47 protein-coding genes (1 of these 47 running past the window's edge) are annotated in these 57,671 nt (G+C 56.7%); 32 read left to right on the plus strand and 15 right to left on the minus strand.

The window, feature by feature from the left end; all coding sequences use genetic code 11:
• The first annotated feature begins 532 nt into the window (after window positions 1-532).
• From ACYQ11_RS16345 to ACYQ11_RS16385, 9 genes are all read left to right on the plus strand, one after another.
• On the plus strand, window positions 533-745 hold the full coding sequence (locus ACYQ11_RS16345; RefSeq protein ID WP_459924883.1) for a hypothetical protein: 213 nt from the start codon (window positions 533-535) through the stop codon (window positions 743-745).
• Between the two features lie 66 nt (window positions 746-811).
• Window positions 812-1,303 (plus strand): GNAT family N-acetyltransferase, encoded by a 492-nt coding sequence (locus ACYQ11_RS16350; RefSeq protein ID WP_459924884.1) that lies wholly within the window; start codon window positions 812-814, stop codon window positions 1,301-1,303.
• 27 nt (window positions 1,304-1,330) lie between these two features.
• Complete coding sequence (locus ACYQ11_RS16355) at window positions 1,331-1,591, plus strand: zinc ribbon domain-containing protein (RefSeq protein ID WP_459924885.1); 261 nt, start codon at window positions 1,331-1,333, stop codon at window positions 1,589-1,591.
• 362 nt (window positions 1,592-1,953) lie between these two features.
• Window positions 1,954-2,124 carry an AraC family ligand binding domain-containing protein gene (locus ACYQ11_RS16360; RefSeq protein ID WP_459924886.1) on the plus strand — a complete coding sequence of 57 codons (171 nt, stop codon included), beginning with the start codon at window positions 1,954-1,956 and terminating at the stop codon, window positions 2,122-2,124.
• Between the two features lie 25 nt (window positions 2,125-2,149).
• Window positions 2,150-2,980, plus strand: a complete 831-nt coding sequence (locus ACYQ11_RS16365) for an AraC family transcriptional regulator (protein WP_459924887.1) — start codon at window positions 2,150-2,152, stop codon at window positions 2,978-2,980.
• Between the two features lie 147 nt (window positions 2,981-3,127).
• Window positions 3,128-3,550, plus strand: a complete 423-nt coding sequence (locus ACYQ11_RS16370) for a TraR/DksA family transcriptional regulator (protein ID WP_459924888.1) — start codon at window positions 3,128-3,130, stop codon at window positions 3,548-3,550.
• 305 nt (window positions 3,551-3,855) lie between these two features.
• On the plus strand, window positions 3,856-4,518 hold the full coding sequence (locus tag ACYQ11_RS16375) for a lamin tail domain-containing protein (protein ID WP_459924889.1): 663 nt from the start codon (window positions 3,856-3,858) through the stop codon (window positions 4,516-4,518).
• 86 nt (window positions 4,519-4,604) lie between these two features.
• Window positions 4,605-5,462, plus strand: coding sequence for an SdiA-regulated domain-containing protein (locus ACYQ11_RS16380; RefSeq protein ID WP_459924890.1), 858 nt, complete (start codon window positions 4,605-4,607; stop codon window positions 5,460-5,462).
• A gap of 152 nt (window positions 5,463-5,614) precedes the next feature.
• On the plus strand, window positions 5,615-9,997 hold the full coding sequence (locus ACYQ11_RS16385; RefSeq protein ID WP_459924891.1) for a DEAD/DEAH box helicase: 4,383 nt from the start codon (window positions 5,615-5,617) through the stop codon (window positions 9,995-9,997).
• Between the two features lie 292 nt (window positions 9,998-10,289).
• Here the strand turns inward: ACYQ11_RS16385 and ACYQ11_RS16390 are convergent, their stop codons facing one another.
• The 5 genes from ACYQ11_RS16390 to ACYQ11_RS16410 all read right to left on the minus strand — a co-directional run bounded on the left by ACYQ11_RS16390 (window position 10,290) and on the right by ACYQ11_RS16410 (window position 17,778).
• Window positions 10,290-10,868: a DUF4136 domain-containing protein gene (locus ACYQ11_RS16390; protein WP_459924892.1), complete on the minus strand. Its 579-nt coding sequence runs from the start codon at window positions 10,866-10,868 to the stop codon at window positions 10,290-10,292.
• A gap of 367 nt (window positions 10,869-11,235) precedes the next feature.
• Window positions 11,236-11,697, minus strand: coding sequence for a phosphohistidine phosphatase SixA (gene sixA / locus ACYQ11_RS16395; RefSeq protein WP_459924893.1), 462 nt, complete (start codon window positions 11,695-11,697; stop codon window positions 11,236-11,238).
• A 54-nt stretch (window positions 11,698-11,751) separates the two neighbouring features.
• Window positions 11,752-13,686: an ATP-binding protein gene (locus ACYQ11_RS16400; RefSeq protein WP_459924894.1), complete on the minus strand. Its 1,935-nt coding sequence runs from the start codon at window positions 13,684-13,686 to the stop codon at window positions 11,752-11,754.
• A 339-nt stretch (window positions 13,687-14,025) separates the two neighbouring features.
• Complete coding sequence (gene rsgA, locus ACYQ11_RS16405; protein WP_459924895.1) at window positions 14,026-15,126, minus strand: ribosome small subunit-dependent GTPase A; 1,101 nt, start codon at window positions 15,124-15,126, stop codon at window positions 14,026-14,028.
• Window positions 15,127-15,585: 459 nt separating this feature from the next.
• Window positions 15,586-17,778: a CehA/McbA family metallohydrolase gene (locus tag ACYQ11_RS16410; protein ID WP_459924896.1), complete on the minus strand. Its 2,193-nt coding sequence runs from the start codon at window positions 17,776-17,778 to the stop codon at window positions 15,586-15,588.
• 402 nt (window positions 17,779-18,180) lie between these two features.
• On the opposite strand from ACYQ11_RS16410, the gene ACYQ11_RS16415 reads away from it, so the two are divergent.
• A complete protein-coding gene (locus ACYQ11_RS16415; protein ID WP_459924897.1) occupies window positions 18,181-18,399 on the plus strand; it encodes a hypothetical protein in 219 nt (72 codons plus the stop codon).
• Window position 18,400: 1 nt separating this feature from the next.
• Here ACYQ11_RS16415 and ACYQ11_RS16420 read toward each other — a convergent pair whose 3' ends face one another.
• The 3 genes from ACYQ11_RS16420 to ACYQ11_RS16430 form a co-directional block, all read right to left on the minus strand.
• A complete protein-coding gene (locus ACYQ11_RS16420) occupies window positions 18,401-19,426 on the minus strand; it encodes an exosortase/archaeosortase family protein (protein ID WP_459924898.1) in 1,026 nt (341 codons plus the stop codon).
• Between the two features lie 367 nt (window positions 19,427-19,793).
• Window positions 19,794-23,366: a CBM96 family carbohydrate-binding protein gene (locus ACYQ11_RS16425; RefSeq protein ID WP_459924899.1), complete on the minus strand. Its 3,573-nt coding sequence runs from the start codon at window positions 23,364-23,366 to the stop codon at window positions 19,794-19,796.
• 27 nt (window positions 23,367-23,393) lie between these two features.
• Entirely contained in the window at window positions 23,394-24,245 is an 852-nt protein-coding gene (locus ACYQ11_RS16430; protein WP_459924900.1) for a PEP-CTERM sorting domain-containing protein, read from the minus strand.
• Between the two features lie 303 nt (window positions 24,246-24,548).
• Here ACYQ11_RS16430 and ACYQ11_RS16435 point away from each other — a divergent pair, with 303 nt between their 5' ends.
• The 11 genes from ACYQ11_RS16435 to ACYQ11_RS16485 all read left to right on the plus strand — a co-directional run bounded on the left by ACYQ11_RS16435 (window position 24,549) and on the right by ACYQ11_RS16485 (window position 36,116).
• Window positions 24,549-24,983: an arsenate reductase ArsC gene (locus tag ACYQ11_RS16435; protein ID WP_459924901.1), complete on the plus strand. Its 435-nt coding sequence runs from the start codon at window positions 24,549-24,551 to the stop codon at window positions 24,981-24,983.
• A complete protein-coding gene (locus ACYQ11_RS16440; RefSeq protein ID WP_459924902.1) occupies window positions 24,980-26,131 on the plus strand; it encodes a hypothetical protein in 1,152 nt (383 codons plus the stop codon). Before ACYQ11_RS16435 ends, ACYQ11_RS16440 begins: the two co-directional genes overlap by 4 nt.
• A gap of 35 nt (window positions 26,132-26,166) precedes the next feature.
• The gene (locus ACYQ11_RS16445) at window positions 26,167-26,430 is read left to right on the plus strand and encodes an amphi-Trp domain-containing protein (protein WP_459924903.1); all 264 of its coding nucleotides are present in this window, start codon (window positions 26,167-26,169) and stop codon (window positions 26,428-26,430) included.
• A 5-nt stretch (window positions 26,431-26,435) separates the two neighbouring features.
• Window positions 26,436-28,223 carry a PhoU domain-containing protein gene (locus ACYQ11_RS16450; protein ID WP_459924904.1) on the plus strand — a complete coding sequence of 596 codons (1,788 nt, stop codon included), beginning with the start codon at window positions 26,436-26,438 and terminating at the stop codon, window positions 28,221-28,223.
• A 19-nt stretch (window positions 28,224-28,242) separates the two neighbouring features.
• Window positions 28,243-29,112: a GAK system ATP-grasp enzyme gene (locus tag ACYQ11_RS16455; RefSeq protein WP_459924905.1), complete on the plus strand. Its 870-nt coding sequence runs from the start codon at window positions 28,243-28,245 to the stop codon at window positions 29,110-29,112.
• Window positions 29,112-30,200, plus strand: a complete 1,089-nt coding sequence (locus tag ACYQ11_RS16460) for an HprK-related kinase B (protein WP_459924906.1) — start codon at window positions 29,112-29,114, stop codon at window positions 30,198-30,200. Before ACYQ11_RS16455 ends, ACYQ11_RS16460 begins: the two co-directional genes overlap by 1 nt.
• A complete protein-coding gene (locus ACYQ11_RS16465) occupies window positions 30,197-31,384 on the plus strand; it encodes a GAK system CofD-like protein (protein WP_459924907.1) in 1,188 nt (395 codons plus the stop codon). Before ACYQ11_RS16460 ends, ACYQ11_RS16465 begins: the two co-directional genes overlap by 4 nt.
• A 38-nt stretch (window positions 31,385-31,422) precedes the next feature.
• Complete coding sequence (locus ACYQ11_RS16470) at window positions 31,423-31,689, plus strand: amphi-Trp domain-containing protein (RefSeq protein ID WP_459924908.1); 267 nt, start codon at window positions 31,423-31,425, stop codon at window positions 31,687-31,689.
• A gap of 98 nt (window positions 31,690-31,787) precedes the next feature.
• The gene (locus ACYQ11_RS16475; protein ID WP_459924909.1) at window positions 31,788-32,633 is read left to right on the plus strand and encodes a hypothetical protein; all 846 of its coding nucleotides are present in this window, start codon (window positions 31,788-31,790) and stop codon (window positions 32,631-32,633) included.
• A 92-nt stretch (window positions 32,634-32,725) separates the two neighbouring features.
• Entirely contained in the window at window positions 32,726-33,517 is a 792-nt protein-coding gene (locus tag ACYQ11_RS16480) for an alpha/beta fold hydrolase (protein WP_459924910.1), read from the plus strand.
• Window positions 33,518-34,745: 1,228 nt separating this feature from the next.
• Window positions 34,746-36,116, plus strand: a complete 1,371-nt coding sequence (locus tag ACYQ11_RS16485; protein ID WP_459924911.1) for a sigma-54-dependent transcriptional regulator — start codon at window positions 34,746-34,748, stop codon at window positions 36,114-36,116.
• Between the two features lie 296 nt (window positions 36,117-36,412).
• On the opposite strand, the gene ACYQ11_RS16490 is transcribed toward ACYQ11_RS16485, so the two are convergent.
• Together ACYQ11_RS16490 and ACYQ11_RS16495 are read right to left on the minus strand one after the other, a co-directional pair.
• Entirely contained in the window at window positions 36,413-37,624 is a 1,212-nt protein-coding gene (locus ACYQ11_RS16490; protein ID WP_459924912.1) for a hypothetical protein, read from the minus strand.
• Between the two features lie 264 nt (window positions 37,625-37,888).
• Window positions 37,889-38,335 (minus strand): hypothetical protein, encoded by a 447-nt coding sequence (locus ACYQ11_RS16495; RefSeq protein ID WP_459924913.1) that lies wholly within the window; start codon window positions 38,333-38,335, stop codon window positions 37,889-37,891.
• A gap of 84 nt (window positions 38,336-38,419) precedes the next feature.
• Between ACYQ11_RS16495 and ACYQ11_RS16500 the strand changes: the two genes are divergently transcribed.
• Together ACYQ11_RS16500 and ACYQ11_RS16505 are read left to right on the plus strand one after the other, a co-directional pair.
• Window positions 38,420-38,827 carry a hypothetical protein gene (locus ACYQ11_RS16500; RefSeq protein WP_459924914.1) on the plus strand — a complete coding sequence of 136 codons (408 nt, stop codon included), beginning with the start codon at window positions 38,420-38,422 and terminating at the stop codon, window positions 38,825-38,827.
• Between the two features lie 73 nt (window positions 38,828-38,900).
• Window positions 38,901-41,177: a CHASE2 domain-containing protein gene (locus tag ACYQ11_RS16505; protein ID WP_459924915.1), complete on the plus strand. Its 2,277-nt coding sequence runs from the start codon at window positions 38,901-38,903 to the stop codon at window positions 41,175-41,177.
• A gap of 80 nt (window positions 41,178-41,257) precedes the next feature.
• On the opposite strand, the gene ACYQ11_RS16510 is transcribed toward ACYQ11_RS16505, so the two are convergent.
• Together ACYQ11_RS16510 and ACYQ11_RS16515 are read right to left on the minus strand one after the other, a co-directional pair.
• Window positions 41,258-43,615 carry a FecR domain-containing protein gene (locus ACYQ11_RS16510; protein WP_459924916.1) on the minus strand — a complete coding sequence of 786 codons (2,358 nt, stop codon included), beginning with the start codon at window positions 43,613-43,615 and terminating at the stop codon, window positions 41,258-41,260.
• Window positions 43,616-43,625: 10 nt separating this feature from the next.
• Complete coding sequence (locus ACYQ11_RS16515) at window positions 43,626-44,807, minus strand: tetratricopeptide repeat protein (RefSeq protein WP_459924917.1); 1,182 nt, start codon at window positions 44,805-44,807, stop codon at window positions 43,626-43,628.
• A 1,338-nt stretch (window positions 44,808-46,145) separates the two neighbouring features.
• Between ACYQ11_RS16515 and ACYQ11_RS16520 the strand changes: the two genes are divergently transcribed.
• From ACYQ11_RS16520 to ACYQ11_RS16540, 5 genes are read left to right on the plus strand one after another with little or no spacing between them, the layout of a single operon-like run.
• Window positions 46,146-48,137, plus strand: coding sequence for a TonB-dependent receptor plug domain-containing protein (locus ACYQ11_RS16520; RefSeq protein ID WP_459924918.1), 1,992 nt, complete (start codon window positions 46,146-46,148; stop codon window positions 48,135-48,137).
• Between the two features lie 33 nt (window positions 48,138-48,170).
• On the plus strand, window positions 48,171-49,142 hold the full coding sequence (locus ACYQ11_RS16525; protein ID WP_459924919.1) for a FecCD family ABC transporter permease: 972 nt from the start codon (window positions 48,171-48,173) through the stop codon (window positions 49,140-49,142).
• Between the two features lie 3 nt (window positions 49,143-49,145).
• Entirely contained in the window at window positions 49,146-49,955 is an 810-nt protein-coding gene (locus tag ACYQ11_RS16530) for an ABC transporter ATP-binding protein (protein WP_459924920.1), read from the plus strand.
• Complete coding sequence (locus tag ACYQ11_RS16535; protein WP_459924921.1) at window positions 49,952-51,001, plus strand: ABC transporter substrate-binding protein; 1,050 nt, start codon at window positions 49,952-49,954, stop codon at window positions 50,999-51,001. Before ACYQ11_RS16530 ends, ACYQ11_RS16535 begins: the two co-directional genes overlap by 4 nt.
• A 27-nt stretch (window positions 51,002-51,028) precedes the next feature.
• Window positions 51,029-51,757 (plus strand): hypothetical protein, encoded by a 729-nt coding sequence (locus tag ACYQ11_RS16540; RefSeq protein WP_459924922.1) that lies wholly within the window; start codon window positions 51,029-51,031, stop codon window positions 51,755-51,757.
• Between the two features lie 42 nt (window positions 51,758-51,799).
• On the opposite strand, the gene ACYQ11_RS16545 is transcribed toward ACYQ11_RS16540, so the two are convergent.
• The 3 genes from ACYQ11_RS16545 to ACYQ11_RS16555 all read right to left on the minus strand — a co-directional run bounded on the left by ACYQ11_RS16545 (window position 51,800) and on the right by ACYQ11_RS16555 (window position 54,517).
• Window positions 51,800-52,624, minus strand: a complete 825-nt coding sequence (locus ACYQ11_RS16545; protein ID WP_459924923.1) for an energy-coupling factor ABC transporter ATP-binding protein — start codon at window positions 52,622-52,624, stop codon at window positions 51,800-51,802.
• Window positions 52,621-53,433, minus strand: coding sequence for a cobalt ECF transporter T component CbiQ (gene cbiQ / locus ACYQ11_RS16550; protein WP_459924924.1), 813 nt, complete (start codon window positions 53,431-53,433; stop codon window positions 52,621-52,623). Before cbiQ ends, ACYQ11_RS16545 begins: the two co-directional genes overlap by 4 nt.
• Before the next feature lie 67 nt (window positions 53,434-53,500).
• Complete coding sequence (locus ACYQ11_RS16555) at window positions 53,501-54,517, minus strand: energy-coupling factor ABC transporter permease (protein ID WP_459924925.1); 1,017 nt, start codon at window positions 54,515-54,517, stop codon at window positions 53,501-53,503.
• Between the two features lie 407 nt (window positions 54,518-54,924).
• Here ACYQ11_RS16555 and ACYQ11_RS16560 point away from each other — a divergent pair, with 407 nt between their 5' ends.
• The 4 genes from ACYQ11_RS16560 to ACYQ11_RS16575 all read left to right on the plus strand — a co-directional run.
• Window positions 54,925-55,161 carry a hypothetical protein gene (locus tag ACYQ11_RS16560; RefSeq protein WP_459924926.1) on the plus strand — a complete coding sequence of 79 codons (237 nt, stop codon included), beginning with the start codon at window positions 54,925-54,927 and terminating at the stop codon, window positions 55,159-55,161.
• Window positions 55,148-55,522, plus strand: coding sequence for a type II toxin-antitoxin system VapC family toxin (locus tag ACYQ11_RS16565; protein ID WP_459924927.1), 375 nt, complete (start codon window positions 55,148-55,150; stop codon window positions 55,520-55,522). Before ACYQ11_RS16560 ends, ACYQ11_RS16565 begins: the two co-directional genes overlap by 14 nt.
• 37 nt (window positions 55,523-55,559) lie before the next feature.
• Window positions 55,560-57,302: a sigma 54-interacting transcriptional regulator gene (locus ACYQ11_RS16570; protein WP_459924928.1), complete on the plus strand. Its 1,743-nt coding sequence runs from the start codon at window positions 55,560-55,562 to the stop codon at window positions 57,300-57,302.
• A 268-nt stretch (window positions 57,303-57,570) separates the two neighbouring features.
• Window positions 57,571-57,671 carry the start of an acetyl-CoA hydrolase/transferase family protein gene (locus ACYQ11_RS16575; protein WP_459924929.1) on the plus strand. The gene runs 1,270 nt beyond the window's last position, so 101 of the gene's 1,371 nt are visible here — the first part of the coding sequence; the start codon lies at window positions 57,571-57,573; the stop codon falls past the right edge of the window.

Here is a 57,671-nt window from a genome sequence, read left to right on the forward strand (position 1 = left end):
CATTTCTATACCCCGCAGGTGCCGCTCCAGGAGGCATTTCTCGAACAATACAAGGGGAACCGGGCGGCTGAGGACCTTGTTGAAAACCAGCGCCGTGAAGCCCGTTTGTATGACATGTACAAGGAGTATTACGGCTATGTGTTTTACATAGGAAAAAAAATCTGATCGACGGGGCAGGGCTCTGATCGCCCCCAAAACCAAACCCGAAAGCCCGGCGGATATCGTTCCGACGGGCTTTTTTTATTGCGCAGCGCAAATTCCGTGCATGTGTTGAGAGAAAAGCAATGCCAGTGACACATTCACGGGTGCCGTTGTTCCGGCGGAGCGTGTTTTAATCGCCCGGGTACACGGTCCTGTGTTCGTCGACAGTCGATTGCTTTTAGAGCGGTTGACAGGTCAGTACGAAACGACATATACCGGATTGCATGGGCATGAGAGGGCTGTTCAACGGGCATACTCCGGCCCCTTCTTTATGTGCGGACGGGTATGGGGTGGCTAAGGCCCGAAACGTTTTGATGAAAGGAGATGAGGTATGAAAAAAAGATGCCGGATTACATTGCTTGTCTGCTGTCTGCTGGTCGCCGGGGGTTGCTCATCCCGGGCCTGGTATGATGGTTTAAAGGAGCAGCGGCGTTCCGATTGTTACAAAGAAAATATGAGCCAAAAGGACATCGACGACTGTCTTGAGAGAAACAGCATGTCCTACGATGAATACGAACGGAATCGGAACGACTACAATTATTGATCCATTGTCGTGCGTCTCCCGGGGGGTGTATTGTGCGGGCAATGGCTTTGAATCCAGGAAAAATTTATGGACGTTTCAATTCGGCCGATGTGCGAAGACGATCGTCGGCCCGTCATGGACATTTTTAATCACTATATCGAGAACTCTTTTGCCGCGTATCCGGAGCATCCGCTGCCTTATCAGGCATTCGATGTGTTCGTGCAGGCGTCCAGGGGATATCCTTCGGCAACCCTCAGAAATACGGACGGCCACATCATCGGTTTCGGATTGCTGCGGGGCCACAGGCCTATTCCGACCTTTGCGCAAGCGGCGGAAATCACGTACTTCATTCATCCGGAGTACACGGGGAAGGGCCTTGGAAAGCGGCTGCTCGAGCATTTTGAACATGCCGCGAGGGAGCAGGGGATCACGACGATTCTTGCCCACATATCATCCCTCAATCCCGGCAGCATCGCCTTTCACGAAACAAACGGATTTCGGGAGTGCGGACGGTTTCGAAACGTGGGCAGGAAAAACGATCGCGTATTTGATACGGTATGGATGCAGAAGTTTCTTTGAATGCGACGATAAGGTCAAGGAGAGCCTATGAACACGATGTGTCAGAGTTGCGGTATGCCCATGAAAAAAGACCCGAAACTGGGGGGTACGAATGCCGACGGAAGCAGAAACCCGGAGTATTGCAGCTACTGCTATGAGAACGGTTCCTTCACGTCTCCGGAAATCGATACCCCTTTTAAAATGCAGGCGTTTTGCATTTTAAAGATGAAGGAGGCGGGCATGCCCGGATGGGTCGCATGGCTGTTTACCCGCGGGATTCCGAGGCTGAAGCGCTGGAAGAATTCGTGATGGACAGGGTGTTTTTTTTGGTCCGACCGTCTGGGTTATGAAAAACAGCAAGATCATACAATCCCTTGAGGCCGGATAGTGGTTATCCTCTTTGAAACGACGAACACAGGGTTCATATTTTAAAAGGAGGAATACCAGTGAACACAAAAAACGCGACAGCCGTTATTACCCAGGCAATCATTTATTATTCCGACCGGCCCGGAAAGAACGTGTCGGACGTAGAATGGGAGAAACACCCGTCATTTCGGGGCGTCTATCTGAAACACATGATTACGGGTTCGGAAACAGGGGGGCGTTTCAGCTCACATCTGGTCCGGATCGACCCGCACAGCTGCCTTGACCTTCATGCCCATGAACGTCACATGGAACTCCATGAAGTGATAGACGGCAACGGGACATGCCGGCTCAAGGACGAGGTTGTTGACTATCGTTCCGGAACGATGGCTGTTATACCCGTCGGTGAACATCACAGGGTTGAGGCCGGAGATGACGGATTGACCCTGCTGGCGAAATTTGTTCCGTCATTGGTTTAGGCCTGAGGAACGGGGGGGAGACCGGATGAACCGTAAAAACGAAAGCATCAAACAGGTCGACCTCCCTTTTTTCCCTGGCGTGGAGGCGATTTCCGGTCAGCATATCGGAATGGGATTCCGCCGTCATATCCATAAAACGTTCATCATCGGCAGGGTTGATCAGGGGACCCGGGTGATCATGACGGCCAGTCAAGAAACGGCTGTTGCGGAAAAGGAACTCTTTATCATCAATCCCGGCCAGGTTCACGCCTGCAGGTCTTTGGACCTGGCCGGCCATTCCTATCAGGTTATAAGTGTCGAACCTTTCGTCTTGCAGGAAATCGCGTCACACATATCAGGCACGGAGGGTAAAATTCCATGTTTCAGTCATGTCGGCTACAATGATTCCGTGATGTCGGAATCGTTTTTGCGTTTTTTCGTAGCCCTGAACAGCAAGGCACCGCCCATGGATCTGGAAAGTGCCCTTTATGAAATTCTGGCCGGTCTTTTGATCGGTTGGTCGAAGGAGCCGCCGACGTTCACAGTGCCGGCTTGTCCGGTTGAATCCATCACGCGTGCCTGCGATTATATCGGCCGGCATTATGCCGAGAGGCTCACTCTCCATCGCCTGGCTGAGGCGGCGTGTCTGAGCCCCTTTCACTTTCAGCGGGAATTCCGAAAACACCTTGGAATTACACCCCAAGAATATGTAAGTGATTACAGAATCAGTCAATCAAAACGAATGCTGCTGGAATCCGGGAACCTTGCGGATGTCGCCCTTCGATCCGGCTTTTTTGATCAAAGCCATTTTTCGAGAGTGTTCAGAAAAACGGTTGGAATCACTCCGGGTAACTACATGAAAATCAATCGGATCTGATAGATCGCAAACCAGGTTTTTTCAGCTTTTTTGTTTTTTCAGCAAGGTGTTTCTTTATGATATTTTAACCTTCCGCTTACCTTCATCTAATGTGCCCCCCCTATAACGGCATTCAACTATCAACCCACCCATACCGAGGAGGTCCAGATGCTGATGCCGAACACCCGGTCCTTTGAACCGAAAAACCATGAGCCCTACATGAGTCCCCGGCAGTTGAACTATTTCAAAGGCAAGCTCCTTGCCTGGAGAACCGAGCTCGAGGATGCCAACCGCCGGAGCTTTGTCATGATGAATCATTCGGACATGCGTCCCATCGAAGAAATGGAGCGCAGTATCGAGGCCATGAACCTGGAGCTGTCCATCATGGCACAGACCCGGAATTTTCGATTGATCCACATGATCGACATGGCCCTTGAGCGCATCGATGCCGGAACATACGGCTACTGTGAAGCGACCGATGATCCCATCGGCCTTGCCCGCCTGGACGCCAATCCCGTGGCCCTCTATTGTCTTGCCGTCCAGGAAGAACTTGAAAAAAATCCCCATGCCCTCATCGCCGAGGCCTCCTGACCCTCCTTCCTTTCCCCCGGTTTCCGGCCCCATGTTTTGGGGCCGGGGATCATCCTTTCCCCTTGTATCGGGGATTAAATCCGTACAGAAAATTAATTCCACACTAACGCTTCGATAACAAAAGAATCATATGTCTTCCAGGTGGCGGCGTTCGTGTTGTGCTGACGCCGGACAGACACGATGACAGGGTACTTTGCTGACTCATCTTCCTGAAGCACCAGAAAGCCCGACTAACTCAATGTATCGCGCCCGGGATCTTATTTCGAAACGACCGGGTGCAACGCGACTTGAAGAAAGGATTAACCATGTTAAAACGATTTTTAGTTCGGACCCTTGCAGGTGTGTTGACGATGACGGCGTCTTTGTTCGTTGCCGGTCAGACCTATGCCGATGTCTACATCACCGAGTGGATGTACAGTGGCAACGGAGGAGAGTTTATCGAGTTTACCAATCTTGGCGACTCAGCCGTCGATTTTACCGGATGGAGCTACGACGACGATTCCAGGGTTGCCGGGATGTTCTGTCTGTCCGGTTTTGGAATGGTGGCGCCGGGTGAGTCGGTTGTTCTTACCGAAGATACCAGTGAGAAATTCCGCAGTGACTGGGGTCTGGACACTTCGGTAAAGGTGATCGGCGGATATACCAACAATATCGGCCGAGCCGATGAAATCAATCTGTATGACAGCCTGAATGAGCTTGTGGACCGCTTCGCTTACGGGGACAGCGCCTTTCCCGGCTCCATTCGTACCCAGGGTGCAAGCGGGAATCCGATCGATGGATCCATGCTTGGCGCCAATGATCCCTATGGCTGGGTATTGTCCGTCGTGGGCGATGAATACGGTTCATATCTTTCAGCCAATGGGGATATCGGCAATCCCGGTACCAATCCCGTTGTTCCGATACCTGGAACGATCTGGTTGCTCGGGTCTGCCGTTGTTGGTCTGGTCGGTTTGAAACGACGAAAATAGCCTGGGAGATTGTAGTGATGAATAACATTTTCAAAACAGCCCATTGCGTTGTTTGGGGCCTCTCCCTTTTTTTATTGGCGGTCGTCATGCCCCGATCCGCTGCCGCGGTCGTCTACTCCTTTGACCTGGCCGATTATCAGCACAGCGGCACGTTCAGCCTGCCGGTTATCCCCGCCCAGGAAGCATCGGCCGTGACCTATAACTGGTCGACCGATACGCTGTTTGTTTTGGGCGACGAAGGTGACGCTCTGGTAGAGGTGTCCAAAACCGGAACCCAGTTGAGCGTGATGGCCCTGACCGGTTTTGATGATACCGAAGGGTTGACCTATGTCGGAAACAACCGGTTTGTTCTTGTGGAGGAACGTCTTCGGGACGCGTATCTGCTGAATTATTCGGCGAACGGCAGTGTGGCGAGATCAGGGCTGCAGAGTGTCGATCTTGGGACATCCGTTGGGAATATCGGTCTTGAAGGAATCTCCTATGATCCGGAAAGCGGACAGTTCATTACGGTCAAGGAGAAAACACCGCAGGACGTGAACGTGAACACCATTGATTTTGACAATGGAACCGCTCAGGTGTCAAGTCTGTTTACCCCCAATTGGGGCGTGTCCGACCTCGGGGATGTCCAGGTGCTCGGCACCGTGGCTTCCCTTCTGGGGACGGCTGATGGGGAGGGCCTGCTTCTTTTGAGCCAGGAATCTTCCATGCTGCTCGAGGTCGATCGCATGGGGAACATCCAGAGCCAATTCGATCTCAGCGGCCTGACCGGTTCTGCGGAGGGCGTCACCATTGACGCCGATGGCATCATTTATATCGTTGCTGAGAATGGCTCGACACCAACACTTTACACATTGTCACCCACCCCGGTGCCCCTTCCCGGGTCCTTGGCCCTTTTCGGCAGCGCCTTGGCCGGAATGGCCGTTGTCCGCAGACGTAAAGTCTGAGAAACAAGAAAATGAACGGAGCGGCCTGCTTCGGCGGAAAATCCGCTCCGTTCGTCCATCCCCCCCCTGTTCGTTGTTTGATTTTTCCCTTCCGCGTGTTAGTCTCTGCCATACCGCTTACCGGTCGGTCCATGAACGATTCGAGGTTCTCCATGAAAAGAAGCGATCCCTTTGCCGGATTCCACCCCCTGATTGCACGCTGGTTTCTCTCCGAAGTCGGAACGCCCACAGAGGTCCAGCGTCAGACCTGGCCGGCCGTGGCCAAAGGAGATCATGTGCTGGTGACGGCGCCCACCGGCAGCGGGAAGACCCTCACGGCCTTCTTATGGGCACTGAACTGTTTGATGACCGGCGCATGGACCGCAGGAACCACCCGCGTGCTGTATGTGTCTCCCCTCAAAGCCCTCAACAACGACATCCGGGAAAACCTGATCGTTCCCCTTGCGGCCCTGAAACGGCGGTTCGATGACTCGGGGATTGCCGTGCCGCGGATCAGGGTCCAGACCCGGAGCGGGGACACGCCCCAGGCGGAACGGCGGCGCATGCTCAGAACCCCGCCGGAGATCCTGATCACCACACCCGAGAGCCTGAATCTCCTGTTGAGTTCCAGGGGCGGGCAATCCATGCTCGGCGGCATCCGGGTCGTCATCCTCGATGAAATCCACGGCGTCATCGACTCCAAACGCGGGGTGCATCTGATCACGGCGGTGGAACGGCTGGTCCGCCTCTCCGGTGAATTCCAGCGCATCGCCCTGTCTGCCACCCTGCGGCCTGCGGACGTCGTGGCCCGTTTCGTGGGCGGATACCGTATGTCCGGCCCCGATGCCGATCCGATCCATACCCCCCGGCCGGTCCGGATCATTCGGTCCGACGATCCCAAACGATACGATCTTACGGTGCGGTTTCCCGAATCCGTGGTCGACCGGCCCGCAGGGCAATCCATCTGGGAGCCCCTTGCCGGGGAATTCATCGCCCTTGCCGCCGGGGGCAAATCCACGCTGTTTTTCACCAACAGCCGCAAACTGTGTGAGAAAATCACCTTTCTGATGAACCGGGAGTCTGACACGCCCCTGGCCTTTGCCCATCACGGGTCACTCGCCCGGGAGATCCGGCAGGCCGTGGAACACAAGCTGAAGCGGGGAGACCTCCGGGCCCTGGTGGCCACCAGTTCGCTGGAAATGGGCATCGACATCGGGGATCTGGACCGGGTTGTGCTGGTTCAGTCGCCCCAGTCCGTGGCCCAGGCGGTTCAACGCATCGGACGGGCCGGGCACAGGGTGGGCGGGACAAGCCGGGGGATTTTGTTTCCGACCCATTCCCAGGATCTGATCGAGGCGGCGGTGCTGAGTGAGGCCGTCATCCGCGGCGATATCGAGGAAATCAAACCGGTGGAGGCGCCGCTGGATGTGCTGGCCCAGATCATCGTGTCCATGACCGGCACCGAAACCTGGGACATCGACGCCTTGTACGCCCACCTGAGATGCAGTGAACCCTACCGCCGTCTGTCCCGCAGCCGGTTCGACGGGGTTTTGACCATGCTCGCCGGTCGTTACGAGGAGACCGGGATCAGGGATCTGAAACCCCGGGTGGCGGTGGATGCGGCGCTGAACACGGTCAGGGCCCGGCGCGGGGCGCTTTGGGTGCTGTATCTGTCCGGAGGCACCATTCCCGACCGGGGGTATTACCAGATCCGCCGCCTTGAATCGGGGCAGCGCATCGGCGAGTTGGATGAAGAGTTCGTGTGGGAGGCCAGACCCGGTCAGTCCTTCACCCTGGGCACCCAAAACTGGACCATCGAGAAAATCACCCACAACGATGTGCTGGTGGTTCCGGCCAAAAAGGGCGCCGTGGCCCCGCCGTTCTGGCTGGCCGAAGAGCAGAACAGGAACGCTCATTTTTCAAGAAGGATCGGCGCCTTTCTCCAGAGGGCCGACGCCCGGCTCGATGATCCAAAATTCCGCCTGGAACTGATGGAACGCCATCAGCTCGAACCCTCCGCCGCCGAGGTGTTGCTGGACTATCTGAAACGTCAGAAGGAGGCCACGGGATGCAGCCTTCCCCACCTGGAGCATGTGGTGGTCGAGACGGTCAAGGGCCCGCCGGGCCGGACTGCGGGGGAGCAGATCATTCTGCACACGTTCTGGGGCGGGCAGGTAAACCGGCCCTATGCCCTGGCCCTGAAAGCGGCCTTTGAGGAAACCTGGGGCACCTCACCGGAACTGTTCGTGGCAAACGATTCCATCACGCTGATTCTGCCGACCCCCATGGCTCCGGGCGATGTGACGGATCTGGTCACCCGGTCCTCCGTGGACCGGCTGATCCGGGGCGAACTGGAACGGTCCGGACTGTTCGGCGCACGGTTCAGGGAAAGCGCCGGCCGGGCCCTTTTGTTGTCCAAACCGTCCATGAACGAGCGTATGCCCCTGTGGGTCAGTCGTCTGAGGTCCCAGCAGCTCTTGGACAGCGTTCTTTCCTTTGCTGATTTTCCCATTATCCTCGAGACCTGGCGCACCTGTCTGAACGAGGCCTTCGATCTCCCGGCCCTGTATCGGGTGTTGGAGGCCATGGACCAGGGAACCCTCACCCGGACCCTGGTCCGGACCTCCCACCCCAGCCCCATGGCGATGAGCACGGTCTTTCGCCAGATCAACCTCTATATGTACATGTCGGACACGCCCCGGTCCGGCAAACGCTCCGCCGTCAGGGACGATCTCCTTCGCGACGTGATGATGTCCGATTCCCTGAGGCCCCGGATCCCCCGGCACCTGTCCGAGGCGTTCGTGGAAACACGCGGACGTCTGGCCCGGGGCTATGCGCCGGATTCGCCGGACGAGCTTCTGGAATGGCTCAAGGAACGTCTGGTCATGACGGCCGGGGAATGGGAGGCCCTTCTTGCCGCCGTGACGCGTGATCACGGGCTGACATCCGCTCAGGCTCTGCTGGGCATCGAAGAGAAACTGACCCTTGTTCCGGTGGCGGACGGCGCCCCGCTGATAACGGCCTCCGATCGGTCGGATTATGTGAGGTCGCGCCTTTTGGACGGTCTTCCCGAGTCCCTGGCCGACCTGCTTAAATCCTGGCTCAGCTACCAGGGACCGGTTTCCGTCGAAACGGTCAGCCGAACCTTTGGCGTGCCGTTTCAAACGGCCCGGGCGGCCATGGACCTTCTGGCCGATGACGGGTCTCTGATTGCCGGGGCTCTGGTTGAAAAAGACGAGGGCACCGTCTATTGCGATCAGCGCAACATGGAGATCCTGCTGCGCTGGTTCCGGCGGGCCATGATCCCCGATAAGGATCCCCGGCCCCTGGCGCTGCTTCCCGTGTTTATCGCCCGGCACCAGGGTCTTCTCGATCCCGTTTCAGGGCGTGACGACGCCTGGCATCCCCTGGATACCCTGTCCTGCTGCCCGATTCAGGCCGAGCTCTGGGAAAGCGAGGTGTTTCCGGCCAGGATCGCCTGCTATGAACGGTCGCGGCTCGATCGGCTGATGCAGGACGGGGACATGCACTGGGTGGGCCTTCCGGATCGCAGGCTGATGTTTGTGGACAGCGGGGATCCGGACCTTGCCGGCCTTGAACGGGGCGTCGGCCGGGAGGACATCGCCGGGCTGTTCCGCGATCCCATCGGCCGGTATGATTTTTCGGCCCTTCAAAACGCCTCGGGACGGTCCGTGGCCGACTGCGTCGACCTTTTGTGGGACGCCGTGTGGAAGGGACTGATCAGTAACGACACCTTTGCTGCGGTGAGAAAAGGAATCGACAGTAAGTTCAAGGCCCCGGAGGTGTCGGTCGATGCCGGACGACCTTCGGGGCGTCGCCGCATGCCAGGCGGCCGGAGCGGGTTTTCCCGGTGGAAAGGTGCGCTGCCTTCGGCCGGCAACTGGTTTTTGCTTCCCTTTGGAGACGAGCAGAATGAGGACGCGGCGGATCGTGAAGAACGGCGAAAGGAAAGGGTCCGGACTGTGCTGGACCGATACGGCATTCTGTTCCGTGAACTTCTGGCCCGTGAGCTCCCGGCCTTCCGCTGGAGCGAACTGTTCCGAACCCTTCGCCTGATGGAACTGTCCGGTGAAATCTTAACCGGCCAATTTTTCACGGACATTCCCGGCCCGCAGTTCATGGCTCCGTCGGCCTTCCGGATGCTGAACCAGCCCGTGCCCGACGATCGCGTCTGGTGGATCAACGCCGCCGATCCGGCCTCGCTCTGCGGCATCGACCTCAAGCCCTTGAAAAGGACCCTTCCCGCGAGACGGCCCACGACCCATCTGGTGTATCGCGGCTCCCGCCTTCTCATGGTTTCGGAGAAACACGGCAGGGCATTGACCGTCACCATCGATCCCGATGATTCGGACCTTTACCGATGCCTGGTTCTGTTCGACCATCTCCTGACCCGCGACGTCCGGCCCCTCAAACAAATCACCGTTGAAACCGTCAACGGGTCATCCGCCGTGGCCGGCCCCTATCTCGATCGGTTCAAAACCCGGTTCCACACCGTCTCCGACCCCAAAACGGTCACGTTGTACAAAAAGCTGTGACCCCATTTTCATTCCAATCGCATGAATGATCTAAAAAACACATGGGCCTCTCCTGCCTGACGGATTCATGCCGTTCACGTTTACGGTCACGAGCACGCGCACGTTTACGATGGAGGTCGAACAGGTCTCGGCTTACCGTGCACGTGCTCGTGCACGTGAACATGCACGTGAACGAATGCGACATGCAGTTGCCTTGGTCCCAATACCCCGGTAGCTTGGCAACAAAGCGATTTAACACTCTTCCTTCCGAATATGTGGCCGTTCGAGGCCTGCGAAGCTTTTTACGAAGCCGTCATTTTTTGTTGTCCGGCGGAAACTGTGCAAGGTTTTTTTCGACCATTTTTTGGAACAGAGCCGTGGTTTTTTCAGGAGAAGCCTGGGTGTCCACCGTCGCTGTGCTTGTGCCCCGCCAGAGGAGTTCTTCCGTGGTTCCGTCGGCAATGTCGATAACAAGAATACCCTGATCGGACTGGGTTGCTTCGCTGCCCACGCCGGTGGCAACGCCTATGGCGCTTCTTCGGCCGCCCATGCCGAAGCCGAAGCCGATCACGGGGCCGCCGGATGAGCCCGTGGTTTTCACCTGGATACTGTAATTGTAGGAGACGAAGATATCCGGTGAACCGGATGCGCGTCTGTACCCTTTGGCAGCCAAGGCGTTGTCCACGGCGGACCGGATACGCTGGTCATTGAAAGGGTTGTCGATTCGAATGTCGCCGGTCTGTTGTTGCGTTGCATTTTTCCACGCGTAGGTGTTGATGCCGGTCAAGGTGAGGTTTTTTTTGTAATCCTGGCTGACTCGGACCGTTGTACAGCCCGATAATGCAATGAATAAGAGTGTGACACCCGTGATTATGGTAAGCGCTCGTTTCATGACGGCTCCTTTTGGCGGCCGGTTTGAACGTGATCGGCCAATCGGCCCAACGGCATGTCCGTTTCATCGCAGGAGGCCTTGTTGGCCGGATCGTTGTATGGAGAATCGGTCTGTTGCACTTGTTTCACAACATAAGATCGGGCGTCCGGTCTGACAAGCCCATTTATTTCATTGTTTCGGGAGCCCGCGACGCTTCTGCTTTTATTGAGCGGTATGGGGCTTTCAAGGCTTTCGATGAGGAGAAAACGTTTGGCCTGAGCATCGGACCGTGATCGTTGACGACCGTCAAAATGTTCTTAAGAACCCCCCTTGAAAACCATTTTTCAAGAGGGGTTTCAGTCTGAACAGCTCCGGATTCCGGACGTGGTCAGCCGATATGGGGCATCAGCGTCCATCGGATGACCCAGGCGCCGGTGTCCGGGGCTTTGTCCAGGCAGACGATGCCGCTGTTCTGGAAGGCGAAAACCGGAGGGGCCTCCCGGCCTGCGACCAGATAGGACACAAGGCGTTCCATAAACGGCAGATGGCCCACGTACATCACGTTTTGCGTGGGATCGATGGTTTTCGCGAAGCCGGTAACGTCATCCATGGGATTGAGGCCCGCCTGGCTGCTGATTCCATCGGGCGGGGTGAGGATGTCGTTGAATATGACGGCGGTTTCACGTGCCCGTTTTTTTCCGCTGTGGCGAATTGCCGACACCGTGATTTGGTAATGCTTCGCCACATCGCCGATGCGTTTCGTTTCGGTCTTTCCGGTGTCGGAAAGCCCCCGTTCGGGGTCCTGCTCTTCGCTCAGGCTGAGGCCGTGCTGAACAAGATAGACAGCCATGGTTCTCCTTTGGGTGAATGGGGAGCGGGGGCGGCCCCGCCGTGACCCGTTTCCTCACGATTCGGCAATGGGCCGGCCCGTGGTGCCGTCGAGGATGATCGCTCGGGTCTTCCCTGTTTTCTTGTCCGCGATGGTGCATGCCCAGGTGGGGTAGAGCAGAAGATCAACGTCCCGGACCTCCACCCGGTATTTCCGTTCCATCAGATGCCTGATTTCCGTTGGGTCCAGTTTTTTTCCGATTTTTCTGAAGTCGAAATCGATCTCGGACTTTTTGATGATGTCGATGGCGCAGTGGTCGTCGAGGTCCGGGATTTCATGGGGATCGGCGTCCACCACCGGGCTGAACCGGGACTGTTTGCCGTCGACATGGAAGATGGTATGGGTCTTGTAATCCAGGTAGAGATTTTCGGGGATTTCGGAGGTCGTTTTCCGGAACAACCCTTTTTCCTTGAAAAACAAAAGATTCACCCGGATCAGGGGGCGGTACTGGAAGGTGTATCCCTCAAGCTTTTCTGATTTGAACAGGGCGCCGGAAAGGAGGGGCTTGACCAGCTTTTCAAGATCCGATTCGAACACCTGATTCTTAACGTAATACACCTCGTCGGCGCCGGGCTGGTCCGCGGGTGGGGTAAGGCTGCCTTCCGGTTGGTCCGATCCGGTGGCGGGAAACGTGTCAAGGGATTCGGCTTCGGCGGCCGGAGGTTTCCTGGCGTATGTTTCCCTGAGGTCGTCGGGCACCAGATCGGCCAGCTGATCCTCGCCCAGCACCGTGTGCCGGGTCACGAGCCAGCGGACCATGAGATTGCGCGCCGTATCGAATTCGTCGGGCGACAGGATCAGGAAGTGTCCTTTTTTCAGTGAGGGCAGGGTGGTGACGATGTCATCGGACTGGGCCGGGGCGATGGAATCGAGCCGGGTTTTGACCTTCTTGATGTCCTGCTTGGTGCTCAGGCAACCTAGGTTGTAGGTTGAAAACTGGGCGATGGCCTTGTAGTCGATGTCGCCGGGATTCTGGGTGGCGATGACGCAGGCCACCCCGTATTTCCGGGCCTGTTTGAACAGAAGGCTCAGGCTGTCCTTGCACGACGGTTTGCGGACCGGTGGGATGTACGGTGCGATTTCGTCGATGTAAAGGGCGCACTGAACGCCGTCCTGGCCGCCTGAAAGCGGATGTTTGAGCATCCACCTGTAAAGCATCTGGGTGATGCCGGCCACGAAGAACTCTTTTTCCTCCTGGGTGTGCAGGGTGTTCAGGTAGATGACGGAAATGCGGGTTTTTCCCGTGGGCCGGTCAAGGCCCAGAAGGGTGTCGATGTTTGCGGGCGTCCCCGTTTCGAAGATCAGCTTCCGGGAGCCCATGGTCAGGATGCTGAGTTTTTTTGAGATGTCCTTCATCAGCTTGTCCGAGCTGACCGCTGCAATCTGCTGGGACACCGATTCAGGAAGGTCGGCCAAGAGGGCGATGAGGCTGTTGAAATCCCGAAGGCCGATGTTGGTTCGGATGCAGTACTCGAATACCACCGAAAGGACCGATTCAGCCGCCTTGCCGTCGTCGCTGTCAAGGTCGAAGCCGATGAGCCCCGTCAGGTTTTTCGCCGTGGCGGAGAGAAAGCGGACCTGATCTTCGGCATCAAGCTCGTCCATGCCGTCGAACTGAAGCGGGTTGATGCAAAGGGGCAGGCCTTTGGAACTCCCGGGTGTCCAGATCACCACCTCGGTGTTTTGGGCGTAGCTGTCCCTGATTTCCGGAGGAACCTGGTGCCTTGCCGGCTCCTCCGGATCCTCGAGCTCAACGAGACTGGCGATATCCCCCTGGGGGTCGAAGGCAATGACGGGAACGCCGCCCCGGGCCAGCTCTTCGATAAGAACCTTGCAGGCCACGGTTTTTCCGCTTCCGGACGATCCAAAACAGGCGAAATGCCTTTGCAGTGTGTTCAAAGACAGACAGATGTCCTTTTCCCCGTCTTTTCCGAGAAACAGCTTTTTCATGTCGAATGTCCTCACAGTGTGTGAAATCAGCGATGCGCCCCAGGGCATGGAATAGTTCCGTCAATACTAAAGACGCTTGCCGGGTCTGTCAATATGCAACCGTCACGGTTTCGGAGAAATCGCATGCCTATCCCGAACGACCCGTGGGGCATGTCCTGTGGGGAACGGTTCCTGAAACGTCACCCACGGGAATGTGCCGGGGATCTTTTCTGCCATGACCCGGGGCGGCATCGGGTCATCCAGGGTGCCACAGGGCCGGCCCGCCCTGGCTTCAGCCGGATTGAACAGTCCGGAGGCCCCGCCGGAACCTGCCGGCCCGGGCCCCCGGTGTCATTCCGGTCATCGGTTTTTGTATATGGTTTTGATCTTGACCGCGATGTCCTTCCAGCGCTCCTTTTCAACACGGCCGGCGCTTTTCTGCCGGCGGTCGGCCAGATAGTCCAGTTCACGTTTCATTTTCCGGTAATTCTCCAGCCTCGAAAGGGGCAGTTCGCCCCGCTCCACCGCCTCGAGAACCCGGCAGCCGGGCTCATGAGTATGGCTGCAATCGGCAAAGCGGCAACCCATTCCTAACTTTTCGATGTCGGGGAACGCCGAATCCACCCCCGTCTCATCGTCCCAGAAGGCGATTTCCCGGATGCCGGGATTGTCGATCACCATGCCGCCCTGGGGCAGGACGAAAAGGTCCCGGGATGTGGTGGTGTGCTTGCCCTTGCCGAGAGATTCACTGACGGCCCCGGCCCGTTGAACGGTTTTTCCGAAAAGCCGGTTGATCAGCGTGGATTTCCCCGCACCGGATGATCCGATAAGGGTCGTGGTCAGGCCCTGGGACAGGTATGGCGCAAGAGCGGCCAGGCCGCTTTCGTCCTCAGCCGACATCAGGTGGACAGGAACGCCGAAGGCAATGGTTTCCACCTCAAAGGCACAGGACGCCGGGTGCGGATGAAGGTCCGCCTTGGTCAGGATGATCACCGGATTGAGCCCGCCGTTGTAGACCAGCGTCAGATACCGTTCGATGCGGCGCAGGTTGAAGTCCCGGTCAAGGCCGCAAACGATAAAGACCGTATCGAGGTTCGCCGCAAGGATCTGCTGCTTCTGCGGATGGCTGTCCTGTCTGCCCCGGGTGCCGGAGGCGCCCCGGGACAGGACGTTTTTTCGCACAAGGACCGTTGATATCAGGGAATCTTTCATGAGTACCCAGTCGCCGGTCACCGGATACAGGCCCGCCGGATCATGAAGGAGCTTTCCGGCCGCCGTGGCCAGGCATTCGGTTTTACCGTCGCTTGTGCGGAAGTGATTTTTGTGGACTCCGATCACCCGGGCCGGGATCAGGTTCTCCCCGGCAAACCGTTTGATCTGTGTTTCGAAATGGTCGTTCCATCCCATGGATGAAAGAAGGCTTAGGCGGTCGTTAGTGTGTTCGGATTGTTTTGTATTCATGGTGTGAGTCCTGCTTGTCGTGACTTTAAATATCCCCGGATTCAAGGCGCAAAAATCTGACGCGGAAGTCAGCCTCCCGCCGGGGTGTTTATTCCACAGGTGAATTGGGGTAAGGCGCCGACAGAAGAAGGCTGGTATCGGAAAGACATGCAATCGAAATTTCGGCCGGGGAAACCCGCCTGATATTCGATCTGTCTTCAACGTACAGGGTACCGGAACAGCGGCCCGTCGATTACCTGCCTGCGGCGCGCATCACACGCTCCATGGATGTCATCAACATAAAAACTCATTCCCATTTGTCTTGAAAAATTAAGTGAAACTATACGCCAACGGGCGCGTCCGTCAAGAAAAAACTCAGGTCGCGGAGATGAAAAAAAGGACCCGGTCGCCGGGAAGCCATCGGCACGGAAATCCGTGCCGATGGATGGAGACGTGTGGTGATCCTGCCACAGGGCGGTATCAGTTGAGGCTGATGGGGGCGGTCACCGTGATCTGGACGGGTTCGGCCAGGGCATTGTCGTACCAGTTTTCCGAGGTGATTTTCACGTAGTAAGCATCGCTCACCGCAGGAATCTGCGGACACCAGCGGATGCTGTCGGTGGGAAGATCGGGAACCTTTTCGGCCACGGTTTCTCCCGCGCTGTTGAGAAGTTCGATCTTTTCAATGGTTTCGTCATCGGTGATGTCGATGGTGAAGGTGACGGTTTCGGCGGCGGTTTCCACGCGGGAGCCCATCCAGGCGTCATCCAGTTTGAAGACCACCTTGATGGTGGGGTCGTCGGTGGAGTAGATCCGACGGTCTTTCATGGCGGCCAGCAGTGCGGCCCGGCTGAGTTCTGGGGCGATGATGACGGTCCGGTGGCTGTTGGTGGACAGGCTGTGATTGTCCTGGTTGTTGGTGGGGGCCACATGCCATCCGGCGGAAAGGGCTGTGGTGAAATAGTTCAGGTATTCGCCGTCGGCGTTTCCGGTGTCTTTGTTGCCGGTTTCCATGGCGAAAAAGTTGTCTGCCACATGGGGTTTGAACGCGAAATTCCGGAACACCAGAAGCTCACGACCCGGGTGGTTGAAATGGGCCAGGCCGTTTTTCCGGTCGAGCCAGTTGTAGAAGATATCGAGGGAGGGGCTCAGGATCGCATTGGTGAAGGAGGAGGTGTTGTACACGTTGATGTGGCCGGCCAGGGGATGGCTCCATTCAAATCCCCGCATGGCCACGAAACGGCCTTTCTCGTTGAAGGCGTCGGCTTGTCTGCCGGTTTCGCGCCATTCGGACAGAAGGATCTGCTCGGCGTGGTCGGTGATGGCGTAGAAATCATACCCGGCCTCGTCACGGGCCCAGGCAAAGGCCTCGGCAGGTGTGCCCTGCCCGTCGGACACGGCGGTGTGGCTGTGAAGGTTTCCGAAATACATGTTCATGCCGCTGTTTTCGTCATCCGAATGAAATCCGGAGTAAATCGGGCCGGTGAGGGCCAGGAGTCGGCCGTAGAGAATCATGGTGAACGGATTGTCGAGTTCGGGTCTGCCGTAAAGCACCACGCGGTAGTAATCCAGATCACCGGGTTTGTCCGTGAAGGTGACGGCCGGGGCGTCGCCGGTCGTGATCCAGGCCTTGAAAAGGGTGCCGTTTTTCACGGCCGCGAGAACACGGATATCCCACAGGCGGGCATCGACATTCAGCCGTTTGAGGGATCCGTTCAGCCAGAAGGCGCCGGTCATCAGGTCGTTGAGCCCCTGGTCGTCCAGTTCCCAGGTCCGGCCGGTGTCACCGTCGATGGCCTGTTCGATGACGTCAATCCGGAATGTCGTGTTCTGGAAGCCTCCGGTGATGTTGTCGCCGGTGAGGGTTTCATAAACGCCGTCGTTGTCACGGTCGGCGGTGAAGGTCACCCGGGGGCCGTCGGGTGCGTAGGACAGGGTGGTACGTCCCGCCTTGATTCCTTCAAGGATGGCCTGGGCGCTCCGGTCCTTGGCATAGACCCAGGTGGTGGGGTTGCCCAGGCCGAACAGGCCGGACTGGATGCCTTTCAGTTCATGGGTATCGCTGCCGCCCACGCAGGACAGCTTCCGGCCGCTCATCAGAACATGGTCCCAGACCGTATTCACCGCAAGGCCGTTCATGTTCGGAATCCGGTACATGGAATTCCAGACCTCCATGGCATCGACGGACTCATCCACCGGATATTCCCAGGGGCAGCACAGGTAGGCCGTGGGGTGGTTGATGGAAAAAAGGGCACCAGCATTGTGGGCGGCGCTGACGGCGGCCGCCGCGTTTTCGTCGATGTTGGCATTCCACAGCGGGGTATAGTCAAAGGGGGCTGCGGCCCAGACATTGGCGTGGCCTTTGCCCGTGGTCCATTCGACGCCGTAAAGGAGGGTCATGGTTTCTGACCGGTAGTCGGGGTCCGCCCAGTGGGTGGGGACGCCATTCATGTTGCCGTCATGGTCGGTCAGGGCGAAAAAGTCAAATCCAAGCGATTCCGCCATGGAAACCACATCGGCCACCGGGCTGTCGCCGTCGCTGTGCAGGGAATGGGCGTGAAGATCGCCTTTGTACCAGTGTCCGTCCGATGCCAGTGCCGTCTTGCCTCCACCGCAGCAAAGCAGCACCCCGAGGGCCATTGCGCCCAGTTTTTTCCCGTGTCTGAGTTTCATTCCGTGTCTCCTTTGTTTTTGAAATAAGTCTCCGTTTCGAGTGTCCGTCACATGAAAGCGACCAAACGTTAAAAAAAAGTTGAACACATATAAAACAGGTTTTTTAGAAACGGATGAGGATTGTGTTAAGAGTCAAAAAAGTGGGAGTCAGAAACAGAGAATCAGATTGACGGTTTCTCTGAACGGTAATTTAACCGTTTGATTATCCTTTCCTAACATCCCATTCGATAAGATCCCTCTGTCTTCATAAAAATAATTGACCGACACATTCGGTGTCTTGTTGCACCATTTCAAAATGGTTAAGCATGATGCATGGAGTGTGAAGGGTTTAACGGGGGGGGTATCATGAGGTTAAAACGCCGACTTTTTGCGGTGGTGGCCATATTGGCATTGGAGGCGGGTTTGGCCGGACTCGCTTTCGCAGTCATCGATCCGGTCCTGTCAACGAACACCATCGAGGCGGCCATCCATGTTTCGATGGCTCCCTATGAGTGGAATTATTCCGAACCGGTTGATCGTCATCCCATTCCGATTCCTGAGCCCGCCACCATGGTTCTTCTGGATAGCGGATGCCTTTTCTTCGCGGGGTTCATGAAATGGTCCAAGAAAAAAACCGTGTGAATTATCCTGCCGTGGTCCATCGACCGGATTGAAACCCTTCGGACAACCTGAAACGTTTCATGTCGTGGTGCATGCTCAGCCATATGCCGAAGGGCAGTAGCCATTCGTTGACGACCAGAAGGGCGTTGACCACGTGGATGAGTACCGGTTCTCTGAACGTGTAAAACAGAGAGGCCACCAGAAACAGGAGTCCGTTTGAGCCAAGTACCAGTGCATAACTGAAAAACGCGGTGGCCGCAAGTCCATGGGGACCGCGTCCGGAACGGATGCCGGAAAGGATGTGGTGGGTAAGCAGCATGGTGACCACCACCAGATTGACCGTGATGAAGGTGTCCGGATAGATCCGGATGGTGCCGGGCACCGTCGCCTCGATGCCGAACAGGGAAAGAAGGGTCTTGATCATCGCGTAATTGACAGACACATAGGCTTTGTTCAGCCAGAGCCACAGGAAAAAGGGCGGCAGCGAAAAGATCAGAAGGCGGGCGATCAATCTTAAAGCGCCGTCTCTTTCGGCCTGCCGGTCGAGACGGCCGAGCCAGAAAAGGCAAAGCCCGAAGGAGAGGGCGATCATCAGAACCTGTCCCAGAAACAGGTGGAGCGTGTCGAACCAGGAGGGCGCGTATACCCCGGTGAGGAAAATGGCGGCGATTCTGAGGGCATTGACCAGGGCGATCACGGGGAACATGAACGCAGCGCCGGTGAGCTTCGACCGGATACTCGAAGGATAGGACACCAGAAAGGCCGCAACCAGAAGAAACAGGAAGACGGCCGAGCATTCGCCCACCACCTGGACACTGAACCCCTGCAAGGAAAGGATGGTGCCGCTGACCTTTGGATAAAACCCCAGGCCATGGAGCACCAGTGTCACAAGACGGGTGGTGGCGAGGTTGATGGGCTCGAACACAAACGCCAGCGGGTGCTCGAGCAGCAGAAAAAAAACCAGGCTGACCGTCAGGAACCGAAGGGCAAACACCACGGGTCGGCCCGCTTCACCTTCACCGCAACGGTCGGATGGGGTTTGATGCACGTTTCCAATCATCATACGTTGAGGTCCATGGGCATTCATTCCTTATATATAACCGGCGCGGAGGGTTGAAAAGGGGATCATATCGGAAAGCCGGTTACATTTTATGTCCTGCCATTGTTCGGGGATTATGTTCAAACGGTTAAAAGCAGGTTAGATGATTGTCCGGCGCTTTTTTACGCCGCTCTGTACCGCTCGATCCCAGGGTTGAACGTGATCGATTATGTTACCACAAAGCCTCCAAAGACTCTCTACCCGGTGGATGGACTTCCTGCCGGGACGGGATTCCTACCCGATTGATTACACGACCCCATCTTATCACCGATACCTGGTTAGCGCTCCGGCGGATTGTTGACGGGTCCGGAACAGGTCATTCCCGAGAAGAATTGCAATCCTTAAAGTACAATGACCCCCTCCCATGACCTTGTCTCCGACCGAAAAGGGCAAGGAGTAGGAACAGGAGAAGAAGGCCGAGGGGACCAGCGGCGGGGACCGACTCAGGGGGTTCCGGCGGATCGGGTTCCTCGTAGCCGGGCGTCGAAAAGGACCAGGGTGTGGTCACGGTCTGGCTGACGCCGTCGTCCGTGATCACGTACCATTCGTACCGGGTGGCGTTTTCAAGGCCTGTCCAGAAGACGGTCGCGGTCTGGCCGGAGGCCACGTCGGGCACGGAGCCGATCAGCACGTCGCCGGATGCGGTGACGGCGTAAAAGGAGACGTTCATGCTGTCTCCGTCCGGGTCGGAGACGGTGACGGACAGGGCCGGAGAGAGATCCACATCGGTCTGGCCGTTGGGGATGCCGGAATCTAAGGCCCCGGACGGCGCGTCGTTTTGACCGTCCCGGTATCGGGCACTGGCGTCGGCGGTCACCGGGGCGGATTCCAGATTTCCGAGATTGTCGGTGGCAGCGGAATGGAACTCATAGTATCCGTAACCCTCGGGAAAGGCGAACGGCAGGGATCCGGCTGTGACCTGCCCGTCGGATGTCCAGTCGGTCCAGGTCACCTGATCGGGTGAATAACGGTGGTAGACCGTGACCGAACCCACCGTGCCGTCCGCATCCGACGCCGATACGAAAAGCGTGACGGACGTGGTGTTTTGATACGGCGTGACCGCTTCAACCCTCGATGAGGGCGGATAGCCGGTGATCCCTTTGGATGATGCCGTGGCCGCCTGGCCGCATCGGAAGCGGCGCTGGCTGAACCGATAGGTGTTGACGCCGGAAAGCTCGAGGATATCGCCCACACTGCCGGGAAGGGGCAGGGTATAGTAGCCGCCGGGTTGATAGACGGTGATTTGCGTGCCGTCCGAATCTCTTACCGTGTTTGTTCCTGTTTTCTCGGCATAGAAAACCACGTGGTGGTTTTCGTTCCGGTCATTCCAGAAGCTGCTGATGGACGGGTGATAGACGGGTCGTGAAAGGCTTTCATCGTGGCCGAGAATGGTGAACTCAGTATCCGGCCCCTTAATCCCGTCCTGGTCGACAAACTGGGGATTTCCTCCGTAAAAACCGCCTTCGCCCCAGACTTCGATGATGTCACCGGGTTTCAGATAGCCGTCCTTGAATCCCAGGGGACTTCGATAGAGCATGGTTTCCGAGAACTGATGGTCGGCATGGATGGATCCGTCCGAGCGGACAAGGGTGCTGAGGCCGTATCCGTTGCGCCGGGCCAGGGTCTCATCGGTGGCGGACAAAAGTCTTATGAACGCGGCCTCGTAGTAAGGCTCATTTTCCGTATCCGCCATCATGGTGACCACGGCCCGGAATCCGCCGGCCAGTTCGGTGTCAAGGATGTAGCGGGGGCCGGGCACGGTCATGGGGGATGCCTCTGTGAATTGTGCCGTGTATTCGACCAGGGCGTTTCGGATCGAGACATTCAGAGCGTCGGGTGTGGTATCCGACCAGGTCCCGTGCGCGTACATGTACTCACTGATCACCACGCTGTAGGTGCCTGTGGGGCTGATGTCTGAGCCCTGGTAAGTAATCCGGGAGATGATGCCGTCGTCGGCGGTGACCTGCCAGTCCCGGGACAGGCTGGTGCCGCAGGAATCGTTTTCGATGAACGTGAGAATTTGCTGGCCGGTCATGTCGATCCGCACCATGGCATCTTCTTCCCAGGGATAGGTTTCGTAGATCTGGATGAAGGTGACGGGCCCTTTGGGAACATCCCGGCGGATGCCTCCGCCGGATTGAAGCGCCAGGGCGCAGGGTGATCCGAGCTGTTCCGCTTTCCACACCATAGCATCGCACACCCAGGCTCCGGCTGTGTTGTCGCCGTTCCAGGGGAATTCGCTCAGGGTCCACCATTTGTCCTTGTCCATGGTCAGGTCCGTGGCGGAATAACCGACGATATCGAACAGGCCGTAGCCGTCGGGATGGGTCGTTTCGTACTCGGTGACCCGCTGTTGAACCAGTACCTCCATGTCCGGGTCGGGTGTGATGTCTTCACAACGGATCACATGTTTTCGGGCTTCGAGGTATTTGCCCGTCCCGCTCAGCCGGACCTCGCCGATGTACTGCATGTAGGACGCCGCTTCGGCGATCAGGGTTTTTCCGTTCAGCTGGGCGGGCTGCCACACGGTTTCGGTCCAGGTGTGCCAGTGGCCGGCCACCACCAGTTCCGGGGGCGTCACGTCTCCGGTATCCCGGATCAGGGCGTCATCCCCGGTGCAGACCCTTGTGTGGCCCATGTGGGACAGAAGGATCACGATATCGCAACCCTGGTTGGTGCGAAGGTCGTCTACCTTGTCTTTGAGATCGATGGTTGAGGCATCGGCGTCCGACCAGACGCAGGGTACGATTTCGAAATCATCTTCCATACCCTCTCCCAGATAGGAGGATTCGTCGTTGGTATACCCCAGAATGCCGATGGTTTTACCTTCGATGGTCACCACGACCGAGGGGGAAAAATAGGGAAGCCCCGTGGTTTTGTCGATGATGTTCACCGAAATGCAGGGGAATAAGGTGTTGTTTTTCATGGTGTTGAGCATCACGGGAGACCGGACATCGTGATTGCCCACCACCACGGCGTCGATTCCCCGGCCGCCCAGGGCTTTGAGCTTGCTGTCCATCAGGTTGTAGGCATCGACGATGCCGCCATTGCCCCTCAGGTCGCCCAGGGGGTTGCCTTCCGAAATGTCTCCGGCATCAAGAATCAGGGAGGACGGGTATTGCGCCTTCAGTTCCATCATCCGGGCGCACAGATAGGCTGCGCCGCCCACGGACTCGAATATCTTGCGGTCATCTTTGGCCGGAATGTCCAGGGCATGGGGCGTCAGCCGTGAGTGGACGTCGTTGATATGGAACACCGTAAAGGCATCCGTTTCGGGCCAGGTGCCGGAATATTCGACCCGGAGCACCGGAGCGTATTCGCCGCCGCTGTACTCTTTGGTGTCGAAGGCAAAGGTGGCGTAGGGGTCCTGATTTTCGACGGACGGTTTGACCACGAAGGAGGCATCCCCGTCTCCGGGGAGTTCCGCAGAGACGAAGGACGTGACATCCCAGTCATACCAGGTGTAGCGTTTTCCGGCCTCGAGGACGGTGCTGTCGAGTGCCCCGCCGAAGGTCGGCTGAGTGTTCCAGGTCAGGGTGGTTTCGTCCCAATGGTCATCGGTGACGGGGTGGACGTCCGCCACAAGGGATTCGGTCGCATCCGCGCTGAAACAGTAGAGCCGGAGGGTCGCATTGACCACGGTCGCACCCGGGGGGACCTGGCCGGTCAGGTCGAAACGGAGCCAGGAACGTTCGTTCCGGTATCCCCCGGTTGCGCTGTTGACGTACATGGAGGTCCGGGTCCCGTAATTGGTGGTCGGGTAGCCTTCAACGGCCTGGGTGTCATGGGTTGGACGAATGTCCACATTGCCCGCCTGGGCCGTGGCGGCCCCAAGACCGATCAAAAGGACGAGGGCGAAGCGGATTCGCCGGAATGTCAGCAGGTTCATTCTGGTCTCCTTCATGGGCCGGATCGATCAGGACCGGACGCGTGTTTTCATTCGACGGACACCGGCAAGACCGGCGAGGCCTGAGCCGAAAAGAATAAGGGTTGCCGGAACGGGGACCTCGCTGCCTTCGATCAGAATGTTGTCCACGAAGATGTTTTCAGATGCGGCGTTGGTGTCCACACTCACGATGAGGGAAAGGGTTTCGGGAGACAGAAAGGTGCAGGCGGAACTGGATGCCATGGCGGCATTGAGGTAGTCATCCAGATCAAAGGACGCCCGCTTCCAGTTGGCGGTGCCGTCATCGGCCGAGGCCGACGATTCGAGGTCCATGTCGTTCAGGCTGAGCAGGGTCACCTGGCTGTTGCCGTCGCTGAGGCCGATGGAAAACATGTCGCCGGTTTCGTAGCCCGTGTTGGTGATCCAGTAGTCCAGAGACAGGGTCACCCCGGAATAGGCGCTGACGTTCACGGCATCGAACACCAGATCCAGACGGCCGTCTCCGTCGCTGAATTCAAAATTGTGCTCACTTCCCGCCGAAACCGGGCTGCCGGCGGCGGAAACATTGGGCGCGTTGCTGCCTGTGAAGGCGTTGACACCCACAAAGTCGGACGTGTCATTTGTCGGGGTGACGGGTCCGGTGGTCTCGCCCCGGGTGTCGAACCAGTAGGTGGTGAAACCCAGGCCCGTGGCCCCGGTCGTCATGGCGCTTGATCCGGCATGGGTCAGCTGGCTGCCTGATGAAACGCTGTCCGTGGTGGTGTTGAACCCGGACGGCAGGCTGTTGAAATCCTGAAACGCGATGGTCGAGGCATGGGCGGCGGTCCCGCTGCATAATAAAAAGACAACCCCGGCAATCTTGAGCAAACCCTTGGCATACATAAATTTTCCTCCTGAACGGTGACATATGATTTTTGATGGGCGACCCATGGCTGCCGGCCCAAAAACAAAAAGCCCGGACCGCAGTCATGCTGCATTCCGGGCTTACCGATACCGTTTGACTCCGGTCGGTCAAGTACCCCAACTCCGCTTTTTTAGACCCCTTATCCCCCGATATCGTTAGCCCCTGATGTTGGAAGCGTTAAAAGACGGTTAGCCGGCCATCGGGCACTTCTAGCATAATTCTCATCGGAATCTAACAATAGGACGGTAGTTAGTTAAGCCTATGATTAATAAGGAGATCCCATGGAAAAGAGGGTGTTGTTTATATGCAGGCACAACAGCGGGCGAAGCCAGATGGCCGAAGCCATCCTGAACAGAGAAGGGATGGGCCGCTATGCAGCCGAGAGTGCGGGGCTCAGTCCCAGGAAGGTGGACCCGCAGGTGATCGCGGCCATGGCGGACATCGGCTATGATCTGTCGGGCTGCCGGTCCAAAGATGTGTTTACGTTTTACAAGGAGGGCCGTCTGTTTGATCTGGTTATCGCGGTCTGCGACCCGGAAACCGAACGCGGGTGCCCTGTTTTTCCCGGTATTGTTCAGCGCCTCCACTGGCCTTTCGATGACCCGGCGGAGGTTGAAGGGACCGATGAAGAAAAGCGAGATCAAATCCGTGGGATAAGGGACGCGATCCACGCGAAAATCATGGCGTTCATTGAACACGATGGACGTGTGTCATGACCGGAGCGACTGAAAAGAAACATCGCCGCGTTCCGTCTCCCGATGACGCCGTCATTACCGAGGAGGATCACAGCCGGTTTCTTGCCGTGGTGTCCGATGAGTTGACCGACGATCAGCGCAATCGGGCAGAAACCCCTGAGGCCACCTATCCGAACCAGCCTGTCGTCATGGCCCTCCACTGGCATCCGGAACATGTTGCCATGGAGCTGATCGAGTCCCGAATCCGGAATCTCTATCCGGCAATGCGTGAATCGTTGATTATCCCGACCCAGCACAATGTCATCGAACAGGTGGGGGAGTACGCCGGTGTGGAGGTGGACTGTTATTCGAAGGGCTTCAACCAGAAGGTCCAGATTCTCCTTCATTTCGAACGGAAGAATCTCGACCGGGCCGATGTCCTCAGGAGCATGCTGGCCCATACGTTCAAGTACCGGTCATCCCAGCTGTTCGATTTTATCCGTGCCGTGGTAAAGCCCGACGACGCCATCATCCAACGTGCCCTCAAAGTCACTCCGGTGGACAAAAAAGTCATCCAGTTCACACGGGTTCATGTGCAGAAAATTGATGACCTTCTGCGGATTCACGGCGACCGCATTCCTCCCGCGATGATCAAGAACAAGGTGATAGCTAATTATTTCGAAGCGTTGAAGCCTGTTTACGGAAGCCAATTGACCGACAACGCCCTGGCCTTTCTCAAAGCCGTGAAGGCCCAGGTGAAGGCGTCTTTCCCCTTGCATTATTTTTACAGAACCTCGGAGATCATCGAGGAAGCACGCCGCCTCAACGCAGGCATCGTGATCCCTCATCCCGAGCAGTTCTGGCCCATCCTCCTGGCCGACTACGATGTGGACGGCTATGAGGTGTGGAATCCGCAATCCAGCAGGTACACCGAATTCCTGATCTCCGTTCTCGACAAGAAAAACAGGCAGGCCGGTCCATCCAAACGCCGCCTTCTCGTTTTCATGGGGGACGACACGCACATGGGGGAAAAAATCAAGTCCCCGGCCATGCGTGACGCCGTCAAGGCCCAGCGGGAAATCGGGTACCAGCCGCCCTGGGATGATGATTCAATACGGAAACGTTTGATTGTCGCCGGTTTTTCAAGGGACCGGGTCATCGAGGAATACCGCAGCCGGCTCGCAGGCTGAACGCCACAAAAAAACAGAAAAAAGGGAGAACGGACATGGCAGGCAAGGACAACTTCGACCACGAATCCTATCAGGACACCGAAACGATCAAACAGTATTTTCTTTCCCTGGTGGAAGGCTTCGGCAAGGGGCACATCACCCTCAATACCAAGAACGATCAGATCGTGTTGCCCTTGTCCGATCTGATGAAATTCAAGGTCCGGGCCAAGAAAAACGATGAAAAAAGCAAAATCGAAATTTCCATTTCCTGGCGTGAATCGCGGACGAGTAAAAAAAGTGATCCCATCAGCATTGGATGACATGTATGCCGAACATCGAGTCCATTCTTGAGAATTTTCAGTTTCAGGTCGCGGAGATTGAAAGCCAGGTCAGACTGACCCTCAGCCTTTTGAAAACCGGTGATGTCAAACTCCTGGACAAGATCAACTCCAAGGATGATTACATCGACAACCTGAAAACCAACATTGAGAACCTTTGTTTTTCCTATATTAACCGGGTCCATGAAAAATCAGCCATCGATCGTGTCCGGGCCATCCACGGCATCTGTGTGAACCTGGAGAGGATCGGTGATTTCTGCGTCAATATCGCGCGGCAGACCAAATACCTCTCGCGATTCGAATTCATCGGCCGGTTCGATCATGATGTCATGTTCGATCTGATTATCAAAAGCCTGGGACTCGTGATCCCCTCGTTTCAAAGCCGGGATCTGGCCAAGGCTCTTGAGATCTGTCACAGTGAGCTTCATCTGGATACCATGTACAAATCCGGTTTCGACCGGCTCATGGACAGCATGCACCAGTACGACAGGGCCGTGATGATGACGTTTCTTGAAGAGATCGCATCGGATCTGAGGAGTTGTGACACCCCGGAAACCTTCTCCCTGTTCAAAAAGGATTTCGAGCGTGGCAACATGTATCAGGCCATGATTGACCGCGTCCTGGCCCGCGTGCACGGGGACCACTCCCTGGGGGATCATATCACGGCGATTTTCATTTTCCGTTATCTGGAACGCATCGGAGATTCCCTGCTCAATATCGGCGAAGCTCTGATTTTCTCTATCATCGGCGACAAAATCAAAATCAGGCAGTTCGAGGCCCTCGAAAAAACCCTGGGTGAATCCGGGTTTGAAGGAACCCTTCGGGATATCGATTTCAGGGCCATTCTGGGCTCCCGGTCCGGGTGCCAGATCGGAAGGGTCCAGGCGGACCAGGCCGCCTACAAGGCCCAGGGCATCTTCAAGACGGGCAGCCGGTCGAAGATCAGGAAGGAAAAGGAGAATATCGAAACCTGGTCCCGGCTTTATCCGGGGCTCACCCCGAAGGTGTATGGCTATTACGAACGCGATGGAAACGCGTCGATGCTCGTTGAATTTCTTTCCGGCCATTCCCTGGACGAGGTGGTTCTGGGCGGAGACCGGGAGCGGATCGGTCAGGCCGTATCCATATTGGGCCACATGCTCGGCCGCATCTGGCTGGAAACGAAAAAGGAAGGCTCTTTGCCCTCTGAGTTCATGGCTCAGCTTTCGTCACGGCTGGATTCCGTGCTGGCCATCCATCCGTTTTTTTCAAGGAATGCCCAGAAAATCAATTCCCTGTCCATCGCATCGACCTTGGAACTGATCGAGTACTGTCATCAGGTGGAACAAACGGTATCAACGCCCTTCACCGTTCTGCTCCACGGGGACTTCAACATGAACAACCTGATTTACGATCATGTCAACCAGCACATTCATTTTATCGATCTGTACCGGTCCAAAGAGGGAGACTACGTTCAGGACGCCTCGGTGTTTCTGATCTCCCATTTCAGACTTCCCTTTTTCACGAAAGAGCCGCGTCGGATACTCAATGAGATGACCGGCTATTTTTATCAGGTATTCAAGACCTTTGCCGCCGAAAACGGCGATGCCACGTTTGATATGCGCATGGCCCTTGGCCTTGCCCGTTCTTTTTTCACCTCCACCCGGTTCGAAACCAACCGGTCCTTTGCACGGCACATGCAGATGAGGTCCCATTACCTGATGGAAAAGATAAGAGCCCATGGCGACAGGACTCCGGAGGACTTCATCCTTCCGGAACACGTTTTATTTTATTAAATGCAAGGAGTCTAAAGACATGCCCAGAATAGGCGTCATCGGAACTCCCGGGGGGTGGTCGTCGGAATTACTGGCCGATACCGTAGGCCGCCTGACGGGTTTCCGCCTCCTGATCGACATGGAGAATATCGTCCTTGACCTTGAGACGGGTCGTGTGATGCTCGGGGATCTGGATCTGTTCAGCCTCGATGGCATGATCGTCAAGAAAATCGGTGCCTGGTATTCTCCCGATCTGCTCGATCGGCTCGAAATCCTCCGGTTCATGGCGGAAAAGGGGCTTCGGATCTGCTCATCCCCGGAAAAAATTCTTCGGGTCATCGACCGGTTGAGCTGTACCGTGACGTTGTCGGCGGCCGGAATTCCCATGCCGCCCACCATCGTGACAGAGAGTGTGGACGAGGCCATGGGGGCTGTCAAGCGCTTCGGCAGAGCCGTTTTCAAGCCCCTTTACAGCACAAAAGCCAAGGGTATGTGCATCATCGAAAACACCCCGGACGCCCGGGATCGGATCATGGCGTTCAAAGCCGAGAATTCGATCATGTATATCCAGGCCATGATCGAGCACAACGGCATGGATCTGGGGATCACTTTCCTCGGAGGTCGTTACCTGACCACCTATGCCCGTTGCGGCAACGGGAATTCCTGGAACACCACCACCCGGTCCGGGGGAAGGTATAATCCTTTTTCTCCCGACAAAGACCTTGTCGATCTGGCATGGAAGGCCCAGAATCTTTTCGGCCTTGATTTTACCTGCGTGGATGTGGCGCTGACCCCAACGGGGCCCGTCGTGTTCGAGGTTTCCGCCTTCGGAGGGTTCAAGGGCGTCATGACCACAAGCGATATCGACCCCGCCGAACGATACGTGAACTATGTTCTGGAGGCCCTCTGATGAGTGACAATACGATTCTGGTCAGCGATTTGATTGAGCGGGTGCGTTCCCGCCATCCGGCCCTATGGGCGATCGACCTTCGGTTCGGTGATTGTACGGTCCACGTTCAGGCGAACCGGAGGGACATTGTCGACGACCTTTCCGGCTACTGCCGTCCCTTTGTCGTTGAATCATCCCGTCCGAACATTGTCATCTCGGTCCATGAAACCGATGAGACGGATACGGGTCTTCGCTATGCTCCGAGAGAGCCGGACCCGGGCAAGGCCAAGGTCAAGGAAGAATATGCCGACACCCCTGACGGGCGGGTGGTTCGCAAATGCCTGACCGGGATGGTCTTCGTATTCGGCGGCGGTGAACACCTGGCCATGGGGCCTTGTCTTGCCAACATGAATCAGGTGGTGAACTTCATCAACAACCGGTACATCGAATGGATGCTGTGCCGGGGCTGCCTTCTGGGCCATGCCGCCGGTGTGGAATACCGGGGCAGGGGAATGGCCCTTGCCGGTTTTTCCGGGATGGGTAAATCCACCCTTTCCCTGCATATCATGAGCCGGGGTACACGGTTCGTCAGCAACGACCGGTTGATCATCGAGGAAAACGGCAAGGGGCTCATCATGAACGGGGTTGCCAAGTTGCCCCGGGTCAACCCCGGAACGGTGTTGAACAACCCCGATCTCGCGTCGGTGATTCCGGACGACGAACAAAACAGGTTACGGCAGATTTCCCCCGCCGATCTCTGGACCCTCGAACAGAAATACGATGTGCCCATCGACCGTTGCTTCGGGGAGGACCGCTTCATCCTGAGGGCGCCCATGGAACATCTGGTCCTCCTCAACTGGACACGCAGTGATCAGCCGATGACGGTTCGTCCCATCGATCCGGCCCAACGCAAGGAGCTTTTGCCCGCATTCATGAAAACGCCGGGACTGTTCATTCATTCGGTTGAGGGATGCAACCTCCTTGAGGGTGACGCGGATACCTATGCCCACTGGCTGTCCCGATGCCGGGTCTGGGAATTTTCAGGGGGCGTCGACTTCGACAAAGCCACCCATATCTGCCTTGACATTCTCCGGGGAGAGCGGGAGTGAAAATCAGGATCACCCGAATGGTGACGCTGCCCGATCCGATCCGCATTGCCCGGTGCCGGAAAAGCCCCGAGCTTGGTCCCAAAATACTGTTTTTCAGCGGCGGCTCCGCCCTGAAGGATGTGAGCCGGGTTCTGATCGAATACACCCATCATTCCATCCATATCATCACCCCCTTCGATTCCGGAGGATCGTCGGCCCTGTTGCGGGAGGCCTTCGGCATGCCCGCCATCGGGGACGTGAGGAACCGGCTGATGAGCCTGGCGGACCGAAGCCTTATGGGCAACCCCCAGATTTTCGCACTGTTTGCCCATCGTTTTCCGAAAAAGGCGAACGGCGCCGATCTCCGGGTTGAACTTGAGTCCATGGTTTCGGGCCGGCATCCTTTGGTGGCCGGAATTCCCGATCCCATGAGGAAAATCATCCGCAACCATCTGCATCTGTTCACGGCCGCCATGCCCGGGGACTTCAATCTTCAAACCGCCAGCATCGGGAACCTGATCCTTGCCGCAGGATACCTGAACAACCAGCGCCACATCGACCCCGTGATCTTTATTTTCTCCAAACTCGTTCATGTCTGCGGAACGGTGCGCCCCGTGGTGGCCAAATCCCGTCACCTGGGCGTTGCGCTTGAAAACGGCGATGTCATTCTTGGGCAACACCGGTTTACGGGCAAGGAAACACAGCCGCTCCAATCGAAGATCAAGCGCCTTTTCCTGAATTCAGGCCTGGACGAGGTCAATCCCCAGCCGGTGTTCATCCGGAAAAAAGTGGCCGCGCTGATTGCGGAAGCCGAACTGATCTGCTATCCCATGGGCAGTTTTTATTCCAGCCTGATCGCCAATTTTCTTCCGGGTGGCGTAGGCAGGAGCATCAGCAAAAATCCCTGCCCCAAGGTTTTCATCCCCAATCCGGTGGAAGACCCCGAGCTTTTTGAAACAAGCCTGATGGACCAGATTATCACCCTGATCGACGTGCTGAGACGGGATGATCCCGCCCGGATCGGCATTTCCGATATCCTGAACTATGTGATCGTGGATACAAGCAGGGGGCGCTACCCCGGCGAGCTCGATCACGACCGTCTCTCGGCATGGGGCATCGGTGTCATCGACGTTCCCCTGATTACCCGGGACGACGGTCTCATTGACGCCCACCGTCTGGTGCCGATCCTTTTGTCACTGGTATGACGGTTACAAAAAAACACATCAACACAAGGAGATGATCCATGAGCAAACAATCCGTAAGCATCGAAAAGAAACTGGGCCTTGGCGAAGCCATCACCTATCTGGAAGACCTGGTGACCAGCCTGAAAGTGGGGAAAATCGAGGTGGTTGAGAACGAAGAAAAAGTGATCCTCTGTCCCCCCGCTGTCCTGAACCTTGAAGTGGAAGCCAAGATCAAGAAGGACAAACACAAGTTCGCCATGGAACTTTCCTGGAAAGACCGGACGCCCGACGCCGCCCCCGAAGACGAAGAAGCCGCTGCCGAATAAACCCTTGAGACGGGGTCTGGTGTTGTTCAAGAAAGGCACCCGTGAATAACGTTGAGACACCGTCATCCGGCGATTTGAATGCAGATACGGAACAAGCCTTGGATTCTGATGATGATTTGCGCTTTGGCGCCGACAGCAAGGTCGGCATGGGGATTGCCGCGGTGCTTGCCGGGATGGTGTTTGGCGGTGTGGCGGTTGTCCTGGCCTTCTTCACGTCGCCGGGGCAGGTGGTTGCCGATCCCGTCACTTTGGGTTTTTCCGGTATCGCGCTGTTGTCGGTGACCTCCGGCCTGGTTCTGATCCGCTATGGCCGTGAGCAGTGTGTCATTCTGGGCCGGGAGACCGTTACCGTCAGGACCGTTGTCTCCAGACGCCGTATGGGTATTGCCGATATCGTTCGATTGTCCCGATCCAATGACAGAACCGTGCTGACCGGAGGGCCGAAAAGCCGGCCCCGTACCGTGGTGATCGACGATTCTTTTTTCTCAACCTTCGATGAGCGGAAACGGTTTCTGGAGCTTCTGGAGCAACGAACCGGATGTCGGGTGGATGACGGAAGAATTCTCGGCCTCTGGTCTCTGGATACGGACCGGACCCTGGAAGTGTGGGCAAAATCGGGATTGTCTCACGGTAAGGGAAAAAACGTTGGCGGTATCGGGGCCAATGTGGAAAGAATGATTGACGGTCTGACACTTGATGTCACCGAGTCCTCTTTCGTGATCACTTTGAACTCCGAGCCGCGAATCTGGCCGTTTCAGGTCGTCTCATCGACGCGCAGGATGGTGACGTTAAACGTCCAGGCAGGACAATCTGCAACCCGTGTCAAGGCAAGGATCGTGGATGGGGCCTTTCTTGCCATGGAATCAGAACCACCCCTTATCGAGCCCTTCCCCCTTTTGGTATGGAGACGTCCGTCTTATCTGTTGCAGGAGAAATTGGAATGAACACCCGGAAAAGTTGTGCACAAGTATTGATTGGCGTATACGTATTGTTATTAGTCGGATGCGCAAGCATCCCATTTAAGGAGAGTGTTGAAATGAACAGTCATTCCACGTTTAGCCATACAACAGGTCGCCTCGTTGTGAGTGCCGACGCCGAGATTTACGTCGAGGAAATCGGGATCTCCGATGGTCCCGTCCTGATCATGCTGCATGGTGGCTTCGGAACCATTGAGGACTTCAATACGATTGCGCCTATCCTGTCTCGTCATTTCAGACTGATCGGGATCGACAGCCGTGGACACGGACGGTCAAACCTTGGAAGCGCCGCCCTTTCCTACAAAACGCTGACGGATGATCTTATGGCGGTGATCAATGATCTTGATCTTCAGACATTTAACCTGTTTGGTTTCAGCGATGGCGGTGTGGTGGCCTATCGTTATGCGGCCGGGAAGGATAATCGGCTCCAGAAAGCAGTAACCGTGGGGGCAAGCTGGGAAATGAACGAGAACGAACCCTGCTGGGAGATGATCTCCGGCATGACCGGCGAGGCATGGAAGGGGATGTTCCCGGAAAGCTACGATACCTATATGCGCCTGAACCCTGAACCGGATTTCGATACGTTTTCCAGGAACGTTGTAACCATGTGGACAGACCTGTCTGCGGATGGGCATCCCGATAAGAGCGTGCGCGATATTGCCTCAGATATGTTAGTGATTCGCGGGGACAATGATTTTCTTACCAATCTTGAGAGTATGGCCCGATTGAAATCCATGAACGAAAAAGTGAACTTCTTGAACGTTCCTTTCGCTGAACATGTGGCATTTGACGACTCGCCGGAGATCGTTCTTCGTGCCATGGGAAAATTCTTGGGTGTTGAGTTGAAATAGAACTGCCGGTTATCCCTTGCACCCGTGAAGCAACGTTCGGGAAAACATGTTCATAGCTCAGATCCGCTTGTCTGCATTCACTATTTAGACGCCCTGACGGGTCCTTTGGATACGACCGTCTGGGCGGTCAGAGCCGGGTCATCGATGCTGCGGGCATCAGGACCTTTGCCTGTCACCCGGATTTTCAAACGCCGTAAATTTAAAAAACTGGTTTATGTATAAAGAACGAAGGATATCAACTATGATGATCTCGTAAAAAGTAAGTTTTTGGACGGCTTCGGAAAATGTTCGAGATCAAAGCTTGCGAATCCCGAGGAATGAGGCTTACTTAAGGTAAGCCGCAGTGACGAGGGCTGACGCGTAACGCAGATATCGGACATTTTACGAAGCCGTCAACTATGAATTCGTTTACCGCAGTCATTCACAAAGAGGATGATCTTTATGTTGTCGAATGCCCCGAGCTTTGAACGGTCAGCCAGGGGGAGAATATTGAAGAGGCGATCAAGAATCTTCAGGAGACAACGGGGTTGTATCTGGAAGCGTTTCCTTTAAAACGGACCTAAAGGGTTTTTTTATCAGATTAGGGCACCCATGTTGTCATGCGAAAAGATGACAAGGGCTGTGTCAGCCCCCTTCACAAAAGCCTTGCCGTTGTAAACCTCCGAAGCGCAATCCGTCAGGCCGGTATCAGTGTGGATGAGTTTGTTGAGGCCTACAATAAACAATAAGACGCAGTTAAAAAGAAAAAAAGGAATTGAGCCGGTTCTCCGAGAAAGTTTGCGTGTTCCCTGTTTCCAATAGTCAAGGTCTTTCGCGCCCGGTTTCTCGACGGACTGAATACGATAAACCTTCCTGGCCCCAGAGGCGCCCGGCCCAATGGGTTGTGGATTGCAACAGCGTGAGGACGGGTATCACCGCACTGAAGTCCCTGCCCCGGATTCGTTGGGCCCCCTTGTCATATCTGAATTTATGTATTGTTTGAAGCGCCTGTATGGGTTAAATTTCCATAGGATTTTATGATAGGGGGGCACGTGGTGCGCATTCAATGGGTTTTGGCGACCGGTTTTTAATGAATCGGTTCGAACGTCGTTAAGGATTGAAAACAGGTCCGAGCCCTGCCCCTGTTTCTTGCTGAACAGTGAACACGGAAGATGGGAGTGTCGCGCTTGCAGATGCTGCGGGATGTGTACGTTCGTTCGACGGATACCATGACAGGGGATGCCGGGTTATGAAAAAAATGCTGGTTTTTGAGCGTCAACCGCAGTGGCGGCAATTTCTGGAGGACGTCTTCAGTCCCTTTGGGGAAATTACTTTTGTTTCAAGCGGGCCTGCTTTCGTCAAACAGGTTGAAGCCGTCCATTACGATGTCATCGTTCTTGATCTGGGGTCGGATATCGAAAAACGGTTGGCCCTGATCGATGAGATCAGACGCAGGGGAGCGATTGCGCCGGTGGTCGTGACCAGCGAGGCCGATCATACCGAAACCACGGTGCGTGCGATCAAGGCCGGGGCTTATGATTTCGTGGTCAAGCCCTTTTCCGATGTGCGCATCCGGCATGTGGTTCACCATGCCCTTGAAACCCGGAGCCTGAAAAATGAGATCGATTATCTGAGACGGCAGCAGGACGTGGTGTATGACTTTGACAAAATCATTTCGGTGAGCCCTGCGTCACAGGCCTGCATCCGGACACTGAAAAAATTCGCGTCATCGGACCTGTGTATTTCAATCAGCGGCGAAACCGGTACGGGCAAAAGTTTTTTGTCCGGCGCCGTCCATTTCAACAGCCGGCGGCGGAAAAAACCGTTTATCAAAATCAATTGCGCCAACATCACGGAAAATTTTCTGGAAAGCGAGCTGTTCGGCCATGAAAAAGGTGCGTTCACCGGCGCCGACAAGCTTCGGATCGGGCGCTTTGAGCAGGCCGACGGAGGGACCCTGTTTCTGGATGAAATCGGCGAGATGAGCCTGAACCTTCAGGCGAAGCTCTTGCGGGTTCTTGAAGAACGAACGTTTGAACGCTTGGGCGGCAGCAAAACGGTCTACGCCGATGTCCGTCTGATTGCCGCGACCAACCGTAATCTCGAGAAGATGGTCGAAGAGGGGAGTTTTCGTGAAGATCTGTATTATCGGATCAACGTTCTGTCCATCGACGTACCGCCGCTCCGGAATCGGATCGAGGATATCGAGCCGCTCTCGATGCTTTTGCTCGCCAAGGCCCTTCGAACCGTGAACAAGCGCATTGACGGGTTCTCGCCGGAGGTGATCGATTGTTTCAAACGCTATTCATGGCCGGGTAACATCCGTCAGCTGGACAATACGATTCAGCGTGCCGTCATGCTTGAAGAAAGCCGGATTATCCGGCGTGAAAACATCCTGACGCCCGAACCGCTAAAAGCCGTTGAATCCTTCGTGTCGCAGCGGCCCCAGAGTCCCTCGCCCAGGGGCGACTCGGAAGAGGCGAGGATCATCAAGGCCCTCGAAACCTGTCTGTGGATACAGAAGGATGCGGCCCGCATTCTCGGAGTCAGTCCGAGGGTGCTCAACTATAAAATCAAAAAATTCAACATTTCCCATCCCCGGTGGCGGAAAAATCGATAAATGTAATTCCGGTTACATGTATGTAATTTGAATTACATGACAGTAATTGGCGTGTCGGGACGGGGTTGACGTCGGTGCACCGGCGCTCCCTTCAACGATGGCGCGATCGGTCGATGCCCATGCTTTGTCGGTGCCGGGGCCGTTCTGGCATATCCCTTGCTGAAATATCATCATGACGCGGCAAAAAACGTCGGCGTGGCCGTTGTTTCAGCCGCATCATTCAGTCACAGTCAGGTGGGGGAGCCATGCAACATAATCGTATCCGGTATTTTCTGGTTTTTCTGGCGTTCGTATCGTTACACAGCCTTGCCTATGCCAAGGGAAAGCATCCAAACGAATCGCACCGGCTCAGAATCTTCAATGCCGCCGCGAATGTCGAGACCGGTATGATGTACATCAACGGTGAGAACTTCGGCGAGTCTCAGGACGTCTGGCTGGATGATGATCGCCTGGAGGTCCGGTTCGCCAGTGACGACTATATTGAAGCGGTCCTTCCGGAAGGCATCGACGCGGGCACCTATCGGCTGGTTGTCGAGAGAAACAGGGCTAACGGAAAGCATAAAAAACACGGAAAGCACTGGAAGGACTGGATGCAATGGAATCATGCCTGGCTGTTTGAATGGGGTGATGAAGGCTCCTGTGACTGGATGGACCGGATGGATATGACCCTTGGCGCCGTCGGTCCCCAGGGGATAGAGGGTCCCGAAGGCCCCCAGGGTCCCAAGGGCGACACCGGACTTCAGGGTCTTACCGGTCCAATGGGTCCCGAGGGACCTAAAGGCGACACCGGTGCTCAGGGTCTTACCGGTCCGATGGGTCCCCAGGGTCCCAAGGGCGACACCGGACTTCAGGGTTTTACCGGTCCAATGGGTCCCGAGGGACCTAAAGGCGACACCGGTGCTCAGGGTCTTACCGGTCCGATGGGTCCCCAGGGTCCCAAGGGCGACACCGGACTTCAGGGTCTTACCGGTCCGATGGGCCCCCAGGGTCCCAAGGGCGACACCGGACTTCAGGGTCTTACCGGTCCGATGGGCCCCCAGGGTCCCAAGGGCGACACCGGACTTCAGGGTCTTACCGGTCCGATGGGTCCCCAGGGTCCCAAGGGCGACACCGGACTTCAGGGTCTTACCGGTCTGATGGGCCCCCAGGGTCCCAAGGGCGACACCGGACTTCAGGGTCTTACCGGTCCGATGGGTCCCCAGGGTCCCAAAGGAGACACCGGTGCTCAGGGTCTTACCGGTCCGATGGGTCCCCAGGGTCCCAAGGGCGACACCGGACTTCAGGGCCTCACCGGTCCAATGGGTCCCGAGGGACCTAAAGGCGACACCGGTGCTCAGGGCCTTACCGGTCCAATGGGTCCCCAGGGACCGGCGGGTGTAAAGGGTGATAAGGGTCCCCAGGGGCCTAAAGGAGACACCGGTGCTCAGGGTCTTACCGGTCCAATGGGTCCCGAGGGACCTAAAGGCGACACCGGTGCTCAGGGTCTCACCGGTCCGATGGGTCCCCAAGGTCCCAAGGGCGACAACGGACTTCAGGGTCTTACCGGTCCGATGGGTCCCGAGGGACCTAAAGGCGACACCGGTGCTCAGGGCCTTACCGGTCCGATGGGCCCCCAGGGACCGGCGGGCCTAAAGGGTGATAAAGGTGATAAGGGTGAAATCGGTCCCCGGGGGCTTGCGGGTCCCGTTGGTCCCCAGGGACCGAAAGGTGATACCGGTCTTCAGGGTCCAATGGGTCCTCAGGGGCCTAAAGGCGACACCGGTGCTCAGGGCCTAACCGGTCCCATGGGCCCCCAGGGTCCCAAAGGCGACACCGGTCTTCAGGGCCCCAAAGGTGCGACCGGCCCCCAGGGTCTTGTTGGTCCTGCGGGCCCCCAGGGTCCCAAGGGCGACACCGGACTCCAGGGGCCTGCGGGTGTGAAGGGCGACACCGGTGCTCAGGGTCTTACCGGTCCTATGGGCCCTCAGGGTCCCAAGGGCGACACCGGTCCCCGGGGTCTTGTTGGTCCTGCGGGTCCCCAGGGTCCCAAGGGGGCCACCGGGCTCCAGGGCCCGGAGGGTGTGAAGGGCGACAAGGGTGATCCGGGTGAAATGGGTCCCCGGGGCCTTGCAGGTCCCGTTGGGCCTAAAGGCGATACCGGTGCTCAGGGTCTTACCGGTCCCATGGGCCCGCAGGGTCCCAAAGGCGATACCGGTCTTCAGGGCCCGGTGGGGCCTCAAGGGCCTAAAGGCGATACCGGTCTTACGGGTCCCGCCGGTCCCCAGGGCCCCAGAGGTGCGATCGGCCCCCAGGGTCCGGCGGGTGTGAAAGGCGATCAGGGTGACAAGGGTGATACGGGTGAGATGGGCCCCCAGGGCCTCGCAGGTCCCGTTGGTCCCCAGGGTCCCAAAGGGGCGACCGGCCCCCAGGGCCCGGCCGGAGAAAAAGGCGATCCGGGTGCACCGGGCCTTTCCGGTTATGAAATGGTGTCACGAAGTACCTCGGCAACGCTGCTTTCCTTCGGCGGCAATGCCTGCGAACTGACGGTGTCGTGCCCGTCGGGGAAAAAGGTGTTGGGCGGCGGGGGAAAATCGGATTATAATGGAAACCTGTTGTCCGAGTCCTATCCGGCCGTCTCGGGAAACGGATGGACGATAAAATATTCAAATCAAACCGCATACACCCGGACGGTCAACGTGACCGTCTATGCCGTCTGCGCGGAATGCCAGTGATACCGGCCTGCTGAGTCCGGGTCTGTCGGCGCTTTGCGCATGGACATCCCGGACGCATCAAGGCGGATCAGACATGGTATTAACGACACGGCCGGGACACCGGCTCAAAAAACTGCTGTTGATGAAAGTGACCCGTGATTCGGTTCTCGTCCGTTTCGGCCTGAGCCTTTTCATTGTCTTTTTCTTCCTGCTGCACCTGCCGGGTTTCATTTATATTCCCTTCATTGAACCCGTTGAAAATTTTCTCTACGATATCCGGCTGATCATGACCATGCCCAAGACGGCGGATTCACGGATCGTCATTGTGGACATCGATGAAAAAAGCCTCGCCGCCGAGGGTCGATGGCCCTGGGGACGGGATCGTCTGGCAAAACTGGTGGACATTCTTTTTGAGGATTACCAGATCAATCTGGTTGCTTTTGATATGGTGTTCGCCGAGAGGGACGAAAGCTCGGGGATAAAATTTCTGGACACCCTTGCCGAACAGGCTTTCAAGGATGAAAAGACCTTTATTGCAGCGCTGAATGAGGTTCGCCCCTCCCTTGAGCGGGACGCGGTGTTCGCCCGGAGCCTGTCGGCCAATCCGGTGATCCTCGGCTACTATTTCCAGCCGCTCTGGCAGACCCAGAACACCATGGCCGTGGGCCGTCTGCCCGAGGCGGTGCTGGATGTGGATGCGTCACAGCTGAAAAATCTACCCTTTGTCAAAACCGGCGGTTATATCGGAAACCTTGCGCAACTGACCGAGCGCGCCAGGGGGGCCGGCTACTTTGACAATCCTTTGGTCGACGCCGACGGCATGTTCCGGCGCACCCCCATGGTCCAGGAATATCAGGGAAAGCTTTATGAATCCTTGTCCCTTGCCGTGGTGCGTCTGCTTCTGGGCTCTCCGGAACTGGAATTCGAGGTGGCCGGGTCCGGAGACGATCCGGCGACACTGGGTCTTGAAGGGCTGAAAATCGGCAGTCTGAGGATTCCGGTGGATGGAAGAGGGGCGGCGCTGATCCCCTATCGGGGCCGCCAGGGCAGCTTTCCCTATGTTTCGGCCGTGGATGTCCTGACCCGCAAGGTCGATCCGGAACAGCTCCGGGGGGTCATCGTTCTGGTGGGCAGCACCACGCCGGGTCTCAAGGACCTCAGGTCGACGCCGGTTCAGAACGTCTATCCGGGCATCGAAATCCATGCGAACCTGATATCCGGAATGCTTGACCAGACCATCAAACACAAGCCGGGCTACGCTCTGGGCATTGAATTCGTTTTCCTGATCGTCGTGGGCCTTATCGTGTCAATCCTGCTGTCCCGATTGTCTCCCCTGGGGGCCCTGGTCAGCACCCTTGCCGTGACCGGCGTGTCCGTCTGGTACAATGTGTTTCTCTGGGAGAATCACAACCTGGTGGTGGGCATGTCATCGATTCTTCTTCTGGTGCTGACCCTCTTTGTCTTTCATATGTCCTACGGCTTTTTCATGGAGGCGAACAAAAAGAAACAGATCTCAAAGCTGTTTGCCCAGTATGTCCCCCCCGAGCTGGTTCGGGAAATGAGCGAAAGCCCATCCGATTTCGGAATGTCCGGTGAAAGCCTTGACATGACGGTGATTTTTGCAGATATCCGGAATTTCACCCCCATATCCGAAACCATGCATCCCCGGCAGTTGACTCAGCTCGTGAACGAGATTTTCACCTTTTTGACACGGATCATTTACAGGCATCGGGGGACCATCGACAAATACATCGGTGATGAGATCATGGCGTTCTGGGGGGCCCCCCTTCCGGATGATCTCCATGCCCGGCATGCCCTGGAAACCGCGCTGGCCATGATCGAGGAACTGCCTGTCCTTCAAAAACGATTGAAACGGCAGGGCCGGCCTCCCATCGATATCGGCATCGGGATCAATACGGGAATCATGAGTGTGGGCAACATGGGATCGGAGTATCGGATGGCCTACACCGTGCTGGGGGACGCGGTCAATCTGGGATCCCGCATTGCGGGCCTGACCAAGATCTATCATATCCCTGTGATTCTCAGTGAATTCACGGCGAAGAGCGTTGAGGGCGTGCCCGTGCAGGAAATCGACCGGGTTCGGGTCAAGGGCAAGGCCGAACCGGTGACCCTTTTTTCACCCCGTGCCGTTCTGTCCGGGGCGGGCATCATGGCCCCGGACGACGGTGGACTGTTTGAAAGCGCCCTAACCCATTATCGGAATCAGCGCTGGCAGGCTGCGGAACAGCAATTTGCAGAATTGATCAAGCGTTCAGAAAATTCAACTTTTTATACCGTTTTTCTCGAGCGCATCCGGATGTTTCGCGACCGTCCGCCCGGAGAGCACTGGGACGGTGTCGTTTCATTGTAAGGGAGACGTGTTACGAAGCCTTCCCGTCCTCCGATGACGTTGATTCGGAGGACGGGAAGGGGCGTCGGTTCAACCGGTTGTCAGGGTTTGAAGGCCACCGTTCCGGAAATGGTTGTGTCGATGCCGGCGCCGCCGTTTGTGTTGAACGAATAGGCGGCGCCGGCGCTCTGGCCGTGGGTGCCGTAAAATGATCCGGAAATGATGCCGGTATGGGTGGTTCCGGCACCAGATCCCGTACAGGTCAGCGTCAGGGCATCCTGGTGCGTGGCGGTAAAATACCGGCCGTTTTCAATCGGGACGGCCGACGCGTTCGCATTGAACCGCGTTGCCCCAACCGTGGCGTTGATTCCCGCGGCCACCGTCATGTGGGTAAAATCCGCTGAAAGAGAGGCCGAGTTCAGGGTTCCCACATTGCCCAGGTTGTCGGTGGGGCGCGTTCCGCCTGCGAGCTGATAGGTCTTGGTCCCGGTGATGGGCAGCATCACCGGTGAATCCATTTCCGGACCGGCGATGACATGGAGGTCCTGGGGATTGAACGACGGTGACACGGCTGAATCAGTTACCCTGTCCTTGGCCGCGACGGTTCCGGACCATCGCCCCCACATGATTCCGGTCGCAGCGTCCATGCCGGTGTCCGTCAGCGAGGCGGAGCCGATATCCAGACGGGTCGGCGACCGTGTGCCGTCGGTGGAGCCGGCGCCGTAGGTGGGTAGCAGGGTGTCGAAGCCGATCAGGCGACCTGCTCCGTCCATGGAGAGCGAGGCGGCCGAGGCCGTCGCCTGGAGGGCCAGGGCGGGGGGCATGGGCGTTCGTGAGTCCGTCCCGGCGATACCGATCTCGCGGTAGGGGGCGGGGGGGGCCTGCCCCTGGCTGTAGAACGCCGCGGTGCCGGTGATGGTCTCCATGAGGGCGGTGTCACCCAGCGTATAGCCGAGCAGCGCGCCGCTCAATCCGGGCCCTGCAAAGGTACCCTTAACGATTCCCCAGGTGGTTCCGCCTGAAGCGCCGTCCCGATCGACGGTCAAAAGGGGACTTCCGGCGGTGAAGAAACCCCGGTCGATGGGGATGTCTGTTGCGCCGGCCGACCAGTCATGGCTGTTGACGGTCAGCTGAAGCAGGGTGTCCACCGACTGGTGTGAGAAATCCACCGACAGGGAGGCACTGTTCAGCACGCCGGTTATCCCGTCCTGGTTGGTGGGGGCCGTTCCTCCGTCAAAGTCATAGATCCGTTCGCCGGTGATGGTCTGGGTCAGGTAATCGGACCCCATGACGCATTCGCCCGTGATAAAGTGGGCCAGGCCGTTCCCAAGGGCAATGGATTCCGTGTCTTCGTCGTAGCTGATTCGTTCGATGGCATCGGCCTGCCACGTGCCGAATGAAATCCCCGTTTCAGCATAATGATCGGACTCCCCGCGCGTGCCGGCCGTGGGATTGACAAGCCGCACGGTCTGAATCCAATCCGGATTCGGGGAATCGACGGAGGGCAGGCTGTAGCCGGTCACGGCCCCGGAATCGTCGGTGTCGAGGGCGGTTTTGTCATGGTCATAACCCAGGATCCCGGAATCCCCGGTTGTATCCGCCCAGGTGAACAGGGTCGGCGACCGGACGGCGGATCGGGTGTCGACGTCGGTGACGGCCGGGGGAAACTGTTGCGCCCCGGCCTGTTCATCGAGGGCGGTCGGGTCTGACAATAAATCGGACCCCTCGCTGATCATGGACGGTTCCGTCGTCTCATTTTCGGACGATTCAAGCGATCCCTCGGGCGCCGGTGCCGAAAAACGGTCATACACATCGGGGATCGTATCGACCACGACGGCCAGGGCGTCCGGGGCGGACACATACCCCACCTGATTGGGAAGGATCGTCACCACTCCGGCTTCCGTTTCCATGAAGGTCTCTCCCGAGTTGACCTTGTCATACAATCCCGGAGGGCCGATGGGAATTTCGCCGTCCGAGGGCTCCGGAATAAAGAGCGGTTCGTGGTCCGTTCCGCGGATGCCGATGGTCGCCACCGATGTTCTGATCCGGTAATTTTCCTTGTTTTCCTTGCCGATCATTCCCGTGATCGACCGGAAACACCCCTTGAGAAGGGTGATGATACTCCGGCCGAGTCCCTTTTCTTCCTCTTTGTCATAGCGATAGACGTCCAGGCGGATGCGGCTGTCCGGCCGGATGGCGATATAGGCCCCGTCCGACATGATAAGCTGGGCCGATCCGTTCTGGTCGGTCATGATGGTATCGGTTTCATACACGAGATCGCCTTTGTTAAGAGGCATTTTTGCCTTATCCGCGGGCATGCGCCATACGGAGCCGTGGACAAAAATGGCGCGACCCGCCGGATCGGCGGCCTTTGCGGACGCCCCCGGACAGGATAAGGCCATGGCCAGGAGGAAGGATATAAAATAACGGAATGTAACGGCTTTTCGGTTGTGTTTCATATCGACCTCCTTATAAAAAATGATACCGTATCATCGCGGACACATCGTTCCGTCTGTATTCATGGATGGGCAGCGTGGAGTGGTTGTGCACATGGCTGAGCATGCATCCGATGGACAGGATCCGGATCGGGGCCCAATTCACGGCCAGCCTGACATCCATCTGCCGATCGTTCCGTGTCTCCTGAAAAACAGCGTTTTCTTTTTTGAAATCACTGAACTGACCCCCGACTCCGGCCATGATGGACATGTCGGCAAAGGGGCTCGCCTGGTATCCCAGCCTGATGCCAAAGATGTCGTTGTCTCCGTCGGCCCGGTGATCGGTTGCGGCGGCATATCCCCCATAGGCGCTTGCGGAAAGCAGGGACCCTCGCATCAGGGGCACGGCATGGAGCCAGGCGATGCCTCCCACCCACTGATCGATATTGTTGACCCGGACATCGGGATAGCGCAAGGCGTCAAACCGGCCGAATACCGTAATCGTATCCGAGGCATCGAGCCGGTGTCGCCACGCCGCATTGACGCCGACTTGCTTGCTGTTGACGGAGCGATCCAGCGTCGACAGGCCCATGGTCGTACCGATTTGAAATGTGTTTGCGGATTCGCCGATGTCGATACCGGTCCGTAATTGCAGATCGTCGGTTTCAAATTTTTTTTCATCGGCAAGCAGCCGCCTGGAACCGTAAATGTCGACATAGGGCCGTAAGGCCGGGGACGCATGATGGACAAGTCCCAGATTGAGGCTGTATGTCAGAAAGGAGTCATCTTTTTCGATGTTGTCGTCGGACAGGGTGACGGCGGTCCATTGAAGGGCAGGGATCTCGATGACCGCATCATCCGTGGCATAATTGACATTGGAATCATAGCCCCCGGACAGTTCCACCCACCCGGACAGCTCGGTTTTTTTCTTTGACAGCCGCTCCTCGATCATGGCCATGTACCGGGCTGCAACCGTTTTTACCAGCGGCGGGGGATTGGGCTGCCTGAGTACAATGGTAAACTCCTGCCGGGCTTTGAGGTAGTTGCCGATGGCCGCGTAGGCCCGTCCGAGGTCCATCCGGGCACCGACAAACCCGGGCCTGACGGCAAGGACCCGTTCGAAGGCGAGCGAGGCTTTGACCGGCCTGCCCGACTCCAGGGCGGCGATCCCGAACAGATAGTCGAAGTCCGTATGACCGGCAAGTTGCTCTTCCATGGGTGAGAGGATCTCGTATGCATCGCCCGGTTTTCCCGCGTTGAGCAGGTCCCTGGCCTGGTGCAGGCGAATTGTAATTGGCGACGACGCGGGATTCTTTGTTCCGGCGAAGACGTTCGCTGGAAGCGCAAGAAAAATAATCAATGATACCAAATAAATATGAGATAGACCTGAACGATTCAATTCATTCCCCCCTTTTTCAAACGACGGCGCTATCTAAACAGAGCAACAACTGTACCATAGTTTATGTGAAAAGGGGATAACCCAAGGCAATCGCACGTTCTACGGTCATGATCCGGATGTCGATGAGCGGAACCGTGTGACACACGAAGACCTGTTCGGCTTTTCTTTACCTTTGTGTCTCTGTGAGAGCGATTAAACCGGCGTATCCGAAGGGGGTGGTCTATGTGATTTCTCACGGAGACACAAAGTCACAAAGAGGGTGTCTTAAGCTCTATCGGTGTATTTTTTGCCGGCACGGATGACGTGTTCAAGTAGACAGGATTGGTCTGTGATCAATCCACTGAGATTTTCATGAAGGCCCTTTTTTGTTTTTCTTCAAGGATATGAAACATGCGATGAAAAGAGCAATCGCATGTACTATTCGTTCACGTGCAGGTTCACGTTCACGAGCACGAGCACGGCAGGCCAAGACCGACTCGACCGTTTCATCCCACGCCGGTTGAACCCTCTGACGATTGCGTTCACCTGTTGCCGGCAACCATCGTGAACGTGCTCGTGCTCGTGACCGTAAACGTGAACGGCATGATCCGTCCCGCAGGAAGAGGCCATGTGTTTTAAAAATCATATATGCGATTGCCCTGGGGGATAACCCAAGAGGCTGTAGTATGTGCCGTTTTTCCGTTTCCCTTTCAGCGATTGGTACCGAAGGGCGTTGGGGTCGATAACGATCGCGATGGGGTACCGGACAGCCATGCGATGGCCCCGCAATCCGTGGGACGGATGGTTCGTCGTTATCGTAATCGAAAGGGCGATCGTAATTGCAATCACAATCGTTATGTGACGGTTCCTTGATTTCATATGGCCTTGGGGGATGGTTGCGTTTGAATAATATGTGGGGGTGCAATGGTGGTCATTATCGGTCGGTATGGGTTGGCATAGGTCTTTTCCAAAGTCAAAACGGCTTTGTTCTTGATTATTTAACGCTGCCTGACTAAAAATACCATCTGATTCCGGAAGCATTCACGGCATGTATGGCGTGAAATTGTCAATGACGGTTGGGCTGAGCCTGTGAGGCGTTTGGGCAACGCTTCGTTCTCATTAAGGGATGAAGCGCGTTGATTCTGAGATGAAGCCGTGAAGGGGAGGATATTCAAGATGGTAAAAAAGATGAAATATCTGGTGATTTCGTTTTTGGTGTCGGGCTGTGTAACGGCCTGGACGGGACCGGCGTTTTCAAAGGATGAGACCATGCGGGACGATGTGTACTCGCTGGGTGAAATCGTGGTTCTGGGCAACGAGAGTGAAGTGGCTGCGGACAGCACCGTGTATGAGATTTCCGCTCAAGAGATTTCCGATATGGGGGCCACAACACTGACGGATGTCCTGGAGCGGGTTCCCGGTGTCAGCATCCGCGTGGGCGGACAGGGGACGCCGCGTGTGGATATCCGGGGGTTCAAAACCCGGCACGTGGTGCTTCTTTTGAACGGGGTTCCAATCAACGATACTTATGACGGGCAGTTTGATCCCAGCGTTTTTCCGGTTGAACAGATTGCCGAAGTGAAGGTCATCACCGGCGGGGGCAGTGTGCTTTACGGTTCAAACGGAAACGGGGGCATCATCAACATCATCACGAAAAAAGGTGCGAAGGGGGTTCACGGCACCGCAGGCGCTGAATACGGCACGGAAGACGCCTGGCTGGCCAGAGCGTCCCTGTCGGCCGGGTCCGACAAGGCAAGTGTTTTTGTTTCCGCCAATCACGAGGAGCAGGATGCCTACCCCCTGTCCGACGATTTTTCTCCCACAGCCGAGGAAGACGGGGATAAACGTGAAAACAGCGATTTTAAACGTGATTCCCTCTTTGCAATCCTTGAATACAGTGCATCGGACAACACCCATCTGGGCTTGACCCTCAACTGGTATAACGGTGAAAACGGCGTGCCGCCGGCCATCGAACGTGATCCGGCGTCCGATTTCAATAAAAATGCAAAATACGATCGCGTGGATGATACGGAAGGCTATGCGGCCCAACTGGCGTTCAGTCACCGATTCGATACGCTTTTTGGCCTCAAGGGTTGGATTTACAGAAACCAGCAGGAGATTACGGATTCGCGCTATGACGATGATACCTACACAACGGCCGATTCACGAAGAGGCTCAAGCCGGATCGAGACAGCCACGGCAATCACCGGCATCAACACCCAGGTTTCCTGCGATCATGGCGACTGGATCAAAACAACGCTGGGCTTGATTTACGAAGATCATTCCTGGGAAGCCGACGGCTATCGTATGACCTCGAATACCGTCATGGGCGATGTGGATTCAAACGAGGATATTCATATTTCCTCGGTGGCGCTTGAGTGGGAGGTCTCCCCTAACGATGCTTACGGAGTCCTTTTGGGTGTCGCACAGCATTTTATGAACGGCAGCGGTGTGTCGAGCGATAACGACACCTCCTATGTGCTGGGTGGCCACGTTGATGTGACGGAAACCACCCGCCTCAGGGCGTCCCATGCCCGAAAAGTCCGTTTCCCGTCGATGAAACAGCTCTACGATGAAACAGACGGCAATTCCGATCTGAAGACCGAGATGAGCATCCACTATGAAATCGGGCTGGAGCAGAAACTGCCGGCCCGCTCCGTCCTTTCCGTCAGTACGTATTACACGGACGTGGAAGATTATATTGAAAAGCTGGCAGGCCCCTACGAGAATCTTGAAGAGTATCGGTTTCAGGGGATTGACGTCAGCCTTGAGACAGGTGTGATCGATAATCTTCTGGTTCGGTTGTCATACTCGCTGATGGATACGAAGGACAAATCCTTGAACACGGAACGGGACGAGCTCCAGTACCGGCCGGGAAACAAGTACGCCCTGGACGTAACCTATGCCTTTCCCTTCGGCCTGAAAGTGCATACCGATGTCATCCATATGGCGGATCAGTATTACTATGCGGAAGGCACATCACCCATGCCGAAGGCAAAACTCAATGATTACACCGTGGTCAACGCCAAAATCTCCCAGTCCCTGCTTGATGGTATGGTCGATGTTTACGTTCGCGGAGAAAACCTGTTTGATGAGGATTATGAACAGAGTTACGACCTGCCCCAGGCAGGTTTGACGGTCTACGGCGGGGTTGCCGTGCGGTTTTAAATGAAGCGACGCGTGTGGCTCATCGGATGCGTTTTGGCACCTATTTTGTGCATGATTCTTTCGATCTGTACCGGACGGTATCATGTGCCCCTTGTGCAGGTGTTCGCCATTTTAGGGGATGCCCTGATCCATCCGTTTCAAACCCAGTCCGACATTCCGGCGACCGTGGTTCTGAATATCCGCCTGCCCAGGGCCGTTTTGGGGGCCCTGGTGGGCGGAGCCCTTGCTGTCAGCGGGGCCGCCTTTCAGGGACTTTTCAAGAATCCCCTGGTCAGTTCGGGCATCCTGGGCGTCAGTTCCGGCGCGGGATTCGGTGCGGCTTTGAGTATTCTTCTGTTTCACTCCGTATCGGCCACGTATCCCCTGGCGCTTTTATTCGGTATTTTCGCCGTGTTCCTCAGCACCATGATCGGACAAATCTACAACCGGACCCCGGCCGTCATGCTTGTGCTGGGCGGGGTCATTGTCTCGTCCGTGTTCTCAGCGCTGGTTTCCCTGGTCAAGTATGTTGCGGACCCGTTCGACGAACTGCCCAACATCGTTTTCTGGCTGATGGGATCGCTGGCCTCGGCCCGGGGCAGGGATATCCTTCTCGCAGCCCCCCCCATTCTTCTGGGCGTTGTGGGGCTTTACATGATCCGATTCAGAATCAATGTCCTGTCCATGGGGAGCAGGGAGGCTCACACCCTGGGTGCCCATATGCGCGTGACCCGAGGAATCGTGATCATCTGCGCCACGCTTGCAACGGCGGGAGCCGTTGCCGTGGCCGGTGTGATCGGCTGGATTGGCCTGATCATTCCCCACATCGGCCGCATGATGGCGGGCAACGACAACCGTATCCTGATTCCCGTGAGTTTTTCCCTGGGCGCAGGTTTTCTGGTGTTGATCGACCTGGCCGGACGGGTGCTTACCGGTGCTGAAATCCCCATCGGTATTCTTACGTCATTGCTGGGGGCGCCCTTTTTTGTGTATCTTCTGAAAAAGACCAAGGGAAGGGGATGGTAGGCCATGGCTTTGATTGACGTCACCGACATGTCCTATGCCTACGGGGCGAGACCTGTGTTTGACCGTGTGAGCTTCACGGTGAAAGAAGGCTCCGTCTTTTGTCTGATCGGTCCGAACGGATGCGGAAAAACCACCCTTCTTGATTGCATTCTCGGGGTGCTGACCCCGGATTCGGGAACCCTGATGATCCTGGGCAGAGAGGCCGCTTCGTGCGGGTCGGCCTGGCGGGTCCGATCCATGGCCTATGTCCCCCAGAGCCATGAAGGGGCGTTTCCCTATACCGTGCTCGATATGGTGTTGATGGGGCGGACGGCTCACCTGCCTTTTTTTTCGTCTCCCGGGCGGCAGGACGCGGCGGTGGCCCTGGATGCCCTGGACAAGGTGGGGATCGTCGCCATGAGGGACAGGCCCTTTACCATGCTCAGCGGCGGGGAGAGGCAGCTTGTCCTGATTGCCAGGGCGCTGGCCCAGGAAACGCCGGTGATCGTCATGGATGAGCCCACGGCCCATCTGGATTTCAGCCATGAATTCATTGTTCTTGAAACCATCACGGCACTTGTGCGGGAAAAGGGGCTTGCCGTGATCATGGCCACCCATTTCCCCAACCACGCCTTTTATTTTGAAAACCACGGGATTGATACACAGGTGGCCATGCTCCGCCATGGAGGTTTTATACGGTCGGGCACCCCTGAAGCGGTTCTGACACGGGAATACATTCATACACTCTACGGCATTGATTCCACCATCGTCACATTCGATCAGAACGGACGGACCCGGAAACACGTGATCCCGGTCAAAGGAGACAGGGTATGAACAGGGTTATAACGATTTGCGCGGCGTTAATTATAGGGACGGTCATCAGTGCCTATGCCGGCCGGGACACCCGGATCGTCGTCGATTGCACGGGACGATCCGTCGCCGTTCCCGTAACGGCAGGACGGATAGCCTGTTTGTATGCGTTTGCCGGGCATGTCGTCACCATGATGGGGCGGGGAAACGATATAGTCGCCGTCTCCAAAGGATTGATGCGGGATTCCCTTCTTCTTGAGATCTGTCCGGCCATCCGTGAGGCAAGGGTCCCCAAATCCCAGGGGGGCATCAATGTGGAAGAGCTGGTCAAAGCAAAACCGGATCTTGTGTTTCTGTCCGGTGATGTGGGTCGGGACCCCGGTGAAACCGGCAAGCTTGACGCCTTTCATCTGCCCTGGCTGGTGGTGGACTATGCCGGCATGGACGAACAGAAGAACGCCGTGGCCATGATCGGAGAGGCGTTGGGCACACAAGGCGGGGCGAAGGCTTACCTGTCGTATTACAATGAATGCATGGACCGGATCTCAACCGGCCTTTCGACCCTTCCTCGAAATCAAAAGGTTCGGGTTTATCATTCGGTGAACGAAGCCGACAGAACGGCCATTCCCAACAGCCTTTCCACCCAGTGGCTGGATGCCGTCGGCGTGATCAATGTGGCGGGACAAAACGAGGGCACCCTCTCCGGCGACAAATACCGGGTGGGTATGGAACAGATTCTGATCTGGAATCCCGATGCGATTCTGGTCAATGAGCCGTCGGTGAAACATCTGATGCTTTCGGACACCCGGTGGTCTGCATTGAAGGCGGTGCAGGGGAAACGGGTTTATCTTCTTCCCATCGCGATATCCAGATGGGGGCATCCCGGTTCCGTGGAAACGCCGCTTGCCATGCTTTGGGCCGTAAAGACCTTTTATCCGGACCGGTTTGAACATATCGATATGGCCCAGGAAACCCGGGATTTCTATCGGCGTTTTTTTGATTATGCTCTGAGCGACACACAGATTGAGCAGATTCTCGCGGGCAGACTCAAACGGAAACCCAAAAGATAAAACAGGAATTGAGTAGGGGGTGTGACCATGAACTATCTGCTGTGCATCGATGATACGGACCAGTTGGACGGACCGGGGACAGGCCATCTGCTCCAGGCCTTGTGCGAAACCCTGGCGGTCAGGGGCTGGTGCGGCAGCTCGCCGATTTCCAGGCACCAGCTGTTTGTGCATGAGGCCATTCCCTATACCTCACACAACAGCAGCTTGTGCAGTGCCCTTTCGGTGACGCATGACAACGTTGAGGACCTGATCGATTTTTGTGGCCGTTTCCTCGAAGAAAAAAGCGCACCGGGCTCTGATCCCGGATTGTGCCTGGTGCGCCGGGATATCAACGACCGCCAACGGCTGATCGATTTCGGCAATCGGGCCAAATGGTCCGTGCTGACCAAGGACGACGCCTATAAATTGGCCCGCGATCTTAAGATTCATCTTTCGGAACACGGGGGCACCGGGCAGGGGGTCGTGGGGGCGCTGGCCGGTGCGGGGCTTCATCTTTCCGGCGAAGACGGCCGTTTCAGGGGCTGGTATCACCTGGGGCGTGAGGGATCATCGTTTTACGTGAAAGATCTGGTCGCCTATCCGTTTATCGATTCGATTCAAAGCGAATCCGGTGAGGTGCTTTCCGAAGACACCCTGGTCCGCCTGGGCGGGGATGAATTAAAGCTGATTCTGAAAAACGGACGGCAGGTTCTTCCGGTTACCCGGACCCCCTCAGGCTGGAAAACCCTGACGAAAAAAGAAGTCAAAAAATATTGAAACCAAGGGGCCGCCTGTTTACCGCTTGCAGGGTCTGGGTGGTCAGCCCGGCTCATGGCTGTGATCGTGATTATGATCGTGATCGTGAACGACGGTTACGGGCTGAAAGCCCTTGGCGCGTCGGGTGCAGACGGGACAGCCCTGCATGCTTAAAGGGGCTTCGAGATTGCTTTCCCTTAGCAGGGCCTCGTTTTGGAACAGGTCGATTGTGGCGCTGTCGGCCTTGACGGCGCCGTGATGGATCACGATGGTGCGTTCGCACAGTTCCATGGCCAGGTCCAGGTCGTGGGTGGCGATGATTTTGGTGTGGTGAAAGCCCGAAAGCAGTGAGATCAGCCGCCGCCTGGCCCGGGGGTCCAGATTGGAGGACGGCTCGTCCATGACCAGAATGTCCGGGGACATGGCCAGCACCGTGGCAATGGCCACGCTTCGCTTTTCGCCGCCGGACAGCTTGTAGGGCGGGCGTTTGGCCAGGTGGGTCATGCCGACCGTATCAAGGGCCCGGTTAACCCTTTTTTCGACCTCCTCATCGGGCAGTCCGAGATTCAAGGGGCCGAAGGCCACATCATCGAACACCGTGGGCATGAACAGCTGATCGTCGGGGTCCTGGAACACCATGCCCACGGACCGCCGCACCGCGTTGATGTTTTCCCGGGTGAGGGGGAAATCACCGATGCGCAGCTCACCTTTTGAAGGAATCAGGTAGCCGTTCAGATGCTGCAACAGGGTGGATTTGCCCGCTCCGTTGGCACCGACCACCGCCACGGATTCGCCGTGGGTGATCCGGAAGGTGATCCCTTGGAGGGCCGCGGTGCCGTCCGGGTAGGCGAAATGAAGATTTTTGGCTTCGACGATGTGGTGGCTCATGAAAACAACTCCGTAATCAGTTGCCCGAGAAACTGCGGAACAGGGGTAAGACGCAGGGTGATGAACAGGGCGGACCAGCCGAGAACAAAGACGGCCTCCCGGGTGCGGAAGGCCATGGGACGGATTATGCGGATATGGCCGTTAAACCCCCGGCAGCGCATGGCCAGATGAATGCGCTGGGCCCGGTCCAGGGTGCGGAGCAGCAGATGGCCGATCATCGAACCGAAAATCCGAAGCCCCCGGCCTTTGCCGTTGAATGAACGCAGGGCCCTTGCCCGGACCATACGGCCCCCTTCTTCCATTAAAACGAAAATATACCGGTACAGAAACAGAAGCTGGACAACGAAGGGACGGGGGACCCCCAGTTTTTCAAGCCCCATGCACACGGTATGAAACCCGGTCAGGGAAATGAGGACGAGGGCGGCGCTGACGGTCAGGGCAAAGCGGACCATGATCGACACGAACGACACCATGCCGCCTGTCACGGGCAGGGGCCCCAGATGATTGATGACGGTCTGGTCGAGCAGCGGGTTGAAGATGCCGACAAAGATCGCAAAGGGCGAGACCAGAATGATTTTTCGGATCAGATAGCGTCCGGGCAGACCGCCCCAGGCTGTCAGGACGAGAGGGTAAAGCGCGAAGGGCATCAACGCGGCGATGTCGTATTTGCCGTAGGACAATACGGTTCCGATGAACACCAGGGTGGTGATCAGCTTGGCCCGGGGATCCAGGCGGTGCAGCGGGCTGTTCCCGGCGGCCAGTGTGTCCAGATGGCCGATATCAAACAGGTGGGTGTCGAGTTTCGTCATGCCGCTGCTGCCGTGGAAACGAAGGAGCCGGACAACGGCTCCTTCGTTTGAATCAGATCGGAAACCATCAGGCTTCTTTACGTCGTTTGAGAGTAAAACCGATGAGGCTGGCGATCAGAAGGGTCAGGGCGCCGCCCACCAGGCCGGACACAGAGGTTCCTGCATCCACGGCGGGCCATGACGATTCGCCGCCTTCGGCGCCCTCACTTCCGCTTTTGAACGCATAGTCCGGAAGAACGGCGGTTTTTTCCTGGAGTCCGGAAAGGGACGAATAGATGGTTTGATCGGGCGTGGCGAGTTCTTCATGGCCCGAGGTCCTGGCCATGGACCACTCCAGGCCGTCGGGGTGGGCCGAGGCGAACCAGCTCAGGGCTCCGCCGGTAAGAACGGCCACGCCGAGGAGGCCGATAAGAACCTGTCTGATCGAGAGGTTGCCCAGGGGCCGGGAGGGATCGGCGCTCAACAGCTCCGGACGGGCCTTGAACACGAACAGCACCACGGCGGCGGTGGCCAGGCCTTCGACCAGGCCGATGGCCAGATGAATGGGCAGCATCATCATCATGAACGTGCCAAAGGGCAGCTCGGAGATGCCCGAGGCCACGGTTTCGAGTACCACGAAAAAGGCACCCAGTTGAAGGCCGACGATGGCTGAGACGATGGCGGCAACGGTGATGCGGCCCCTGGTGGGAACGGTTCCGGCCAGAGGCTTGTAGATCAGGGGATAGGCGATAAAACAGGGAAAAAATCCCAGGTTAAAGATGTTGCATCCCAGGGCCAGCAGACCTCCGTCGGCAAAAAAGAAGGCCTGGATGGTCAGTACCGAGGCCAGGGTCAGAAAGGCCGCATGGGGCCCCAGCAGGATGGCGAGAATCAGCCCGCCGCCCAGATGGCCGCTGGATCCGGTGCCAGGGATGGTGAAGTTGATCATCTGGGCCGCGAAGATAAAGGCGCCCAGAACACCCATCAGGGGCACCTTGGCGTCATCCAGATCATTCCGTACTTTGTTCGAACTCCAGGCGATCAATCCGGCGGCGGCGGCCCACAGGGCGCCTCCGGTTGCGGGTGAAATCAGTGCATCGGCCATGTGCATAATCGTTTCTCCTTGATAATCAGGGTTGTTTCCGGAGGCCTGCGCGGCGCGTGCAAAAAAAACCACGCAAGGTCGGCAAAAGGGTGAAGCGTTCCTTCGTGGAAACGAATGACGGTCATGGATGTCGAAAAAACCGATGCAGACTTCGTGTCCGCTTTGTGACCGTATTCCTAATATTAACCGCCGGGCTCTGTCAACGGTTATTTTGAAACACCGTTTATGGCCACAAACAAACCGCCCCGCCTGCCGACCGAATGCGGGCTTCGGTAAAGATTCCGGTTGACCGGTCAAATACGTACGGTGTGTGTTGCGCGGTCGTACGTCCTGTGGTAAGCTTATTTCATCATACGACGAACGTCGGAATTTACCTGAAGGCACCCCGGAAAACACGGGAGGTTCATATGAAAACAGTGACACCCACCGAATTGAGGACCAATATTTATAAAATCCTCGATGAAATTTTGGAAAACGACATGCCGATCGATGTGATCCGAAAAGGCAAGCGGCTGCGAATTGAACCGGTACAACGGAAAGACAAACTGTCAAAATTGATCAGGCGCCCTGACTGTGTGGTTGGTGATCCCGCCGATTTAGTTGATCTTTCGTGGGAAGGCGAGGTAAAACTTGATTTACCTTGATACCCATGTGGTGGTCTGGCTCTATGGTGGAAACCGGGAGCAGTTAAGTCCTGTGGCCATTGATTTGATTCGAAACAATGATTTGTTTGTCTCGCCAGTGGTTCTTCTTGAATTGACCTATCTCAATGAAATTGGTCGAATTCGTGTGGCGGCATTGGACCTTGTTTCCGATCTGAGCAATCGAATCGGTCTATCAATCTGCCGCAAGAATTTTAATGACGTGATCGTTTCATCCCTCTCCCTGACATGGACTCGGGATCCCTTCGATCGGATGATTACCGGTCATGCCGGACTGGACCGGACGATTCTGGTCACTCGGGACCAGACCATCCTAAGCCATTATTCCCAAGCCCGCTGGTAAGGGGTTGATATCGTAACATGACGGGGGGTATAACGCCATGACCGACCATCACGATGACGCAGACATGTACCGGGCCGTGTTTGAAAACACGGGGACGGGCACCATCATCATCGATCACGACCTGACCATTCTTTTCTGCAACGCCACCTTCGAAGCCATGACCGGCTACAGCAAAGACGAGATCCAGAACCGGATGAAATGGTCCCAGTTCGTGGCTCCCGAGGATCTTGAGCGGATGCGGCGCTATCATTACGGTCGCCGCGAGCCGGGTAACACCGTTCCCACCGAGTATGAATGCCGGGTTATCGACAAGGCGGGCCATCTCCGCTATATCGACATGAAGGTGGGGGTGATTCCCGGGACCGTGAAAAGCGTGGCTTCGTTCAACGACATCACCGAACGCAGGCTGGCCGAGAAGAATCTCCGGGAAAGCGAGTCCAAGCTGTCGGCCATCGTCGAGACCTTTGTGGGGTTCATCTACATCACCACGCGGGACAAACGGCTGGAATTCATGAACCGGACCCTGATCGAGCATCGGGGCGGCGATGCGGTGGGTCAGCTCTGCCACCGTGTAATCTACGGTCTGGACGAGCCCTGCCCCTGGTGTGCGGATCCCCAGGTATTCGACGGTCATACGGTGCGTCTTGAAATGAAAAACCCCTTGGACGACCGCTGGTATCTGTCGGTGCGTACGCCCATTTTCGGCGGCGACGGTCGGGTGGAGAAGGTGCAGTCCATTCTTCTTGACATCACGGATCGAAAGCTGACCGAAGAGGCCATCAGCGAAAGCGCCGAACATCTGAAGAACGAAAACCTCCGCCTGCGATCCGAGATCCGCGAGCGCTACCGATTCGGCGATATCATCGGCAAGAGCAAGGTGATGCAGGATGTGTACGAACTGATCGTCAAGGCGGCGGCCACCAACGCCCATGTGATGATCTACGGGGAGTCGGGCACGGGCAAGGAGCTGGTGGCCCGGGCCATCCACAAACTCAGTGAGCGGCGCGATTATCCCTTTGTCCCCGTCAACTGCGGGGCCATCAGTGAAAATCTCAGTGAAAGCGAGTTTTTCGGCTACAAGAAGGGGGCCTTCACCGGGGCCAACGAAGACAAGAAGGGGCTTCTCGATGCGGCGGATAACGGGGCCCTCTTTCTCGACGAGATCGGAGAGATCAACCTGGCCATGCAGGTCAAGCTGCTACGGGCCATCGAGGGCGGCGGGTACACCCCGGTGGGCGGGAGCCGGGTCTCCAAGCCCAACATCAGGATCATCGCGGCCACCAACCGGAACCTTAAGCAGCTGGTGAAAAGCGGCATGATGCGCGAGGATTTTTATTATCGCATCCATATCATTCCCATCACGCTGCCCCCCTTGCGGGAACGCAAGGAGGACCTGCCCCTCCTGATCGATCATTTCATCGCGACATTTTCGGGGGACACCGAGGCCCCTCCCGTCACGGGCCGGCTGATCGAAGCCTGCAACCGCCATCACTGGCCCGGCAATGTCCGGGAACTCCAGAATGTCATCAACCGCTATGTGACCCTTAGAACCATCGATGTGCTGGACAGTCGGGACGCCGGGGATCGGGAAACGCCGGTCAGGACACTTCCGCCGGCCGATTCGGGGGGCGGGCTGGCCAAACGGATCGGGGTCTATGAAAAACAGGTGATCCTCGAGGCCCTGGAGGCAACCCGCTGGCATAAAATCAAGGCTGCCGAGCGCCTGGGTATTCATCGCAAAACCCTGTTCACCAAGATGCGACAGTATGGATTGAAATAGCCCCGTTGTGTGGCGCCTGCGTAACGTTTGTTTGTAAACCCTCGAACTTTATGGGCTATTCCGCCTGCCTTCGGAAATAATGTGGCGATTTAGCCACGTCTTCTGCGTTGGGGCCAATCGGTCTCATTGCCCTTTTATTTTATTATTAATATATAAATTCGAGATGTTATATGGCAACCTCCCCGTGGCACGCCCCTTGCTCTTAGAGAGGCCGAGGTCAACGCAACCCATTCACACATCGGGTGCCCGGGCATCCAAGGAGGATCGTATGACATTGTTTCAGGAATACAGACGAAAACTCGTGACCGCAGACCAGGCCGTAACCGTGGTCCAATCCGGAGACTGGGTCGATTACGGGGCCTTCTGCTG

It is taken from the genome of Desulfatiferula olefinivorans (assembly GCF_054657895.1).

Bases quoted from the DNA above. Each gene is read 5' to 3' on its own strand.
- ACYQ11_RS16345 (WP_459924883.1), top strand. From the start codon at position 533: ATGAAAAAAAGATGCCGGATTACATTGCTTGTCTGCTGTCTGCTGGTC.
- ACYQ11_RS16350 (WP_459924884.1), top strand. From the start codon at position 812: ATGGACGTTTCAATTCGGCCGATGTGCGAAGACGATCGTCGGCCCGTC.
- ACYQ11_RS16355 (WP_459924885.1), top strand. From the start codon at position 1,331: ATGAACACGATGTGTCAGAGTTGCGGTATGCCCATGAAAAAAGACCCG.
- ACYQ11_RS16360 (WP_459924886.1), top strand. From the start codon at position 1,954: ATGGAACTCCATGAAGTGATAGACGGCAACGGGACATGCCGGCTCAAG.
- ACYQ11_RS16365 (WP_459924887.1), top strand. From the start codon at position 2,150: ATGAACCGTAAAAACGAAAGCATCAAACAGGTCGACCTCCCTTTTTTC.
- ACYQ11_RS16370 (WP_459924888.1), top strand. From the start codon at position 3,128: ATGCTGATGCCGAACACCCGGTCCTTTGAACCGAAAAACCATGAGCCC.
- ACYQ11_RS16375 (WP_459924889.1), top strand. From the start codon at position 3,856: ATGTTAAAACGATTTTTAGTTCGGACCCTTGCAGGTGTGTTGACGATG.
- ACYQ11_RS16380 (WP_459924890.1), top strand. From the start codon at position 4,605: ATGCCCCGATCCGCTGCCGCGGTCGTCTACTCCTTTGACCTGGCCGAT.
- ACYQ11_RS16385 (WP_459924891.1), top strand. From the start codon at position 5,615: ATGAAAAGAAGCGATCCCTTTGCCGGATTCCACCCCCTGATTGCACGC.
- ACYQ11_RS16390 (WP_459924892.1), bottom strand. From the start codon at position 10,868: ATGAAACGAGCGCTTACCATAATCACGGGTGTCACACTCTTATTCATT.
- sixA (WP_459924893.1), bottom strand. From the start codon at position 11,697: ATGGCTGTCTATCTTGTTCAGCACGGCCTCAGCCTGAGCGAAGAGCAG.
- ACYQ11_RS16400 (WP_459924894.1), bottom strand. From the start codon at position 13,686: ATGAAAAAGCTGTTTCTCGGAAAAGACGGGGAAAAGGACATCTGTCTG.
- rsgA (WP_459924895.1), bottom strand. From the start codon at position 15,126: ATGAATACAAAACAATCCGAACACACTAACGACCGCCTAAGCCTTCTT.
- ACYQ11_RS16410 (WP_459924896.1), bottom strand. From the start codon at position 17,778: ATGAAACTCAGACACGGGAAAAAACTGGGCGCAATGGCCCTCGGGGTG.
- ACYQ11_RS16425 (WP_459924899.1), bottom strand. From the start codon at position 23,366: ATGAACCTGCTGACATTCCGGCGAATCCGCTTCGCCCTCGTCCTTTTG.
- ACYQ11_RS16430 (WP_459924900.1), bottom strand. From the start codon at position 24,245: ATGTATGCCAAGGGTTTGCTCAAGATTGCCGGGGTTGTCTTTTTATTA.
- ACYQ11_RS16435 (WP_459924901.1), top strand. From the start codon at position 24,549: ATGGAAAAGAGGGTGTTGTTTATATGCAGGCACAACAGCGGGCGAAGC.
- ACYQ11_RS16440 (WP_459924902.1), top strand. From the start codon at position 24,980: ATGACCGGAGCGACTGAAAAGAAACATCGCCGCGTTCCGTCTCCCGAT.
- ACYQ11_RS16445 (WP_459924903.1), top strand. From the start codon at position 26,167: ATGGCAGGCAAGGACAACTTCGACCACGAATCCTATCAGGACACCGAA.
- ACYQ11_RS16450 (WP_459924904.1), top strand. From the start codon at position 26,436: ATGCCGAACATCGAGTCCATTCTTGAGAATTTTCAGTTTCAGGTCGCG.
- ACYQ11_RS16455 (WP_459924905.1), top strand. From the start codon at position 28,243: ATGCCCAGAATAGGCGTCATCGGAACTCCCGGGGGGTGGTCGTCGGAA.
- ACYQ11_RS16460 (WP_459924906.1), top strand. From the start codon at position 29,112: ATGAGTGACAATACGATTCTGGTCAGCGATTTGATTGAGCGGGTGCGT.
- ACYQ11_RS16470 (WP_459924908.1), top strand. From the start codon at position 31,423: ATGAGCAAACAATCCGTAAGCATCGAAAAGAAACTGGGCCTTGGCGAA.
- ACYQ11_RS16480 (WP_459924910.1), top strand. From the start codon at position 32,726: ATGAACAGTCATTCCACGTTTAGCCATACAACAGGTCGCCTCGTTGTG.
- ACYQ11_RS16485 (WP_459924911.1), top strand. From the start codon at position 34,746: ATGAAAAAAATGCTGGTTTTTGAGCGTCAACCGCAGTGGCGGCAATTT.
- ACYQ11_RS16505 (WP_459924915.1), top strand. From the start codon at position 38,901: ATGGTATTAACGACACGGCCGGGACACCGGCTCAAAAAACTGCTGTTG.
- ACYQ11_RS16510 (WP_459924916.1), bottom strand. From the start codon at position 43,615: ATGAAACACAACCGAAAAGCCGTTACATTCCGTTATTTTATATCCTTC.
- ACYQ11_RS16515 (WP_459924917.1), bottom strand. From the start codon at position 44,807: ATGGAAGAGCAACTTGCCGGTCATACGGACTTCGACTATCTGTTCGGG.
- ACYQ11_RS16520 (WP_459924918.1), top strand. From the start codon at position 46,146: ATGGTAAAAAAGATGAAATATCTGGTGATTTCGTTTTTGGTGTCGGGC.
- ACYQ11_RS16530 (WP_459924920.1), top strand. From the start codon at position 49,146: ATGGCTTTGATTGACGTCACCGACATGTCCTATGCCTACGGGGCGAGA.
- ACYQ11_RS16535 (WP_459924921.1), top strand. From the start codon at position 49,952: ATGAACAGGGTTATAACGATTTGCGCGGCGTTAATTATAGGGACGGTC.
- ACYQ11_RS16540 (WP_459924922.1), top strand. From the start codon at position 51,029: ATGAACTATCTGCTGTGCATCGATGATACGGACCAGTTGGACGGACCG.
- ACYQ11_RS16545 (WP_459924923.1), bottom strand. From the start codon at position 52,624: ATGAGCCACCACATCGTCGAAGCCAAAAATCTTCATTTCGCCTACCCG.
- cbiQ (WP_459924924.1), bottom strand. From the start codon at position 53,433: ATGACGAAACTCGACACCCACCTGTTTGATATCGGCCATCTGGACACA.
- ACYQ11_RS16555 (WP_459924925.1), bottom strand. From the start codon at position 54,517: ATGGCCGATGCACTGATTTCACCCGCAACCGGAGGCGCCCTGTGGGCC.
- ACYQ11_RS16560 (WP_459924926.1), top strand. From the start codon at position 54,925: ATGAAAACAGTGACACCCACCGAATTGAGGACCAATATTTATAAAATC.
- ACYQ11_RS16570 (WP_459924928.1), top strand. From the start codon at position 55,560: ATGACCGACCATCACGATGACGCAGACATGTACCGGGCCGTGTTTGAA.